We start from the raw sequence: 57,256 nt of genomic DNA, 5'->3' as shown, positions 1-57,256 counted from the left end.
TCGAACCGCCAAGGCTCTGACCGAGAAGGATCAGCGGCTTGCCCTTGACCTCCGGGGCCTGGTCGAGCCATTTGAACGCGGCGTCGATGTCCTGATAAATCGCCGGCAACGCCGGTTTACCTTCGGACCAACCGTACCCACGATAGTCCACCAGCAACACTTGATAGCCCTGCTCCGGCAACCACCAGCTCCCACCCAAATGCCACGCCAGGTTGCCCCCGTTGCCGTGCAAATGCAGCACCGTGCCTTTGACCTCGTCACCTTTTTTCGCCGGCAGCCACCAGCCATGCAGCTTGAGGCCGTCGGCGGTGGTCAGAGTGACGTCACGGAATTCGAGTTTGGCTTTTGCCGGGGTGAACGGCTGGCCGGGCTCGGGGTAGAACAGCAGAGAGTCGCAACCGCCGAGGGCCAGGAGCAGGCAAAAGATGCCGAGGATTCTCATCCGGTGAAACCTCGCACTAACGATTGATAGCAGGTCCGTAGGAGCGAGGCTTGCCCGCGAAGAACGATGACGCGGTAGATCAGATAGAGCGCGTTATCGTTCTTCGCGGGCAAGCCTCGCTCCTACAGGGTGTGTTGTGCTCACAAAATGTTGGAATAATCCGCTTCGATCCGGTCCAGGCTCAGGTGGTTGAGGAAGTTGGAGAAGCACATCCATGCCGACAGCGCATTCATGTCGCGGAATTGGTCGGGCAGGTACTTGGGCGGCACCACCAGGCCTTCGTCCACCAATTGGCGCAAGGTCCGCATGTCTTCCAGCGTGGTCTTGCCGCAAAACAAGAGAGGTATCTGCTCCAGCTTGCCTTTACGCACGGCCAACTGAATGTAGTTGTAAACCATGATAAAGCCCTTGAGGTAGGACAAGTCTTTGGTAAATGGCAGACCGGTCGGCACCGAGCCACGGAAAACCCGACTGGCGTTGCCGTAGCTTTCGGCCATTTCGAAGCCTTGCTCACAGAAGAACTCGTAGATCTGCAAGAAGTCCGCGCCCTCCTCCACCATGTGAATGGCACGGGTGCGGTTGGTCAGTTTGCGCAGGCGGCTCGGGTAGGAAGCGAAGGTGATGATTTCCATCAGGATCGCCAGGCCTTCCTGGGTCACGGTGGACGACGGCGGGCCTTTGGACAGGAAGGTGCAGATCGGCTGATTCAGGCCGTTGAGCGTGGTGCCCACGTGCACCAGCCCTTCGTGGACTTCCAGCGCACGCACGTCACGGTCGTTGAACATCGCGTCGGCGCGGATCTTGATGTAGTCGGCACCGGCCGCCGCATCGGCGACGATCCCGTCGGACTCGAATACCCGAATGGTTTCCTCGGCCTCGCCAAACACCTTGTTCAACCGATGTTGCAGCAGGTCGACGGCTTCCTTGGCGGTAAGGATTTTCGGTTCGTCCTTGAGGTCGCCACGGCCGTCGATGTTGTTCAGGTAATCGGAGAGCATCAGGCCCAGGTCGGCCAGGGTCGGGTCGCCAGCGTGAAACGCATCGGACGCCGCGCCATACAATTCCTGGGAAATCAGCCCGAAATCCTCGGTGCCGCGCGCTTCGAGCATGCGCACCACCATCCGGTATTCCTTGCACATGCGGCGCATGATCTGGCCGACCGGGTTGAACTGGCCGAGCTGGCGGGTGATGTCGCGCTCGATGTTCTGGAATTCCAGCTTCACTTTGCTGGAATCAAATGCCAGCGGTCGATTGAGGTAGTAGTCGCGGTCCACGGCCGGCATTTCCTTGCCCTTGCCTTTGAAGAACCCCTTGCGAATGCTGTCGTCCCACTTGACCGCATCCAGAACGCGAATCGGCGTCTGCGCCAGCACTATGCGATCGGACAAAATGCGTATCGTCTGCTGGTATTCGTCCACCCGAAACTCCTGTAGTAAAACCGTTACGTGCTGGATTTATTTGGTTTTGGCCTGGCGCTGATAACGCACCGCTTCGACGAAAACATCGGAATTGGCCGGGTCATCGAGGTAGGCAAACACCTGATCCAGGCTGTTGTTGATCAACACCCCGTCGCCGTCGTCGGTCCGGAAGCCTTGGCCACTAAGGGCTTCTTGGCCCATGGCCTGTTTGATCTGCTCGAGATCGAGGTTGTAGACCACCAGTTCGTGCTTATCGTTGAGCTCGAAACCGGTGATGGTGAAGTTCCCGCCGAACTGCGCCGGCACCTTCGCCGACAAGTACCAGCGATTGCCATGGCGCGACACGGTGAAGGGATAGGCTTCACGCTCATGAGGCTTGGCCTTGAAGTAGCTGACCGCCTGATAGCGATTGTCGCCGATGCGCGTCAGTTCCAGGTTCATCGGCTCGCCCCAGGCATTGGTGCTGGTCCATTTGCCGAGCAGCCCTTTGGGCGCGGGCTCGCAGGCGGGCAGCGGCTCCTTGAAAGTCACCAGACAGCCACTGAGCAGCAGGATCGACAAGGCGATCACAATGACGCGCCAGGCTTTCATTCAACACTCCCTATGAACACAGCGCCCCGAATGGTCACCGAACCTGTAGGAGCGAGGCTTGCCCGCGAAGGCGTTGTGTCAGTCAACACATATGTTGAATGTTATACCGCCTTCGCGGGCAAGCCTCGCTCCTACAGGGTCGAGTTGTCCCGCGGGATTTACACCGACGCCAGTACCAAGTGCATGTAGCGGTTGAGGATGCCGAGCATTTCCTCTTCGGCCACAGGCTCGGCGTCGTTGAGCAGGCCCTGATATTCCATCCGTCCGATAATAGCAGTCAACACTTTGGCATCCTGTTGTGGCTCACGGGAACCCAATACTTCGAAAAGCTGGCAGGTGCCCTGCAGGAGAATTTGCTGATGGGAGCGCACCAGCAACGCCAGGCGCGGGTTGAGCAATGCTTCCTGGCGGAAGGCTTGCTCAGCCATCAAGTGCTCGCGGCGATTGATCAATTGCCGATGAACATAGTCAGCCATCAGCCGTGCGATATCGTCCGCCAGCTGTGAGCGGGACTCGGGAGTGCCATCGCCGCTGACAACCATCTCGCGCAACAGGCCTTCGTTGCTGGCCCACAACCGGGCCATGAACGCCGCGCTGCGTTCCACATATTGGGCGAAGGTATCGGTGAGCAGGTCATCGATGTCCTTGAAATAGTAGGTCGTGGCCGACAGCGGCACACCCGCTTCAGCGGCCACCGCACGGTGCCGCACGGCCCGCACGCCATCGCGCACGACAATGCGCATCGCCGCGTCGAGAATGTCCTGTCGACGCTGTTCACTGCCCTGTCGGCTGGCTTTGCGGCCCTGGTACTGAACACTTTCAGCGACCGCAGTGGCGATACCCGCTGCACCTTCTTGAGCAATTGCACGATTCACGACAGGTATTCCTCTCTAAACGTCAAAAGTAACCAATTGATACGTTTGTACCAGACAGGCAATAAAAAGCCGCCTGTTATAGGCGGCTTTTTAATTGAAACACTTACGCTTGTGGCCGCATGTGCGGGAACAGGATCACGTCGCGGATCGACGGTGAGTTGGTCAGCAACATCACCAGACGGTCGATGCCGATCCCTTCACCGGCGGTCGGCGGCATGCCGTACTCCAGCGCGCGAACGAAGTCGGCGTCGTAGTGCATGGCTTCGTCGTCGCCGGCGTCCTTGTCGGCCACCTGCGCCATGAAACGCTCGGCCTGGTCTTCCGCGTCGTTCAATTCGGAGTAGGCGTTGGCGATTTCACGGCCACCGATAAACAGTTCGAAACGGTCGGTGACGTTCGGGTTCTCGTCATTACGACGGGCCAGCGGCGACACTTCGAACGGGTACTGGGTGATGAAGTGCGGCTGCTCCAGCTTGTGCTCGACCAGCTCTTCGAAAATCATCACCTGCAGTTTGCCCAGACCTTCAAAGCCGAGCACCTTGGCGCCGGCCTTCTTGGCGATGGCGCGGGCCTTGTCGATGTCGGTCAGGTCGTCAGCGGTCAGCTCAGGGTTGTACTTGAGGATCGAGTCAAACACCGACAGACGCACGAATGGCTCGCCGAAGTGGAACACCTTGTCGCCGTACGGCACGTCGGTGCTGCCCAGAACCAGCTGAGCCAGTTCGCGGAACAGCTCTTCGGTCAGGTCCATGTTGTCTTCGTAGTCGGCGTAAGCCTGGTAGAACTCCAACATGGTGAATTCAGGGTTGTGACGAGTCGAAACGCCTTCGTTACGGAAGTTGCGGTTGATCTCGAAGACTTTCTCGAAACCGCCGACTACCAAACGCTTGAGGTACAGCTCAGGCGCGATACGCAGGAACATTTCCATGTCCAGCGCGTTGTGGTGAGTCTCGAATGGCTTGGCCGCCGCGCCGCCTGGAATGGTTTGCAGCATCGGCGTTTCCACTTCCAGGAAGTCGCGCTTCATCAGGAAGCTGCGAATGTGCGCAATCACTTGCGAACGAACGCGGAAGGTCTGGCGCACCTCTTCGTTGACGATCAGGTCGACGTAACGCTGACGGTAGCGCTGTTCGGTGTCGGTCAGGCCGTGGTGCTTGTCCGGCAGCGGGCGCAGGGATTTGGTCAGCAGGCGCACGCTGGTCATTTCGACGTACAGGTCGCCCTTGCCGGAACGCGCCAGGGTGCCAACGGCTGCAATGATGTCGCCCATGTCCCAGGTTTTCACCGCGGCCAGGGTGTCTTCGGACAGGGTTTTACGGTTGACGTAAACCTGGATGCGACCGGTCATGTCCTGAATCACCATGAACGAGCCACGGTTGAGCATGATGCGACCCGCCACCTTGACCGGGATTGCAGCCTCTGCCAGCTCTTCCTTGGTCTTGTCCGCGTACTGTTTCTGCAAATCTTCGCAGTAATTGTCGCGACGGAAGTCGTTGGGGAAGGCATTGCCCTTGGCGCGCTCGGCAGCAAGCTTTTCCTTGCGCAGGGCGATCAGGGAGTTTTCTTCCTGTTGCAGGGCTTGCGGGTCGAGTTGTAGGTCGCTCATGTCTTTAAAAATTCCATCTCAGGTTCGTTGCCCCCGGCATTCGCCGGGGTTCGCGGGCAAGCCTCGCTCCTACAGGGTGGTGACAACCCTGTAGCGCGGGCCTTAGAGCCCTTGTTTCAGGCTGGCCACCAGGTATTCGTCGATGTCGCCGTCGAGCACCTTGTCGCAGTCGCTGCGTTCGATGTTGGTACGCAGATCCTTGATCCGCGAGGCATCGAGCACGTACGAACGGATCTGGTGACCCCAGCCGATATCCGACTTGGTGTCTTCCAGGGCCTGGGAAGCGGCGTTGCGCTTCTGCACTTCCTGCTCGTACAAACGCGCCCGCAACATTTTCATCGCGGTGTCTTTGTTCGCATGCTGGGAACGTTCGTTCTGGCAGCTCACCACGGTGTTGGTCGGTACGTGGGTAATCCGTACGGCCGAGTCGGTGGTGTTAACGTGCTGGCCACCGGCACCGGAGGAGCGGTAGGTGTCGATGCGCAGGTCCGACGGGTTGATGTCGATTTCGATGTTGTCATCGATTTCGGGCGACACGAACACGGCCGAGAACGAGGTGTGACGACGGTTGCCGGAGTCGAACGGGCTCTTGCGCACCAGACGGTGCACGCCGATTTCGGTACGCAGCCAGCCAAAGGCGTATTCGCCCTTGATGTGCACGGTAGCGCCTTTGATACCGGCGACTTCACCGGCCGACAGCTCCATGATGGTCGCGTCGAAACCGCGTTTATCCGCCCAGCGCAGGTACATGCGCAGCAGGATGTTGGCCCAGTCCTGGGCCTCGGTACCGCCGGAGCCGGCCTGGATATCCAGGTAGGCGTTGTTGGCGTCCATCTCACCGCTGAACATGCGACGGAATTCGAGTTTTTCCAGGGACTCGCGCAGGCGCTCGACTTCGGCGGCGACGTCATCGACGGCGGCCTGGTCTTCTTCTTCGGCGGACATCAGCAGCAAGTCTTTGGCATCGGCCAGGCCACTGTGCATTTCGTCGAGGGTTTCGACGATCTGAGCCAGCAGCGACCGCTCGCGGCCCAGTTCCTGAGCGTACGACGGGTTGTTCCAGACAGACGGATCTTCAAGCTCGCGATTGACTTCAGTCAGACGCTCATGCTTTTGATCGTAGTCAAAGATACCCCCGAATAGTTTCGGAGCGCTCGGACAGGTCCTTGATACTGTTAAGGATCGGGTTGATTTCCATGGCGGGCAGCACTCGTTGGCGAACTTTTGAAAGCCGGCGAGTATAACGTAATCAAGCTGTCACGGCAGCCCGCCTGGCGGCTTTAGGCGCAACATAAAACCAGTGGCGAGGGGGCTTGCCCCCGTTCGGCTGCGAAGCAGTCGTAAAACCTGATTGCCGGGTTTGACTGGAAGAATGCTGGGGCCGCTTCGCGACCCAACGGGGGCAAGCCCCCTCGCCACAGTGTTTGTGCCAGTCTTGGGAGTTTCACTTAATCTGAAGGCTACTCGATCCCCACCTGATTGCGCCCATTGTTCTTCGCCAGGTACAGCCCCTTGTCCGCCGCCGAGATCAATTGCCGGCAATCGCTGCCCGGCTGCGGAATCATGGTCGACAGGCCGATGCTGATGGTCAGGCTTGAACCCTCGGTCGGGAAAATGTGCGGGATCTTCAACCCGGCCACGGTCTGGCGCAGTTTTTCCGCCACCATTCGCGCACCACCCGGCGAGGTGTTGGGCAAGACCAGGACGAACTCCTCGCCGCCGTAACGGGCCGGCAAGTCCGAAGGTCTGGAGCTGGCGTCGCGAATCGCCGTAGCCACTTTGCGCAGGGCTTCATCGCCTTCAAGGTGGCCGAAGCTGTCGTTGAAGGACTTGAAGTAGTCGACATCGATCATCAGTAGCGACAATTGAGTCTGGTCCCGCAGCGAACGCCGCCACTCCAGCTCCAGGTATTCGTCGAAATGCCGACGGTTCGACAGCCCGGTCAGGCCGTCGGAGTTCATCAAGCGTTGCAGCACCAGGTTGGTGTCGAGCAACTGCTGCTGGCTGACCCGCAGCGCGCGATACGCCGCGTCACGCTGCAGCAGGGTCATGTAGGAGCGCGAGTGATAGCGGATGCGCGCCACCAGTTCGATGTTGTCCGGCAGTTTGACCAGGTAATCATTGGCACCGGCGGCAAACGCCGCGCTCTTGATCAGCGGGTCTTCCTTGGTCGACAGGACAATGATCGGAATGTCCTTGGTCGCCGGGTGATTACGGTATTCGCGCACCAGGCTCAGGCCGTCGAGGCCGGGCATGACCAGATCCTGAAGGATCACCGTCGGCTTGATACGAATCGCATGGGCGATGGCCTGGTGCGGGTCGGCACAGAAATGGAAGTCGATGTTATCTTCGTTCGACAAACCACGCCGCACTGCCTCGCCGATCATCGCCTGATCGTCCACCAACAACACCATGGCGGCGTTTTCATCGGTTTTGAAGTCGTCGAGCTGTAATTCATTCATGTGCGGTCACCTGAGTACTGCTTTGGCCACAATTGCTGCTAATGATAGTCATTTTGAGAAGATCTCCAGCAATCGTGGCGCTATCTTGTCCAGTGGGCGAACTTCCACAGCCGCGTCGATGGCCGCGGCCGCCTTCGGCATGCCGTACACCGCACTGCTTTGTTGGTCCTGAGCGATGGTCAGGTAGCCCTGTTGGCGCATGAGTTTAAGCCCCTGCGCGCCGTCGCGCCCCATACCGGTCAGCAGAACGCCCACGGCGTCACCGCTCCAGTAACTGGCCACACTCTCGAAAAACACATCGATCGAAGGCCGATAGATCTCGTTGACCGGTTCGGCGGTGTAGGCCAGCGTGCCGTTTTTCAGCAAGCGAATATGATGGTTGGTCCCGGCCAGCAGGACCGTGCCGCTTTGCGGCGGTTCGCCTTCCTGGGCCAGGCGCACGTCCAGGCCACTGGCGCTGGCAAGCCATTCGGCCATGCCGGCGGCGAACACCTGATCCACATGTTGGACCAGCACGATGGCCGCCGAAAAATCTCGAGGCAGGCCTTTGAGCAGCACTTCCAGCGCCGCCGGCCCGCCAGCGGATGAACCGATGGCCACCAAATGCTGGCGCGAGGACGAGTGGCGGTGCGAGCTCGGTGCCGATCGCACCCGATTGCTGTGGTCACCAATCAGCCAGCCAATGTTCATGATCTTGCGCAGCAGCGGTGCGGCGGCTTCCTGAGGATTACCGCCCCCGATAGCCGGGGTATCAACCACATCCAGCGCGCCGTAGCCCATGGCTTCGAACACCCGGTGCACGTTCTGCTCGCGGTCGACAGTGACAATGACAATCGCGCACGGGGTCTCGGCCATGATTCGCCGGGTCGCTTCCACGCCGTCCATCAACGGCATGATCAAATCCATCAGGATCAGATCCGGGGTGTATTCGGTGCAACGTTGCACCGCCTCGGCCCCATTGCTGGCGACCCAGACCACCTCGTGCGCCGGTTCGAACGCCAAAGCGCGGCGCAAGGCCTCTACCGCCATGGGCATGTCATTGACGATAGCGATTTTCATGCCCGCGCGCCTCCAATGAGCTCAACCACTGCATCCAGCAAAGCGTCATCATGAAAACTCGCTTTGGCTAGATAATAGTCGGCTCCGGCGTCCAGTCCACGGCGGCGGTCTTCTTCACGGTCCTTGTAGGACACCACCATCACCGGCAGGGATTGCAGGCGGTTATCGCGGCGCAATAAAGACACCAGCTCGATGCCGTCCATGCGCGGCATGTCGATGTCGGTGATCAGCAGATCGAAATCCTCCGAACGCAGGGCGTTCCAGCCATCCATACCGTCCACCGCCACCGCGACGTCATAGCCGCGATTGAGCAGCAATTTGCGCTGCAACTCACGAACGGTCAGCGAGTCGTCCACCACCAGAATCCGTTTACGCGCCGCTTCGACGGCCTGATTGGCGTGCCGGGCAATGCGCTCCAGACGCCCGGTATTGAGCAGTTTGTCCACCGAACGCAGCATGTCTTCGACGTCGACGATCAACACCACCGAGCCGTCGTCGAGCAAGGCCCCGGCGGAAATGTCCTGTACCTTGCCCAAGCGCTCGTCCAGCGGCAGCACCACCAGCGTGCGCTCGCCGATAAACCGTTCGACCGCCACCCCGTAGATCGCCTCGCGCTCGCGGATGACCACGACTTTGAGGGTTTGCGCGCTGTTCTGGCTCGTTGGGCGATGCAACAGCTGACTGGCGGCGACCAGCCCGACATGCCGGCCTTCGTACCAGAAGTGCTGCCGGCCTTCGACCTGCACGATGTCTTCCGGCGCCAGGTCGCACATGCGCTCGATGTGCGCCAGCGGGAAGGCATACGCCTCGTCACCGACTTCCACCACCAGGCTGCGCACCACCGACAGCGTCAGCGGCACTTCGAGATGGAAACGACTGCCCGCGCCCGCCGTCTGCTCCAGCACCACGGCGCCGCGCAACTGGCGAACCATGTGCTGAACCGCATCCAGCCCCACGCCGCGCCCGGAAACTTCAGTGACGGAATCGCGCAGGCTGAAACCCGGCAGAAACAGAAACGTCAGCAGCTCTTCTTCGCTCAACTGGGCAGCGGTTTCGGCTGGGGATAACTGCCGCTCGACGATGTTGCGACGGAGTTTTTCCAGATCGACGCCATTGCCATCATCGCTGAGTTCCAACACCAGCAGACCGGCTTGATGGGACGCTCGCAACCGGATCAGGCCCTCCTCCGACTTGCCGGCCAATAGCCGTTGTTCCGGGGTTTCGATGCCGTGATCCACCGCATTGCGCAACAGGTGCGTCAGCGGCGCTTCGAGTTTTTCCAGCACATCGCGGTCAACTTGAGTCTTGTCGCCCTCGATCTCCAGCCGCACCTGTTTGCCAAGGCTGCGGCCAAGATCGCGGACCATGCGCACTTGCCCGCTCAGCACGTCGGCGAATGGCCGCATGCGACAGGCCAGCGCCGTGTCATACAGCACCTGCGCACGCTGGCTGGCGTGCCAGGCGAACTCATCGAGCTCGGCGTTTTTTTCCGCCAGCAATCGCTGGGACTCTGCCAGTAACCGACGGGCATCACCCAAGGCTTCCTGGGCTTCGAGGCTCAAGCCAAGATCCTTGAGATGGACGTTGAGACTTTCCAGGGCCCGCAAGCCGTTGCTCTGCATGCGCTTAAGGCGCTGCATAGTGGCCAGGTGCGGCTTGAGCCGCTGGGTTTCCACCAGGGATTTACTCGACAGGTCGAGCAAGCTGTTCAAGCGCTCGGCCGTAACGCGCAACACGCGTTCGCCACTTTCAGTGGTGCGTTTAGTCGTGGGCGCTGGCTCGGCGGGCGCTGCCAGGGGCGCTTCGGTGGTGGCCGGCATGGGCGGCTCAACCTTGGGCGTCGGCGGTTCCATCTGAAGCTCTGCCATCGGCGGCGCGATGGGCGCAGTGGCCGCCATGTGATCAAGCAACCGTCCCATCAAGATGACGTAAGCGTCGATATCCGCAGGCGCCGGAGCATTGCCCGGCGTCGCAATCCGCATCAGCAGATCGGTGCCTTGCAACAGTGCATCAATGTGTTCGGGCCGCAGGTACAGGCGCCCTTCCTGGGCGCTGACCAGGTAATCTTCCATCACATGGGCGACACGGACCCCGGCATCGACACCGACAATCCGCGCCGCGCCCTTGAGCGAGTGGGCGGCGCGCATGCAAGACTCAAGGTAATCGGCCTGGGTCGGATCACGCTCAAGCGCCAAAAGACCTGCGCTCAGCACCAGGGTCTGGGCCTCGGCTTCGAGACTGAACAGTTCCAGCAAAGAGGCGTCACGCATTTGCTCGGGGGTCATGTGAGGCTCCGGGTCACGGCGGACAGCAGCTGCTCTTCATCCAGCCAACGCAGGCTGCGACCTTTGAATTGCAAGACACCACGGGTGTACTTGGCGCTGGCCTGAGTGCCGGACTGAGACGCCGCCTCGAGAATGCGCTCGTCGATGGCGTGAATCCCGTCGACCTCGTCCACCGGTACCACCACTGGCCCGCCGTGAGCGGCAATGATCAGCATCCGCGGCATCACCCGCGCGCCGGACGCCACCCCACTGGTAGCGTCGAGCCCCAGCAGTTCCACCAGCGACAGGCACGCCACCAAGGCACCGCGCACATTCGCCACGCCGAGCAACGCCCGGGAGCGCTGATGCGGCAAGGAGTGAATCGCCTGCAGCGGCGCCACTTCGACCAGGCTGCGAGTGGCCAGGCCCAACCATTCTTCGCCGAGGCGAAACATCAGCAGCGAGCGGGTTTTCACATCGCTCCCGGCCACGGTGGAGACTTGCTCGCGGTCGTCCTGCTGCAACGCATAGCGGTCAAGCAAGCGCGTGGCGGCAGCCGAATACACCGCGCAATTGCGACAATGAATGTGCTCGCTCAGTAATGGGCAGGACTTGTCGCCGTGGATACCGATGCGGTTCCAGCAGTCGTCGATGGCCTGGGCATCTTCATGGGTGACACTCAAGGTATCGGCGGCGCTCATCGTTTACGCTCACTGTCTGCGGCGCGCTCGCTGCGGGCGGCGCGGGCCTGCAATCGTCTGGCACCGGCCGTGTCGCCCTGGGATTGCAGCAAGGCGGCCAGGTGCATCAACGCGTCGGGGTGTTGCGGTTCGAGGTACAACGCCTTGCGATAAAAGCCCTGGGCCTCGAGGGCGCTGCCGGCGACATCGCTGAGCAACCCCAGCCAATAGAACACCTGCGCCACTGGCTCGTGACTGCGCAAAAAACTGTCGCACGCGGCGCGGGCCTCAGCGCTTTTTCCTTCATTGGCCAGCGCGGCGATGTTCGCCAGCAGCGTGGCAGCGTCCGAAGGGGTAGCGTCCGAAGGGGTGGCCGAAGGGGCGGCGGCGACCTGAGGCATCGGCACGACCGTTGCGAAAGGCCGACTGCGCACTGGCGGCGGTGTCACGCTACGCACCGGTTGTTGCACCGGCAGCGGCAGCGGCGTCGGAGTAGGCACGAAGGTCGCGAGCGGTTCCGGCGCACTTTGACGACTGAAGGCAAACGACTGCGGGATGCCGATCGAGCGCATGCCGAAACGGCCCAGCAGACTGCCCTCCGCCGGGCCGATAAACAGCACGCCGTCGACGTGGGTCAGGCGCTTGAGCACTTCGAACACTTGCTGCTGGGTCGGCTGGTCGAAATAAATCAGCAAATTGCGACAGAACACGAAGTCATAAGGAGGCTCACTGGCCAGCAAGGCCGGATCCAGCAGATTGCCGACCTGCAAGCGCACCTGTTCAATCACGCGCCCGCTAAGGCGATAGTTGTCGTTTTCAGCCGTGAAATGCCGCTCGCGGAAGTCGATGTCCTGGCCGCGAAACGAATTCTTGCCATACAGCGCGAGCCTGGCCTTCTCCACTGACAGCGGGCTGACATCCATGCCGTCAACCTTGAACTGGTGCGGCGCCAGCCCGGCATCGAGCAACGCCATGGCTATGGAGTACGGTTCTTCGCCGGTGGAACACGGCAGGCTGAGAATCCGCAGGGCGCGCATGTTATTGATCGCCGCCAGACGTTTGGCCGCCAGTTTCGCCAGCGTGGCGAAGGATTCCGGGTAACGGAAAAACCAGGTCTCGGGGACGATTACCGCTTCGATCAGCGCCTGTTGTTCGTCGCGCGAGCCCAGCAAGGTGTGCCAGTACTCATCAGCCGTTAACGCCCGAGCCGCCGTGCAGCGCTGGCGCACCGCGCGTTCGATGATCGCCGGGCCGACCGAGCCCACATCCAGGCCGATACGTTCTTTGAGAAAATCGAAAAACCGTTGATCGCTGCTCATCCCTGCTCCTCAAACTGCGCCAGGTCCAACGGCTGCGAGGGAAACAACAAGGCGCGGACCTGTTCGTCCAGCAAATCGGCAACCCGCACCCATTGCAGTAAACCCTGGGTATCTTCGCGCACCGGCCCGAGGTACGGCGCCTGGCGATTGTCCAGGCCATATGGCTGAAAATCCGCCGGGTTGCAGCGCAACGTGTCGGTGGCCTGTTCCAGAACCAGCCCGAGCAATTGCGCAGGCGTCGCCTCATCCGGCCGATAGTGCACCAGCACCAGCCGCGTGCTGGTGCGGGCCTGGGCCGGTTGGCCGAACGTCAGGGCGCTGAGGTCGATCACCGGCACCACCACGCCGCGATAAGCGAACACCCCCGCCACCCAGTGCGGCGCCCGGGGAATGGGTTTCAACGGCAGTTGCGGCAGCACTTCGGCCACCTCGATGGCCTGCAAGGCGTAACGTTCGCTGCCGATGCGGAACACCAGAAACAACGATTGTTTCACCGGCATCACCGCGCCGCGTTTGACCGCGAGCTCGCTCATCAGACTTTGAATCGCGAGACGCCGCCACGCAGCCCCACGGCCACCTGACTCAGTTCATCGATGGCGAAACTGGCCTGACGCAAGGACTCGACAGTCTGGCTGCTGGCATCGCCCAACTGCACCAGCGCGTGGTTGATCTGCTCGGCGCCGGTGGCCTGGGCCTGCATGCCTTCATTGACCATCAACACCCGTGGTGCCAGTGCTTGAACCTGATGGATGATCTGCGACAGCTGCTCGCCCACCGACTGCACCTCGGACATGCCACGGCGCACTTCTTCGGAAAACTTGTCCATGCCCATGACTCCGGCCGACACCGCCGACTGGATCTCGCGCACCATTTGTTCGATGTCGTAGGTGGCCACAGCGGTTTGGTCCGCCAGACGCCGCACTTCGGTGGCGACCACGGCAAACCCGCGACCGTATTCGCCAGCCTTCTCGGCTTCGATCGCGGCATTCAGGGACAACAGGTTGGTCTGGTCGGCGACTTTGACGATGGTCACCACCACCTGATTGATGTTGCCGGCCTTCTCGTTGAGGATCGCCAGCTTGGCGTTCACCAGATCCGCCGCGCCCATCACCGAGTGCATGGTGTCTTCCATGCGCGCCAGGCCTTGCTGACCGGAACCGGCCAGCACCGAAGCCTGATCGGCGGCGGTGGAGACTTCGGTCATGGTGCGCACCAGATCCCGTGAGGTAGCGGCAATTTCACGCGATGTCGCGCCGATTTCGGTGGTAGTGGCAGCGGTTTCGGTGGCCGTGGCCTGCTGCTGCTTGGATGTCGCGGCGATTTCCGTGACCGACGTGGTGACCTGCACCGAGGAGCGCTGCGCCTGGGACACCAGCGAGGTGAGCTCTGTCATCATGTCGTTGAAGCCGGTTTCCACCGCGCCGAACTCGTCCTTGCGATCAAGATCCAGGCGATTGCTGAGATCGCCGGTGCGCATGACTTCGAGGATATCCACGATGCGATTCATCGGCGCCATGATCGCGCGCATCAACAACAGGCCACAGAGACCGGCGACGATGATCGCCACCAGCAGAGAGACGCCCATGCTGATTTTGGCGGCTGTCACCGCGTCACCGATGGCCAGCGTGGCCTTTTCAGCCAGCTCGTGATTACTCTCCAGAAGGCTATTCAACTGCTTGCGCCCATTGATCCAGGCTGGCGCGAGTTTCTGCTCCAGGGCCAGGCGTGCTTGCTCGTACTCTTTGCGCTGATAGAGGTCGAGTACGTTGGTCATTTCTCGATTGTAGAGTTGATGACGCGCTTCGAATTCGTCGAAGAGGGCCTGGTCTTCCGCGGTGAAAATGGTTTTGCGGTAATTGGCCATCTGCTCGCTCAAGCGCTCTTCGAAGCTCTTGTACATGGCCTGGTCGGCGGCGGTCATTTCGCGTTGCCCGGAAAGGCCGACAAGCTGCTGGGTGAGGTTAAAACTGTCGACCCAGGCACCGCGGATCATCGAACTGAAATACACCCCGGGCACTGCATCGGTGCGGACCCGGTCGGCGCTGGAGTCGATCTTCATCAGTCGAGAAAAAGACACCACGACCATCAACAGCATGATCGCGATAATCACCGCAAAGCTCGCCAAAATGCGTTGGCGCAACGTCCAGTTCTTCACAGTCAGTCCTCGGTGCGGTTCAAATTGCGAGGGAGTATAGCCGAGGGCCTGTGGGAGCGGGCTTGATCGCGAAGAACGAAAACGCGGTAATTGACGAACCTTGTGGCGAGGGGGCTCGCCCCCGTTCGTCTGCGCAGCAGTCGCGCCCCCCCGGGAAAATGCGGTTTACCTGAACCACTTTGGGGGCGGCTTCGCCACCCAACGGGGCGATGCGGCGTTCCGACAAGCCCCCTCGCCACAAGCCAAAAACCTGTTGCCTGGCACATCACTTTCGCGGGCAAGCCTCGCGCCTACGGTTAATGGCCGTACGCGACACGATCCTGTAGGAGCGAGGCTTGCCCGCGAAGGCGGTCTGAAGACCTACATAGAAGCCTGCCGCACCTGCTTCTCCAACTCGGCCTTCAACCCCGGCTCCAGTTTCAACTGCCGCGCCAGTTCATCCAGATAGGACTTCTCCATGAAGTTCTCCTCATCCACCAGCATCACGCTGGCGATGTACATTTCAGCGGCCATTTCCGGCGTGCTGGCGGCGCGGGCGACGTCGGTCGGGTCCAGCGGTTTGTTGAGTTCGGCGTGTAGCCAGTGTTGCAGCTCCTGATCATTGTCGAGTTTGCTGAACTCGCCCTCGATCAATTGGCGCTCACGCTCATCGACATGCCCGTCAGCCTTGGCCGCGGCCACCAACGCCTTGAGAATCGCCTGGCTGTGTTGCTCAACCTGGGCTGCTGGCAAGCGGTCAATAGTTTGCGGTTCGGTCTGGTGCGTAGTGCCCTGTTGAGCCTGCCAGTTGCCGTACGCCTTGTAGGCAATCACGCCCAATGCCGCGAGACCGCCGTAGATAGCCACTTTGCCGCCGACCTTGCGCACCTTCTTGTTGCCGAGCAACAGGCCCATGGCGCCAGCCGCCAGAGCACCGCCGCCGGCCCCCGAGAGCAGGCTGCCAAGGCCGCCGGAACCACTGGAGCCTCCGAGCAAACCGCCCAATCCACCGCTGGACGCTTTGTTCTGGGTACCGCCAGCCTTGTTCTGCAACAGATCCTGACCGGATTTGAGTAGTTGATCGAGCAATCCACGAGTGTTCATTTTGCTGCCTCCACGAATTCGGGTTAACCGGATCTTTAAGGCCACCAGCCTAGATCGAAAGTGCCCGACGCCTCTCGATGAGAGTACTTCCAGATGTTGCTCACGTTTAGGCAATCAGGCTGGAGCGCGCCCCCGCGCAAACTATTTCATCGAATGCAGCCTTTGAGATTTGTCGACCGTGGGACCACCCACTAGGCTGGATAAATCCATAGGACAGCCCGGCCTCAATCTGCCTCTCACAAAGCGCACTAAGCTAATAACAAGCCACTCACGGCGCATCACCCCGTTCAACATTGCCCCGACCATAATTTAAAGAAGAGGGTTCACCCATGCTTGTGCACAAGACCGCACTGCTCAGTGCAATCACCACGGCGCTTCTGGCCAGCACCAGCCTGCAGGCCGCCGAGCCGCTGAAAGCTGTCGGCGCCGGCGAAGGTCAGCTGGATATCGTCGCCTGGCCCGGCTACATCGAACGGGGCGAAACCGACAAGGCCTACGACTGGGTGACCGGCTTCGAGAAGGAAACCGGCTGCAAGGTCAACGTCAAGACGGCCGGTACGTCCGATGAAATGGTCAGCCTGATGGCCAAGGGCGGTTACGACCTGGTGACGGCATCGGGTGATGCCTCCCTGCGGTTGATCGCCGGCAAACGTGTGCAACCGATCAACACCGCACTGATTCCCAACTGGAAGAATCTCGATCCACGCCTCAAGGATGCACCGTGGTATGTGGTCAACAAACAGATCTACGGCACCCCGTACCAGTGGGGTCCGAATGTGCTGATGTACAACACCACGGTGTTCAAGCAGCCACCTACCAGCTGGAGCGTGATATTCGACGCGCAAAACCTGCCTGACGGCAAACCCAACAAAGGCCGGGTGCAAGCCTACGACGGCCCGATCTACATCGCCGACGCGGCGCTGTACCTCAAAGCCACCAAGCCGGAGCTGGGTATCCAGAACCCCTACGAACTGACCGAAGCCCAGTACAAGGCAGTGCTCGACCTGCTGCGCGCCCAGCAAAAGTTGATCCATCGCTACTGGCACGACACCACCGTGCAGATGAGTGACTTCAAGAACGAAGGCGTGGTGGCTGCCAGCGCCTGGCCCTATCAGGTCAACGGCCTGATGAACGAAAAACAGCCGATCGCCTCGACCATCCCGAAAGAAGGCGCCACCGGATGGGCCGACACCACCATGCTGCACGCCGAGGCCAAGCACCCGAACTGTGCCTACAAGTGGATGGATTGGTCGCTGCAACCGAAAGTCCAGGGTGATGTGTCCGCCTGGTTCGGCTCGCTGCCAGCGGTCCCGGCGGGGTGTAAGGAAAGCGAACTGTTGGGCGCCGAGGGTTGCAAGACCAACGGTTTCGACCAGTTCGAAAAGATCGCCTTCTGGAAAACCCCGCAGGCTGAGGGCGGAAAGTTTGTGCCTTATAGCCGCTGGACCCAGGATTACATTGCGATCATGGGCGGCAGGTAACACACCGGCTCCTGTGGCAGATGAGCTTTTGTGGTGATTGGGTTTGTGTGGCGAGGGGGCTTGCCCCCGTTCGGCTGCGAAGCAGTCGTAAAACCTGCAGCTGCGGTCTATCTGATAAACCGCGGTGAATGGTGCTGGGGTAGCTTCGCCACCCAACGGGGGCAAGCCCCCTCGCCACAATAAGTATTCCAGCCACAGTGAGCATTTCAGTCACAAAAGCACACCAATTCAGGTTTTTCAGAAGTCCAGGCAGGCCACTGTGACAATCCTCGCCTTTTTGGAGCTCCGCACCATGACGCTTGCAGTCCAGTTCACCAACGTTTCCCGTCAGTTCGGCGAAGTGAAGGCCGTTGACCGGGTTTCCATCGATATCAAGGACGGCGAGTTCTTTTCCATGCTGGGCCCATCCGGCTCGGGCAAAACAACCTGCCTGCGCCTGATCGCCGGTTTCGAACAACCCAGCGCTGGCTCCATCCGCATTCATGGTGCCGAAGCCGCCGGGCTGCCGCCGTATCAGCGTGACGTGAACACCGTGTTCCAGGATTACGCGCTGTTCCCGCACATGAACGTACTCGACAACGTCGCCTACGGTTTGAAAGTCAAAGGTGTCGGCAAGTCCGAACGCCAGAAACGCGCCGAAGAAGCCCTCGACATGGTCGCCCTCGGTGGTTATGGCGAGCGTAAACCGGTGCAACTCTCCGGTGGCCAGCGTCAGCGTGTGGCCCTGGCCCGCGCCTTGGTCAATCGCCCTCGCGTATTGCTGCTCGACGAGCCCTTGGGCGCCCTCGATCTGAAACTGCGCGAGCAAATGCAAGGCGAACTGAAAAAGCTGCAGCGCCAGCTCGGCATCACCTTTATTTTCGTCACTCACGATCAGACCGAAGCGCTGTCGATGTCCGACCGCGTGGCGGTGTTCAACAAGGGCCGCATCGAACAGGTCGACACACCGCGCAACCTGTACATGAAACCGGCGACCACTTTCGTCGCCGAATTCGTCGGCACCTCCAACGTGATTCGCGGCGATCTGGCGCAGCAGTTGAGCGGTAATCCACAGCCGTTTTCGATTCGCCCGGAACACGTGCGTTTTGCCGAAGGCCCGTTGGCCAGCCATGAAATCGAAGTCAGCGGCCTGCTGCACGACATCCAGTACCAAGGCAGCGCCACCCGCTATGAACTGAAACTGGAAAACGGCCAGACCCTGAACATCAGCCAGGCCAACGTCCAGTGGCTGGACGTCAGCACGCAGCACCAGACCGGGCAACGCATCAGCGCTCGTTGGGCGCGTGAAGCGATGATCCCGCTGCACGACAATGTTGTGGGCGGGGTGTGAGATGAACAGCGTGGCGCCCCCTCAAACCCCGGCCAGCGGCTCGCCGCTGCGCCGGTTTTCCAACCTGCTGTATCGCCGGCCGAACCTGTATCTGTCGCTGCTGCTGGTGCCGCCGCTGCTGTGGTTCGGTGCGATCTACCTCGGCTCGCTGCTGACCCTGCTGTGGCAAGGTTTCTACACCTTCGATGACTTCACCATGGCGGTCACGCCCGACCTGACCCTGGCGAATTTCACCGCACTGTTCCAGCCGTCGAATTTCGACATCATCCTGCGCACCCTGAGCATGGCCATTGTCGTGTCGATCGCCAGTGCAATCGTGGCGTTCCCGATCGCCTACTACATGGCGCGCTACACCAGCGGCAAGACCAAGGCGTTTTTCTACATCGCGGTGATGATGCCGATGTGGGCCAGTTACATCGTCAAGGCCTACGCCTGGACCTTGCTGCTGGCCAAGGGCGGCGTGGCCCAGTGGTTTGTTCAGCACCTGGGGCTGGAACCGGTGTTGCAATGGGTGCTCGGAATTTCGGGCGTCGGCGGCAGCACCTTGTCGACCTCGCACCTGGGGCGGTTCATGGTGTTCGTCTACATCTGGCTGCCGTTCATGATCCTGCCGATTCAGGCGTCACTGGAACGCCTGCCGCCGTCCTTGCTGCAAGCCTCGGCCGACCTCGGTGCCAGGCCGCGTCAAACCTTCATGCAAGTGATTCTGCCGCTGTCGATTCCGGGCATCGCGGCCGGTTCGATCTTCACCTTTTCGTTGACCCTGGGCGACTTCATCGTCCCGCAACTGGTGGGCCCGCCAGGCTACTTCGTCGGCAGCATGGTCTACGCCCAGCAAGGGGCGATTGGCAATATGCCGATGGCGGCGGCCTTCACGCTGGTGCCGATCGTGCTGATCGCCATTTACCTGTCCATCGTCAAACGTATGGGGGCTTTCGATGCGCTCTGATGCTTCATCTCAAGATCGGGCATCCCTGGGCCTGCGCATCGCCGCCTGGGGCGGGTTGATGTTCTTGCACTTCCCGATCCTGATCATCTTCCTCTACGCCTTCAACACCGAAGACGCGGCGTTCAGCTTTCCGCCCAAGGGCTTTACCCTGAAGTGGATCGGCGTGGCGTTCTCCCGGCCCGACGTACTGGAAGCGATCAAGCTGTCGTTGCAAATCGCGGCCGTCGCCACATTGATTGCGATGATCCTCGGCACCCTTGCATCGGCGGCGTTGTACCGACGGGATTTCTTCGGCAAGCAAGGCATCTCGCTGATGCTGATCCTGCCGATTGCCCTGCCGGGGATCATCACCGGCATCGCGCTGCTGGCGACCTTCAAGACCTTGGGGATTGAGCCGGGGATGTTCACCATCATCGTCGGTCACGCGACCTTCTGCGTGGTGATTGTCTATAACAACGTCATCGCCCGCTTGCGCCGCACCTCATACAGTTTGATCGAAGCCTCGATGGACCTCGGCGCCGACGGTTGGCAGACCTTCCGCTACATCGTCCTGCCGAACCTTGGCTCGGCATTGCTGGCCGGGGGTATGCTGGCGTTTGCCTTGTCATTCGACGAAATCATCGTCACCACCTTCACCGCCGGCCATGAACGCACCTTGCCGCTGTGGCTGCTCAACCAGCTCAGCCGCCCACGAGACGTACCGGTGACCAACGTCGTCGCGATGCTGGTGATGATGGTGACCATGCTGCCGATCCTCGGCGCCTATTACCTGACCCGGGGTGGCGAAAGCGTTGCGGGCAGTGGCGGGAAATAGATCAGGAACAGACAACAACAATCTCTTGTAGGAGCGAGGCTTGCCCGCGAAGCTTTTGACATTCTTGAGGACGCCTTCGCGGGCAAGCCTCGCCCCTACAGGGATTCGGTTCCGACAGCAAAACAACAGCTTCGATGAGGACATAGCCATGCAAACCAAACTCTTGATCAACGGCCAACTCGTCAATGGCGACGGCCCTGCCCAAGCGGTGTTCAACCCGGCCCTGGGCCGCGTGCTGGTAGAAATCAACGAAGCCAGCGAAGCCCAGGTCGACGCCGCCGTGCGTGCCGCCGACAACGCCTTCCAAGCCTGGTCGCAAACCACGCCGAAAGAACGCTCGTTGCTGCTGCTCAAACTCGCCGACATCGTCGAAGCCCATGGCGAAGAGCTGGCCAAACTGGAGTCGGATAATTGCGGCAAACCCTACAGCGCTGCGCTGAACGATGAGATCCCGGCGATTGCCGACGTGTTCCGTTTCTTCGCCGGCGCCAGTCGCTGCATGAGCGGTGCGCTGGGAGGGGAATACCTGCCCGGCCACACTTCGATGATCCGTCGCGACCCAGTGGGCGTGATTGCCTCCATCGCGCCGTGGAACTACCCGCTGATGATGGTCGCCTGGAAAATCGCCCCGGCCCTGGCCGCCGGTAATACCGTGGTGCTCAAGCCGTCGGAACAAACCCCGCTGACCGCCCTGCGCCTGGTGGAGCTGGCGTCGGACATCTTCCCGGCTGGCGTGCTTAACCTCGTATTCGGGCGTGGTCCTACGGTCGGCAGCCCATTGGTTACACATCCGAAAGTGCGCATGGTGTCGCTGACCGGCTCGATCGCCACCGGCTCGAACATCATTTCCAGCACCGCCGGCAACGTCAAACGCATGCACATGGAACTGGGCGGCAAGGCGCCGGTGATCATCTTCGACGATGCCGACATCGACGCCGCCGTGGAAGGCATCCGCACCTTCGGTTTCTACAACGCCGGCCAGGACTGCACCGCCGCCTGCCGTATTTACGCGCAAGCAGGCATCTACGACCAGTTCGTCGAAAAGCTCGGTGCGGCAGTCAGCAGTATCAAGTACGGCTTGCAGGACGATCCATCGACGGAGCTTGGCCCGTTGATCAGCGCACAACATCGCGACCGCGTAACCGGATTGGTCGAGCGTGCCATGGCGCAACCGCACATTCGTTTAATCACTGGCGGCAAAGCGGTGGAAGGCAACGGTTTCTTCTTTGAACCGACGGTGCTGGCCGACGTACAACAGGACGACGAGATCGTGCGCCGCGAAGTATTCGGGCCGGTAGTGTCGGTCACCAAGTTCACCGATGAAGCGCAAGCACTGGCCTGGGCCAACGACTCAGACTACGGCCTGGCGTCGTCGATCTGGACCGCGGACGTCGGCTGCGCCCATCGCCTGTCTGCACGCTTGCAGTATGGCTGCACCTGGGTGAATACCCACTTCATGCTGGTCAGTGAAATGCCGCATGGCGGTCAGAAACTGTCCGGTTATGGGAAGGACATGTCGATGTATGGGCTGGAGGACTACACCGTTGTGCGGCATGTGATGTTCAAGCATTAAAAGCTTCGCGGGCAAGCCTCGCTCCTACAGGATTTGCGCAATCTCTGTGAGAGCGGGCTTGCTCGCGAATGGCCCGTGCACCACCAGGTCCCACACCAAAAGCCAAACAAATTGAACCGATATAACACCATCAATGCTGGCCACATCTCTTGGCAGGGTTGATGGTGCTAGATCGGCTGAGGCTTGGAGAGGGTTTCGAATTCATCCATCAGCAGATAGATTTCGGTACTGGGATTGGGTTCGCCGCTGATGGCGACGTCTTCGAGAATCTTGGGTGCCAAAGCTCTGGCTTTCTGAAAAGGCTCACCCAATAGCTGAGCAAAATAGCTGATGCCTTTGCCCTTCTGGTACTTATCCATGTTCGGCTTTTCTCTGAGGCTCTTGGCTACCAAGTCGCCCGGAGAGTTTTTCCCAACAGCTCTAAATGGCTTTCGATTAAAACCGAAGTGCAAAAGAAGCCAAAACTCAAAACAGGGAAACGATGCTATGACTTTGATTTTCGGATGAGGTCTCGCCAGATCTATCGCTCTCTCAAAACATTGGTGCGTATCGCGATCCAATGCACAAAACACTTTGTCGAAACGCTTCTGACGGGCAATGGCTCTTTCTACAATTCCGCTCGGGTGCGTGACGCCGCAGTGGGCAATTTCTACCTGAGCTTTGGCGCGAAAATGAAACGCAGCCTCCTCCAGATACCGTTTTCCTGACTTGCTATCTTCACAGAGAACCAGCACTTGGGGCTGAGGCTTGAATCTTGATTTCTTCCGATCAAATGATTTTATCGAGTGCACCATTAGTCACCCCCGCCTAATCAGAGGCAAACCGCGGTAACGGCCTTCAAAGTAGCGTTTCTCAACATCCTCCCCCTCTCGCCCTTCAAAATCGTGAACGGAAAAAACACTGGTTGCTCCATTGGCATCGCGCTCAGTGATCCAGAACTGATCACGCCGCAGAATTTTTTCATTCATTAGATGAGTATCGTGTGTCGTAAAGATCAGCTGAGTATCCAATCCGCTATCGAGATGTTTCCCGATCAGATCAGCAACTATTTCAGGATGGAGGCTGCTGTCCAACTCATCGACAGACAGTATCCCGCTGCCATCTGCACGATTGATCATGAACCAGGGCAACCAAAAGCCAATCAGGTTTTTTGTGCCTCCGGACTCCTCTGAAAAATCAAACTCTGCTGTTCCCAAAAGACTTGTATGTGTCAGGGTCACTTTGTCTTTTTGCGCCGCCGCGAAGAATTCTTTAAGCGTGAGCTTCTTCTTGGTCGGAACAGCATCTGCGTCCTCAGTATTGAGTTGAATAGCAGACACCGGAATATCCACTGCCCTTAAGAACTCCTTTAAATCGACTGTGTAGTCCGAGGCAACCTGCAAAAACCTGATGGAAGCGGCAGACAGCCCCATCATATTGTTCTGCTCAATGACAAGAAGACCGGTTTGAAACCAGGCAAACGGCGCTCGCAACTGAGTCAGTTCTTCGCTGCTGTTCGCAACGGCCTGCGAAATAAACAACACCTTCGGGCTCGTCAGGCGCCGCCAGGCATTGTGGACATCTTTCCCCCCCTCAAGACTTGAACCAAAAACATACTGCTCTCCCTCATCACCAAAACGACGTTCATACAGCAGTGTTTCTTTCCCTTTGGGATAGGAGACCAGTTGTTCCTTGATTATCCGTTGCGAAGTAATGCACAGGACAAACCGATATCGGAGCCCTTTTTGAATGAAGTTGTATTCAAAAAAACTGGGTTCGTCCTTGAGCTGCGGGTCAAAACGAAACGGTGAAACCGGCAGCGGATCATCATTTGAGGAGGGGGTCGTTGCAAGCAGGCGTCCCATGATCCCCATCGCCTGGATAAGAGAAGATTTACCGGACGCGTTAGGCCCGTAAATCGCCGCAACCTTCAACAAGTCCGGTAGTTTTTCACCACTCACGGAAGGTTTGATTACATTGCGCTTTTTACTCAGGCGTGGAGTCGCCACCATGGACAGGGTTTGCGCCTCACGGAAGGAGCGATAATTGGAAACCGAAAATTCGATCAACATGTAGAAATCCTGCACTTAACTCCGGAAAGCAGAATAAATATAGGAAAAACCATTCATTTGGCGCTGTCTCTCTGCACCTCGTGCAAAAACAGGAAATTCCTACAGATGGAACCTTCAAGTAAAGGCAACGATTCCTACAACAAGCGTCGCCAGAGTAGACTTGGCGCCGCGAGCGCCTGAACGATAGGCTTTACCTCGTCGCTGCCAAACCAGCGACCCGGGGTCGAAGCCGGAACATCATCAACATGGCGCATCCGCGCCCCCATATGAACTGGGGCAATTTTTGCCTTTCAGCTTCGCTTTATGGTGGGCCGTGTGGCGCGGGCCTCTCGGCTTACATGTTGATCGAGAATGTTCCGACTTCGAACGCCGCGCGGTCCGCCACCCCAATCTGTCGAAGGATTAGTGGCGGCTTCCTTTTCAACATGGAGTCGAAAAATGCTTGAGCACACGCTAAATCCCTCTGAAATCCATCCTCATTACACTCCTACTGTCTTCACCCGCCACAACCGTTTCCTCCACGCTTTTATGCAGGACAACCAAGCCTGGTTCTGTGTCCAAGACCTTGGTCGCTTAATGGGTCGACCGCTGGACCAACGACTCACCCTGAAGCTCGATCCTGATCAACGCCAATATGTGTGGCTGCTGAAGAACGGCAAAACGACCGAATCACTGATGGTCAGTGAATCAGGGATGTATGCCCTGCTCGTTCATCATTTCGTCCCGGAAAACCGAAACCTGCGCCAGTGGCTGAGCAATGAGGTCATGCCAATGCTGCGTGATTCGAACGCAGCATCGGTGGGAAACATCCCGAGCCTGAGTTCGTTGCAGTGGGCTGGGATCTCTGTGCCGCTGCTGCATTGGCAGCATCAGGCCTGGATCAAATGGCGGGACATGCCTGATCTGATGCAGGCACAGCGGCCATTCACGATTTGATTTGTAGTCGTTGAACTGATGCACAAAGGGACGGACTTTTACAGTCCGCCCCTCTGGGTTTCCAACATCCCTCGATCTCCTACCGTTAAAACCGCGAAACACTCCTCATCGCATCCACCAGATACCGCATCGCAATCCGGTCGCTCTCCGACAGTTCGCGATACCGCTCCACCAACTTCAACTCCTCCGAACTGAGCCGACGCCTTCGCCGACCGGTGGTCAGGCAAGGGAAGATTCCTAATATTTCAGTGATGCCTTGTACTTTCGACATGGACGATGTCCTTCTATACGTCAGAGAAAACTTCAAAACCGCATCGCCCTATCACTTTCAGCGACCACCTTGTACCCGCTGAACCCACCGGCCTGAAGGGCCGAAACCGGTCATGCCCATAGAATAGAAATTAAATCGGCGCTGAAAAGCAGTTTTTAGAGTAATTAGTCGAGAAAAGCAGATATGCCCTATAAATCAGAAAGTGCTGTGAGAAACGTTACCTGACATGTCTTGTTTCATTGCCGCGCTGTCGCGGTGCCATCAATCATTTTTGCTCTTTCACCGAACGGTTTAAGCTATTTGGCATCTGTTCTAAAGTCCGTTGCGTTTGGCCAAGGCATGTCCGAACCGTTATTTTTGATCCAGCACGTGCCAGGAACGGCGCGGGATTGTTCACGACAGGTTGTACTTATGCACCGCAGGAATTTGCTTAAAGCCTCCATGGCCATCGCGGCTTACACCGGTCTTTCGGCCACCGGCCTATTGGCTGCACGCGCCTGGGCTGGCAGCAGCGCTGCTGATGGCGACGCTGTGGCGTTCGACTTCGAAGCGCTGAAGAGCCAGGCCAAACAGCTCGCCGGCAAGCCTTATCAGGACACCAAGCAGGTGCTGCCGCCGACGCTGGCGACCATGACGCCGCAGAATTTCAACGCGATCCGCTACGACGGCAATCACTCGCTGTGGAAGGACTTGAAGGGTCAGCTGGACGTGCAGTTTTTCCACGTCGGCATGGGTTTCAAGCAACCGGTGCGCATGTACAGCGTCGATCCCAAGACTCGACTGGCGCGCGAGGTGCATTTCCGCCCGTCGCTGTTCAACTACGAAAAAACTACCGTCGACACTAAGCAGCTCAAAGGCGACCTGGGTTTCTCCGGGTTCAAGCTGTTCAAGGCCCCGGAGCTGGATAAGCACGACGTGTTGTCCTTCCTCGGCGCCAGCTATTTCCGTGCGGTAGATGCCACCGGCCAGTACGGTTTGTCGGCCCGCGGCCTGGCGATCGATACGTACGCCAAGAAGCGTGAAGAATTTCCGGACTTCACCAAGTTCTGGTTCGAGACACCGGACAAGGACAGCACCCGTTTCGTGGTTTACGCCCTGCTCGATTCGCCGAGCGCCACTGGCGCCTACCGTTTTGACATCGACTGCCAGGCCGAGCGCGTGGTGATGGACGTCGACGCTCACGTCAATGCCCGCACCGCCATCGAACAGCTGGGCATCGCGCCGATGACCAGCATGTTCAGCTGCGGCAAGCATGAACGGCGCATGTGCGACACCATTCACCCGCAAATCCACGATTCCGATCGCCTGGCCATGTGGCGCGGCAATGGCGAGTGGATCTGCCGCCCACTGAACAACCCGGCCACCCTGCAATTCAATGCCTTTGCCGACACCGACCCAAAAGGCTTTGGTCTGGTGCAGACCGATCACGAGTTCGCCAATTATCAGGACACCGTCGATTGGTACAGCAAGCGCCCGAGCCTGTGGGTAGAGCCTACGACCGCGTGGGGCGAAGGCTCTATCGATTTGCTGGAAATTCCTACAACCGGCGAAACCCTGGATAACATCGTTGCGTTCTGGACACCGAAAAAACCGGTCGCGGCCGGGGATTCCCTCAACTACGGCTACAAGCTCTATTGGAGCTCCCTGCCACCGGTGAGCACGCCTCTGGCACGGGTCAACGCTACCCGTTCAGGCATGGGAGGTTTCATTGAAGGCTGGGCGCCGGGCGAGCATTACCCAGAGGTCTGGGCGCGACGCTTTGCCGTGGATTTCACCGGTGGTGGTCTGGACCGTTTGCCCGAAGGCGCGGGGATCGAGCCGGTGGTGACCTGCTCGAACGGCGAAGTGAAGGACTTCAACGTGTTGGTGCTCGATGACATCAAGGGCTACCGCATTACCTTCGACTGGTACCCGACCAATGACAGCGTGGCACCGGTGGAGTTGCGGTTGTTCATTCGCACCAATGACCGGACGTTGAGTGAAACCTGGTTGTACCAGTATTTCCCGCCGGCGCCGGAGAAGCGTAAGTACACCTGAGAGTAAACGGATGTCTGAACTGGCCCCATCGCGAGCAGGCTCGCTCCTACGGGATCGGTGATGAACGCTCCGCCTTGTAGGAGCGAGGCTTGCCCGCGAAGACGGCCTGACAGACAACAAACATCTCAGCACAGAAACGCAAAAAAGCCCCGGTCAACACGACCGGGGCTTTTTGGTTTTTACAGCGGCATTCAGTCACGCAAATCCGATTCATGAATCGGCTGGTCACGATGGGTGGCCCGCTGGTATTGCGCCGGCCAGATAGCTTTGTGCCCGCCCAGATCGTCATCGGCATGCAGCGGCCAATACGGATCACGCAACAATTCCCGGGCGAGGAAGATGATGTCGGCCTGACAGGTGCGCAGAATGTGCTCGGCCTGGGCCGGTTCGGTGATCATTCCTACGGTGCCGGTGGCAATGCCTGACTCTTTGCGTACGCGTTCGGCGAAACGGGTTTGATAACCGGGGCCTGTAGGAATCTCGGCGTTTACCGCCGTACCGCCCGACGAGACGTCGATCAGGTCCACGCCCAGATCTTTTAGGCGTCGCGCCAGCTCCACGGTTTCATCGGGGTTCCAGCCGTCCTCCACCCAATCGGTGGCCGACACCCGCACAAACACCGGTAACTCTTCAGGCCACACGGCCCGCACCGCTTCGGTGACTTGCAGTACCAGCCGAATCCGATTCTCGAACGAACCGCCGTACTGATCGCGCCGCTGATTGCTCAGAGGCGAAAGAAATTGGTGCAACAGGTAACCGTGGGCGGCGTGTACTTCGACCACTTTGAAACCGGCGGTCAGCGCCCGTTTTGCCGAATCGACGAAGGCCTGGATGACGTCAGCGATCTCGCCCTCATCGAGCTGCTTCGGTGGTGTGTGCTGGGGGTCGAAGGCGATCGGCGAAGGACCGACCGGGATCCAGCCGCCGTCTTCCGGCTTGACGCTGCCATGCTTGCCGAGCCACGGCCGATGCGTGCTGGCCTTGCGCCCGGCATGGGCCAACTGGATACCGGCAACGGCGCCTTGGGCGGCGATGAAGCGCGTAATACGTTGCAAGGGTTCGATCTGTTGATCATTCCAGAGACCGAGGTCCTGGGCAGTAATCCGCCCGTCGGCGGTGACCGCCGTGGCTTCGGTGAACACCAGACCAGCGCCGCCGATAGCACGGCTGCCGAGGTGGACCAGATGCCAGTCATTGGCCAGCCCATCGACGCTGGAGTACTGGCACATCGGTGACACCGCAATGCGGTTAAGCAGGGTCAATTGACGAAGGGTATAGGGTTCAAGCAGCAGACTCATGGGGCACCTCTCGAATCAGTGGGCAGGCTCCAGGGTTCTGTTTGAATAGTCGACGAGTGACAGGAAAAAGGTGCAGCACCCGCCCCCGCGGGCAAAAAATTCGACAAGACGTCACAAGGATAATCAAGCAGTGCTTAGAGCCTAGTCGACATCGGGGGATGAGGGAGGGTTTAGAGAGATTCGGTGTGAGGGAAATTGCTTTCGCGGGCAAGCCTCGCTCCTACAGATTTCGGTGATCTGTAGGAGCAAGGCTTGCCCGCGAAGGCCTTAACGCGGTTCGATGTGGGCAATCATCAACTGAACGGTCTCGTTCCCACGGAACTCATTGAGGTCGAGTTTGTAGGCCAATTCCACCCACTTGATGGTCGGATTTGGCCAGATGTCGCGGTCGATACCGAAGGCGATTCCATCAAGCTTCACCGAACCGCATTCACTCTTCAGCACCACTTTGAGGTGCCGCTCACCCACGACGCGTTGCTCGACCAACTGGAACACCCCGTGAAACAGCGGCTCCGGGAAGTGTTGCCCCCACGGCCCGGCGTGGCGCAGGGCGCGGGCCAGTTCCAGGTGAAACTCTTCGACCGCCAACGTGCCGTCCGACAGCAGGCGCCCGGTCAGGTCATCTTCACGCAACTGCCTACGCACTTCAGCGTCGAAGGCCTCGGCAAACAACGGAAAATTCTCTTCCGGCAACGTCAGGCCCGCCGCCATGGCGTGGCCGCCGTATTTGCTGATCAGGTTCGGATGCTGCGCCGCGACCACGCTCAAGGCGTCACGAATATGAAAGCCCTGGACCGAACGCCCCGAGCCCTTGAGCAGGCCATCGCCGGCATCGGCAAAGGCAATGGTCGGACGGAAATAGCGCTCTTTCATACGAGAGGCGAGGATACCGATGACACCCTGGTGCCACTCGGGATCGAACAGGCACAGGCCGAACGGCATCGATTCCAGCGGTAAATCCTTGAGCTGGGCCAGCGCCTCACGCTGCATGCCCTGCTCGATGGATTTGCGGTCCTGGTTCATGCCATCCAGCTGAGCGGCCATTTCACGGGCAGCGCCCGCGTCTTCGGTGAGCAGGCATTCGATGCCCAGGCTCATATCGTCCAGACGCCCCGCCGCGTTCAGGCGCGGGCCAAGGATGAAGCCCAGATCGGTGGAGGTGATGCGCGAATGGTCACGCTTGGCCACTTCAAGGATCGCCTTGAGACCCGGCCGAGCGCGCCCGGCGCGAATCCGCTCGAGGCCCTGATGCACCAGAATCCGGTTATTGGCATCCAGTGGCACCACGTCGGCGACGCTGCCCAGCGCCACCAGGTCCAGCAGTTCGCCAATGTTCGGCTGCGGCTTGCTCTCGTACCAACCCAGGCTGCGCAAGCGCGCGCGCAGGGCCATCAGCACATAGAAAATCACCCCGACGCCGGCCAGGGCTTTGCTCGGGAACTCGCAACCCGGCTGGTTAGGATTGACGATGGCATCGGCCAACGGCAGCTCATCACCGGGCAAGTGGTGATCGGTGACGAGAACCTTGAGCCCGGCCTTTTTTGCCGCCGCCACGCCTTCGACGCTGGAGATGCCGTTGTCCACGGTAATCAGCAGGTGCGGTTCGCGGGTCAGCGCCACTTCGACGATCTCCGGCGTCAGGCCATAGCCGTACTCGAACCGGTTCGGCACCAGATAGTCGACATGCGCCGCGCCCAACAGGCGCAACCCCAACATGCCCACGGTGCTGGCCGTCGCACCGTCGGCGTCGAAGTCGCCGACGATCAGAATCCGCTGACGTTGCTCCAGGGCCGTCACCAGCAAATCCACCGCCGCATCGATGCCTTTGAGTTGCTGGTACGGAATCAGCCGCACCAGGCTCTTGTCCAGTTCAGCCTCGGACTGCACGCCCCGCGCTGCGTAAAGGCGGGTCAGCAGCGGTGGAATATCACCGAGGAACGGCAGGGTGTCGGGCAACAGGCGAGGTTCGATGCGCATGGGGTGACAGGTGCTTCTCTTGAATACGTAGGATAAAACCGGGTAACGCGGTTCAACGGCGAATAATCAGCCGCGTTCACCGCTCAGCCACTGCAACTGGACTTCGTGCTGACCACGGTCGTCGGTGACGAAAATCGTTCCTTCGCTGATCATCACATCCCACTTGATAACGCGCGGCATGTCCTTGGCCAGGGTTTCCAGCACTTCCTGGGGTACAGCGGCGATGTGAACGTTTTTCAGGTTTTTGATCGCCGGGATCACTTTGGTTTCCCAGACCCGCAGGCTGCCGTAAGCCAGCAGGCTGGTGCGCTCGGTTCGGCGCGAGCACCAGGTCAGGCGATCGGCGTCTGGCTGACCGACTTCGATCCAGTGCAGGACACGATCATCCAGGCTCTTTTCCCACAGCGCTGGCTCATCCACGTCTGACAGACCGCGACCGAAGGACAGCTGCTCGTTGTACCAGAAGGCGTAGGCCAGCAGCCGCACGGTCATGCGCTCTTCAGTTTCCGAAGGGTGACGGGCGATGGTCTGCTTCACGCTCTCATAGACACTGCGATCGAGGTCGGTGAGGTTCAGTTCAAACTTGTAGGTCGTGGACGGCTGGGCCATGAACGGGCTTCTTGATACGAGGAAAGGCGGCAAGTCTAACCGATGCAACAGGCAATCAACGAATTGAAGGCGATCAACTTTGGGCGATGGACGTCGGCCTATGTTAAAACTCTGCATCCGCTCAGCCTTTGTCCTACAGGATTCAGCATGCCGTTTTCCAACAAACCGCTCTCCGGTCTGAAAGTCATCGAATTGGGTACGTTGATTGCCGGGCCGTTTGCCTCGCGTATTTGCGGCGAGTTCGGCGCCGAAGTGATCAAGATCGAGTCCCCGGACGGCGGCGATCCGCTGCGCAAATGGCGCAAGTTGTACGAAGGCACTTCGCTGTGGTGGTTCGTTCAGGCGCGTAACAAGAAGTCTTTGACCCTGAACCTGAAACACCCGGACGGCCTGGCGATTCTGAAACAGCTGCTCAGCGAAGCGGACATTTTGATCGAGAATTTTCGCCCCGGCGTGCTGGAAAAACTCGGCCTGGGTTGGGAAGTCTTGCACGCGTTGAACCCCAAACTGGTGATGGTGCGACTTTCGGGTTTTGGCCAGACCGGGCCGATGAAAGATCAGCCGGGCTTCGGCGCGGTCGGTGAGTCCATGGGCGGCCTGCGCTACATCACCGGGTTCGAGGACCGGCCGCCGGTGCGCACCGGGATTTCCATCGGTGATTCGATTGCCGCGCTCTGGGGTGTGATCGGTGCACTGATGGCCTTGCGTCATCGCGAGGTCAATGGAGGCTTGGGACAAGTGGTGGATGTGGCGCTGTACGAAGCGATCTTCGCCATGATGGAAAGCATGGTTCCGGAGTTCGACGTGTTCGGCTTCATCCGTGAACGCACCGGCAACATCATGCCGGGCATCACGCCCTCCTCCATTCACACCAGCGCCGATGGCAAACACGTGCAGATCGGCGCCAACGGCGATGCGATCTTCAAGCGTTTCATGCTGATCATCGGTCGCGAAGACCTGGCCAACGACCCTGTGCTGGCCAGCAACGACGGACGCGATAGCCGTCGCGACGAGATTTACGGGGTGATCGATCGCTGGGTCAACTCACTGCCACTGGACGCGGTGATCGAGCAACTGAACCAGGCCGACGTTCCCGCCAGCCGGATCTTCAGTGCCGAAGACATGTTCAGCGATCCGCAGTACCTGGCCCGGGAAATGTTCCTGCAAGCCAAGCTGCCCGACGGCAAGGACTTCAAGATGCCCGGCATTGTGCCAAAACTCTCTGAGACACCCGGCAGCTCCGAATGGGTCGGGCCGCAGCTGGGTGAACACAATGCGCAAGTACTCCACGACTTGGGTTACGACTCGGCACAGATCGCACGGCTACGTGAAGACGGGGCCATCTAAGCTGAAGCGCCTGCTTTCATCCGTAATCGATTACGCCGGCATCGGGCGTGTGCTGTCGGTGCTCGGGCTGTTGGCGGGGCTGATATCCCCGGCCCTGGCGCAACCCAAGGAACATTTGCTCTGGCTGCTGCGCGACCTGCCCCCCGTGACAATCTTCGAAGGCCCGAAAAAAGGCCAAGGCGTTATCGATCAACTGATGCCGCTGTTGATCGCCGGTATGCCGCAGTACGAACACACCCTGATGCGGGTCAATCGTGCCCGCGGCATGCAAATGCTCCATGAAGAATCCTTTACCTGCGATCCCTCGCTGATCTGGAGCAAGGAGCGCGAACAATGGATCGCCTTTTCCATTCCGGCCTTCCGGGCGGTCAGCAATGGGCTGGTGATTCGACATGAAGACCGGTCGGTGCTGGAGCCCTTTCTCTTTGGTGATGAAGTCGATCTGGCAGCACTGTTGGCCAGCGGTCGAGAGAAAGTCGGTGTGGTCGCCGAGCGCCGTTACGGTCAGTTTCTCGACACGCTGCTGCAACAGGCGCCGCCCGGCGCGCTGATGCCCCACTACGGCAACAACGCCCTCGGCAGTCTGTTGCAGATGCAGCGCCTGGGTCGTTTGCAGGTAGTCTTGGGTTACTGGCCGGAAATCCGCTATCAGGCTCGTCAGGAAAATATTACCGATGAGCAGTTGGAGTTCTATTCGGTCAAAGGCACGGGCAAATACTTGTCCGGGTACATCGGTTGCTCGAATACGCCCCAGGGGCGACAGGCAATCAGTGAAATCAATCAGCTCTTGCGCGCCCTGCCCCGCGAGCGCCTGGACCCGCTGTACGCCGACTGGCTCGATCCGCAAAGACGCAAGGACTACCTGGAAGAAACCAGGGCCTTTTTCGAGCGTCAGGCCGCGCAGTGACAAATCGCAGGCAAAAAGAAACCCCGAGAAGTGGGGAGACGACTCGGGGTTAAACGTGGCCTACAAAAAGACCAGTGGCAACAAGCTACAAGCACCGGAGCACAATGCTTGATCCTGCTGTTACATGGTCTGACTGACCTTGGCGCAGGAAGGTTCCCACAAAAAACAATTCAATTCCGGCTGGCCAGGATCTTGTCCTGAGCAGCATTGCGCAACGCCGCGATGACACAGGGCTCCAGACGTCCTTCAGCAATCAGCACGTCGCGGTGCAGCCCGTCGACGACATCCGTCAGCAGACGTTTATCGGTTAACTGGGCCTGATTGAACGCTCGTTCGACCACGATAGCGCCGCTCGTACTCTTCAGTGTCACCAGGCACTCACCATGGGCACCCGACGGGGTCAACTTGACCAGATACGGGCTCAGAGCCTCACCGAGCAATAGACTGATACTTTCCATCTCGATCACCACTCAATAGTCCGAAAACAAAGTGCCTGGGGCGTGTCCACAGTAAATGACCACAGGCCCGAGAAGAAAGTTCTGGATTCCAACGGCAGGCGCACCGGCGCCTCTGGTAGATAGAGCATGCACGGTAAAGATGACAGTAAAAAAACAGATTATTCATGCCACTCAGTTAAGAAAGGATGCCAAGTGCAAAACCTGTGGCGAGGGGGCTTGCCCCCGTTCGGCTGCGAAGCAGTCGCAAATTCGGTGCATGCGGTGTGCTTGGCAGAATGAGGTTGCAGGTTTTAGGACTGCTTCGCAGTCCAACGGGGGCAAGCCCCCCTCGCCACAGGTCTTGGCCTTCACTTAACTGACAGGCATTGCCATTTCATGCCTGCCTTATGCGCTGGCCGATATCGCTCCATCCGCCCAGCAACCCTCGCAATTGACCGTCCGCACTGTAAAACGGCACCGTCCATTGGTAGATATCCCTGGCGCCATCCTTGAATATCAACTGACGTTCGCTGAAGCGGGTCTTGCGAGTACCGAGCTGAGTCATGAACTCGGCGTGCAGCTGCTCGGCAGTCTCTTTGGGCAAGACATCGAGTTCGATCAGTTGTCGCCCCTGAACCTGGTCGAAACGGGTCGACAAGCGCTCCTCATAGCTTTTGTTGCACATGATCAAGCGCCCTTCCAGATCACGCACGAACATCGGATCGGGCATGGCGTCGATCAATGCGTGCTGGAATGCGAGCTGGTCATTGAGGTCTTTCTCGGCGTCCCGACGTTGCTTGATCAGTGCAGCGAGCCGGCGGTTCCAAAGCAATGAGAGCAAGCCGAACAGGCTAACGATGAACAGGCTCCAGCAACCCCACTGGGTTATCCGCTGCCAGGCCGAGGGCGTGTGTACCGGCGCAATTCCATTCAGCCATTGCAGCCGTATGGCGAGTAACTCGGCGGGTGGAAATGCTTCCAGCGCCTTGTTGAGGATGCTCAATAACTGCGGCTGTCCTTTGCGGACTGCCAAATGATCAGCCTCCCATTTGCCTTCCACCGCATGCCCTACCTTGAGCCGGCCCGAAGGATAGAGCTGCGCTCCGATTTCGTTTTCAATGGTGGCGTAGGCCTCGCCACTTTCCACCAGTGCCCGGGCTTCAGCGTAGGTTTTGACCGAGCGCAGCTCGATCGCCGGGTAGTCACGACGAATCGCCCCCTCCAGAGCGTGCCGGGCCGGTAGAACCAGAACTCTTTTCGAAAGCTGTTCCAGGGACTGTAACGCAGGCGTGCCGGCCAGCCCCACGAGTACCCAGCCGGCCCCGCCGAACGCATGGCTGAAATCCAGAAACACCTTGCGCTCGTCATTCATTGCCAGTGTCGTGCTCATGTCTGCCGCGCCGCTTTCCAGCCGCTCCAGCAGTTGATCGGTGGAAAAAGACTCTTCATGGACGAACCGCAACCCTGTCATGGCGCTGATGCGGTTGAGCACATCGTTGTTCAAACCGCTCCAGTGACCGTGCTCATCCTTGAACAGGTATAGCGGGTACTGCGCCGACGCGACGATAACCATCGGGTGTTCAGCAATCCATTGCCGCTCCTGAGCATTCAGCTCAATGCGTGGGACGGTGGCTGACTCCCGGGGTTCATGTGTCGCCAATTGTGCGGCCTTTACCCATTGCCCAAAGCCCAGGGCGCCCAGCAAAAACATCCAGCACACGGCTGGTTTAAACCCTCTGAAAAACAGCATTGCCACTTCCTTGGTGATCGTCTCGCCCGTCCTTCATGGGCGGCTCTTCTTTTACGAAACCCGACAAGTGTGGCATGCAGAAATGAGAAAGCCCGTCAGGAGACGGGCTTCAAAATGTGACAGCTTTTACCGGTTACAGCGGCTTGCCGCGGTTGCCATGCTGACTGACAAAGGCCTGCACGGCTTTCAGGTCGTTCGGCAACACGGTGCAACGCTCATCTCGCTCAAACAAATCAGAAAGATGTGCAGGTAGTTCGAGCGCTTTTCCTACACCAGCTTTTTCCACTGCGTCCGGGAATTTGACCGGATGGGCCGTGCCGAGGATCACCATCGGGATATCCAGGCTGCGACGGCATTCGCGCGCGGCCTTCACGCCGATGGCAGTGTGCGGGTCCAACAGCTCGCCGGTTTGCTCAAAGACTTCGGCAATGGTTTCGCACGTTTGGGCGTCGTCCACAGCCAGCGAATCGAACAGCTTGCGTGCTTCGGTCCAGCGTTCCTGTTCGACGCTGAAACCACCGCCCTGCTTGAAGGTGTCCATCAAACCGGCAATCGCCGCGCCGTTGCGACCGTGCAGGTCGAACAGCAGGCGTTCGAAGTTCGACGACACCATGATGTCCATGGACGGCGACAGCGTGGCGTGCAGGGTTTCCTTGACGTACTGATTGCCGCTCATGAAGCGGTGCAGGATGTCGTTGCGGTTGGTCGCGACGATCAACTGGTTGATCGGCAGGCCCATGTTGCGCGCCAGGTAACCGGCGAAGATATCGCCGAAGTTGCCGGTCGGCACCGAGAACGACACCGAACGCGCCGGGCCACCCAGTTGCAGGGCTGCGTGGAAGTAGTAAACGATCTGGGCCATGATCCGCGCCCAGTTGATCGAGTTCACCGCCACCAGGCGTGTGCCCTTGAGGAAGCTCTGGTCGGCGAAGCTGGCCTTGACCATTTCCTGGCAGTCATCGAAGTTGCCTTCGATGGCGATGTTATGGATGTTCTCGCCGAAGATGGTGGTCATCTGGCGACGCTGCACTTCGGACACACGGTTGTGCGGGTGCAGGATGAAGATGTCGACGTTTTCGCAGTGCTTGCAACCTTCGATCGCCGCCGAGCCGGTGTCGCCGGAGGTAGCGCCAACAATCACCACGCGTTCGCCGCGTTTTTCCAGCACGTAGTCGAGCAAACGACCCAGCAGTTGCAGGGCGAAGTCCTTGAATGCCAGGGTCGGGCCGTGGAACAGCTCCAGTACCCATTCGTTGCCATTGAGCTGACGCAGTGGCGCAACGGCGTTGTGGGAAAACACGCCATACGTTTCTTCAAGAATCTTTTTGAAATCGGCATCAGGGATGCTGCCGGTCACGAACGGACGCATCACCCGGAAGGCCAGCTCGTGATACGGCAGGCCGGCCCAGGAAGCGATCTCTTCCTGGGTGAAACGTGGCAGGTTTTCCGGCACATACAGGCCGCCGTCCGTGGCCAGACCGGCCAGCAGGACGTCTTCAAAATTCAGGGCCGGTGCCTGGCCGCGGGTACTGATATAACGCATGACTGGCTCCAATAGACAGTGTTCGCAATGCCGGGCCCGCGTGCGAGCCCGGTGAACGATAACGGCTTAGTTCAGGTGCTCGACGCGGATCCGTACGACCGGACCTACCACGCCTTCCAACGCTTCCAGGGCGGTGATCGCGTCACTCATGCGCTGTTCCAGCACACGGTGGGTCAGCAGGATCATTGGCACCAGGCCGTCGTGCTCCTCGACTTCTTTCTGCATGATCGATTCGATGTTGATGCCGCGCTCCGACAGGATGCTCGCCACCTGAGCCAGTACGCCCGGATGATCCTTGGCCTGAATGCGCAGGTAGTAAGCGCTTTCGCAGGCTTCGATCGGCAGGATCGGATGGGCCGACAGCGAATCCGGCTGGAAGGCCAGGTGCGGTACGCGGTTTTCCGGGTCGGACGTCATGGCGCGAACCACGTCCACCAGGTCGGCGATCACCGACGAAGCCGTCGGCTCCATGCCGGCGCCGGCACCGTAGAACAAGGTCGAACCGGCGGCGTCACCGTTGACCATCACCGCGTTCATCACGCCGTTGACGTTGGCGATCAAGCGATCGGCCGGGATCAGCGTCGGGTGCACACGCAGCTCGATACCGGCCGCGGTGCTGCGCGCCACGCCCAGGTGCTTGATGCGATAGCCCAGCGCTTCGGCGTAGTTCACGTCAGCGGTGGTCAGCTTGGTGATGCCTTCGGTGTAAGCCTTGTCGAATTGCAGCGGAATGCCGAACGCGATAGACGCCAGGATCGTCAGCTTGTGGGCCGCATCGATGCCTTCGACGTCGAAGGTCGGATCCGCTTCGGCGTAACCCAGGGCTTGCGCCTCGGCGAGGACGTCTTCGAAGGTGCGACCCTTCTCACGCATTTCGGTGAGGATGAAGTTGCCGGTACCGTTGATGATCCCGGCCACCCAGTTGATGCGGTTGGCGGACAAACCTTCACGGATCGCTTTGATCACCGGAATGCCGCCGGCCACGGCCGCTTCGAACGCCACGATGACGCCCTTCTCGCGAGCCTTGGCGAAAATTTCATTACCGTGAACGGCAATCAGTGCCTTGTTCGCGGTGACCACATGCTTGCCATTCTCGATGGCCTTGAGTACCAGCTCGCGGGCAACGGTGTAGCCGCCCATCAGCTCTATAACGATGTCGATCTCAGGGTTCGTGGCCACTTCGAACACATCGTTGGTAATCGCAATACCGGTCGTCTGGAACTGAGGCTTTGGCGTGCGCATGGCAATTTGTGCCACTTCGATTCCACGCCCGGCACGACGAGCAATTTCCTCGGCGTTGCGCTGAAGTACGTTGAAGGTACCGCCACCGACGGTCCCTAACCCACAGATGCCTACTTTGACCGGTTTCACTGTGAACTCCCCATAAAACGGCCGACTCAAGGCCGGCCGTGAAAACAACCGCATACTCGCGGCTCTCTATTAATGGCCCGACAATATTGCCGTCGAACCATGATCGTCAAAGGCTGACCATGACGATGCGAAATTATTTCGCGCCCAATGCCAGTTTGGCGACTTGTGGCGCAGGCTGGTAGCCCGGAATGACCTGTCCGTCGGCCAAAACGATGGCCGGTGTACCGTTCACGCCAATCGACTGACCGAGGGCGAACTGCTTGGACACCGGGTTCTCGCACTTGGCGGCCTTGATTTCCTTGCCATCGACCATTTTGTCCATGGCGGCTTTCTTGTCCTTGGAGCACCACACAGCTTGCAGTTGCTCGTCACCCGGCGAGCCCAGGCCCTGGCGCGGGAATGCAACATAACGCACTTCGATACCCAGCTTGTTCAGCTCCGGCACTTCCGCGTGCAGCTTGTGGCAGTACGGGCAGGTGGTGTCGGTGAAAACAGTGATGTGCGACTTGGTTTCGCCGATGGCCGGATAAACCACGGTTTCAGCCACTGGAATGTTGTTGATCAGTTTTGAAATGCCCAGGCGCTCGGTCTTCTCGGTCAGGTTGACCGGTTTGCCGTCCTTGAGCTGGAACAGGTAGCCCTGAACGACATATTGGCCGTCAGCGCTGGCATAGAGCACGCGACTACCCTTGAGTTTGACTTCGTAAAGACCTGGTAGTGGACTGGCGCTGATGCTTTCTACCGGCACCTCAAGCTTGAGGTTTTCCAGGCTTTTACGAATGGCTTTGTCGGCCGCGTCATCGGCGACGGCAAAGGTGCTGACCAACGCAATGGCTGCGGCGGCGAAAATCTGGGTCAGACGCATGAGAACTCCTGAAGGCGGACAAATGGGACGATCAGAACACCCGTGCCGAAACACCGGGTCATAACCGCCCATCGTGCAAACCGGCAAAGCCTACCACATAAGGCCCCCGTGGCGAGGGGGCTTGCCCCCGTTGGGTTGCGAAGCAGCCCCATTTTGACGATCTCAAGCAGCCAGGTAGACCGGTGTGTGAGACTTGACGACTGCTGCGCAGCCGAACGGGGGTAAACCCCCTCGCCACAGGTTCGCATTTCAATTTCGGGAGCTGTGGTTATCCGCGCGGGTGATGTTTGGCGTGAAGGTCCTGCAAACGTGCGCGGGCGACGTGAGTATAGATCTGGGTTGTCGAGAGATCGCTGTGGCCGAGCAGCATTTGCACTACTCGCAGGTCGGCACCGTGGTTGAGCAGGTGCGTGGCGAAGGCATGACGCAGGGTATGCGGCGACAACGACTTGCCGATACCGGCGACCTTGGCCTGGTGCTTGATACGGTGCCAGAAGGTTTGTCGGGTCATCTGCTCGCCGCGCAGGCTGGGGAACAGCACATCGCTGGGACGTCCGCCCAGCAGCTCGCCACGGGCATCGTGCATGTAGCGCTCGACCCAGACAATCGCCTCCTCGCCCATCGGCACCAGCCGTTCCTTGCTGCCCTTGCCCATCACCCGCAGCACGCCCTGGCGCAGGTTGACCTGTTCCAGCGTCAGGCTGATCAGTTCCGTCACCCGCAAGCCGCAGGCATAAAGCACTTCGAGCATGGCGCGGTCGCGTTGGCCGATGGCTTCGCTCAGGTCTGGCGCTTTTAACAAGGCCTCCACATCCGCTTCCGACAAAGACTTAGGCAATGGTCGACCCAGTTGCGGCATATCGACACGCAAGGTCGGATCGACTGCAATCAGCTTTTCCCGCAGCAAATAGCGATAGAAGCCACGCACGCCGGAGAGAAATCGCGCTGTCGAGCGGGGTTTGTAGTTTTGCTCCAGGCGCCAGGCCAAGTGGTCGAGGATCAAGTCGCGACCGGCATTGATCAGCTCCAGGCCCTTCTCCTGCAACCAGCCGTTGAACAAGGCCAGATCACTGCGATAGGCATCGCGGGTGTTATCGGAAAGGCCTTTCTCCAGCCACAAAGCGTCGAGGAACTGGTCTATCAGGGGATGATCGATGGCAGGCATGGGGTCTCAGACAGGCAGGCGTAAGGCCGCGAAAAATGAAGAGTCTTTCATAGCACGTTGGCGGTGAACATAAAATTCAGGCACAAAAAAAGCATCCCTCTCGGGATGCTTTTCTTGCGTGAGGCGCTCAACTCATTACTGAGCCGGTTCGTTCTGCCCCAGGATCAACTTGCCTTCCTTGTCGACCGGAATCTGGTTGCCCGGATCACGATCCATCCGCACTTTGCCTTCCTTGCCATCCAGCGAATAACGAACGTCGTAGCCTACAACCTTGTCGCTGATGTCATTCACGGTGTTACAGCGAGTCTGAGTCGTGGTGTAGGTATCACGCTCCTGCATGCCTTCCTGCACCTTGTTGCCCGCATAACCGCCACCGACCGCACCGGCCACAGTGGCGATTTTCTTGCCTGTACCGCCGCCGATCTGGTTGCCCAACAGGCCACCGGCCAGCGCGCCGACCACCGTACCGGCGATCTGGTGTTGATCTTTTACCGGCGCTTGCCGGGTAACCGTAACGTCCTTGCACACTTCACGTGGAGTCTTGATTTGTGTCTTGATCGGTTCAACGGCCAGCACTTGCGCATACTCAGGGCCGCTTTTAACCAGCTTGTAGGTGGCAACAGCACCCCCGGCAGTGACACCGACAGCACCCAATACCGCACCAACCAGCAACGACTTGTTCACATGAACCTCCTGACCATCACAGACGGGAAAACCCGCTTCTCCCAGCCTTGGAGCATAAAAAAAGGCGCGAGTTCAACACTCGCGCCTTCTCGGCCTACAGCTGGAAAAGCGATAACCGTTATGGACGGTCGTCGACTTCCGTCTCGGCCACTGCAGCAGGAATCAGGTCCTCGCTGCTCAGGTTCAGCCAGATCAGCACCACGTTCGCGATGTAGATCGACGAGTAAGTACCCGCCAGAACACCGATGAACAGGGCAATGGAGAAGCCGAACAGGTTGTCGCCACCGAAGAACAACAGGGCCGCGATCGCCAGCAAGGTGGAGATCGACGTCGCCATGGTCCGCAGCAGGGTTTGCGTGGTCGAGATGTTGATGTTCTCGATCAGGCTGGCCTTGCGCAGTACCCGGAAGTTCTCACGAACCCGGTCGAATACCACGATGGTGTCGTTGAGCGAGTAACCGATGATCGCCAGCACCGCCGCCAGCACCGTCAGGTCGAAGGTGATCTGGAAGAACGACAGGATACCGATGGTCACGATCACGTCGTGGATCAGCGAAACGATTGCACCCACCGCAAACTTCCACTGAAAGCGGAAAGCCAGGTAGATCAAAATGCCGCCCAACGCCATCAGCATGCCGAGGCCGCCCTGGTCGCGCAGTTCTTCACCGACCTGAGGGCCGACGAATTCGACGCGCTTGACCACCGCAGGGTTGTCGCCACCGACCTTCTGCAAGGCCTCGGCCACCTGGTGACCCAGCTGCGGGTCTTCACCTGGCATACGCACCAGCAAATCGGTAGTCGCACCGAAGCTCTGAACGATCGCCTCGTGATAACCCGATGTAACCAGCTGCTCACGCACTTTGGTGACATCGGCCGGACGCTCGTAGGTCAGCTCGATGAGCGTACCGCCGGTGAAGTCCAGGCCCCAGTTCATGCCCTTGGTGGCGACACTGAACAATGCCAATGCCGTGAGGAGCAATGTGACGCCGAACGCAAAGTTGCGAACGCCCATGAAGTTGATTGTACGTAACATGGCAGCCCCTTAAATCCACAACTTCTTGAAGTCACGACCGCCGAAGATCAGGTTGACCATCGCGCGGGTCACCATGATGGCCGTGAACATCGAGGTAAAGATCCCGAGGGACATGGTCACTGCGAAGCCTTTGACCGGGCCGGTGCCCATGGCAAAGAGAATCCCGCCGACCAACAAGGTTGTCAGGTTGGCGTCGAGAATCGCGGTGAATGCCCGGCCGAAGCCTTCGTTGATTGCCCGCTGCACGGTCATGCCAGCCGCGATCTCTTCACGTATCCGCGAGAAGATCAGTACGTTGGCGTCGACCGCCATACCCATGGTCAACACGATACCGGCGATACCCGGCAGGGTCAGTGTTGCACCCAGCAGAGACATCAAGGCCAGCAGCATCACCATGTTCACCGTCAGCGCGACGGTGGCGATGAGGCCGAAGAAGCGGTAGATGGCCATGATGAACAGCGAGACAAACAGCATGCCCCACAGCGACGCATCGATACCTTTGGTGATGTTGTCGGCACCCAGGCTTGGGCCGATGGTGCGCTCTTCAGCGAAGTACATCGGCGCCGCCAGACCACCGGCACGCAGCAGCAGCGCCAGTTCGGACGATTCGCCCTGGCCGTTCAGGCCAGTGATGCGGAACTGGGCACCCAGCGGCGACTGGATGGTCGCCAGGCTGATGATCTTCTTCTCTTCTTTAAACGTCTGAACCGGTACGTCTTTCTCGACGCCGTTGACCACTTGCTTGGTGTAAGTGGTAACAGGACGTTGCTCGATGAAGATCACCGCCATGCTGCGACCGACGTTGCTGCGAGTCGCACGACTCATCAGCTCGCCACCGTGGCCATCCAGACGGATGTTCACTTCTGGCGTGCCATGCTCGCCGAAGCCAGCCTTGGCGTCAGTCACCTGGTCACCGGTGATGATCAGGCCACGCTCGATCAGCGCCGCAGGACGATTGCCTTCACGGAACTCGAACGACTCGGAAGTGGCTTTCGAAGCGCCAGGCTCAGCTGCCAGACGGAACTCAAGGTTGGCCGTCTTGCCGAGGATACGCTTGGCTTCTGCAGTGTCTTGCACGCCCGGCAGCTCAACCACGATGCGGTTGGCGCCCTGGCGCTGAACGATAGGTTCGGCAACACCCAGCTCGTTGACGCGGTTACGTACCGTGGTCAAGTTCTGCTTGATGGAGTATTCGCGGATTTCCGCCAGCTTGGCCGGGGTCATCGCCAGACGCAGTACCGGTTGGCCATTGAGGTCGGCCGGAACAATGTCGAAATCGTTGAAGTTCTTGCGAATCAGCGCACGCGCCTCTTCACGGGCTGCTTCATCAGTGAAGCCCAGCTGAATGGCACCACCCAGTTGCGGCAGGCTGCGATAGCGCAGACGCTCTTTGCGCAACAGGCTCTTGACGTCGCCTTCGTAGACTTTCAGGCGTGCGTCGAGGGCTTTGTCCATGTCCACTTCCAGCAGGAAGTGCACACCACCGGACAAGTCCAGACCCAGCTTCATCGGGTGCGCGCCAAAGCTGCGCAGCCATTGCGGGGTGGTTTGTGCCAGGTTCAGTGCAACGACGTAGTCATCACCCAATGCCTTGCGCACGACGTCTTTGGCTGGCAGCTGATCTTCAGCCTTGGTCAGACGGATCAGACCGCCCTTGCCGCCCGCAGCCAGGGTGGCCGCCTTGACGTTGATCCCGGATTCCTTGAGCGCGGTGCTCACACGATCCAGATCAGCCTGAGTAACCTGCAGTGCAGTGCTTGCACCGCTGACCTGAATGGCCGGGTCGTCAGGGTATAGATTGGGAGCGGAATAAATCAGACCGATCGCCAGCACCGCCAGGATCAGAATGTATTTCCACAGAGGGTATTTGTTCAGCATCACGCCGCCCGCTTATGACGCGGGGCGCCTTGCGCGCCCCGTCGATTGAGTAGAAGTTGAAACTTAGATCGCTTTGAGCGTGCCTTTTGGCAGCGTGGCGGCGATGGCGCCTTTCTGGAATTTCATTTCGACGGTGTCGGAGACTTCCAGAACGACGAAGTCGTCGGACACTTTGGTGATCTTGCCGGCGATACCACCGGTGGTCACAACTTCGTCACCTTTTTGCAGGCTGCCCAGCAGGTTTTTCTGCTCTTTGGCGCGCTTGGCCTGTGGACGCCAGATCATCAGGTAGAAGATGACCAGGAAACCGACCAGGAAAATCCACTCAAAGCCGCCGCCCATTGGGCCTGCCGCAGGTGCAGCAGCGTCAGCCATGGCATTAGAGATAAAAAAGCTCATTTAGCACTCCAGTTGCAAATGTTGAATCTTGGGGTCAGAAAACTCAGTCCAAAGGCGGAACAGGTAACCCGCGTTTGGCGTAGAAGGCATCGACAAAGGCGGCCAATGTACCCTGTTGAATAGCCTCGCGCAAACCAGCCATAAGCACCTGGTAATGGCGCAAATTGTGGATGGTATTCAACATGCTACCCAGCATTTCGCCGCACTTGTCCAGATGGTGCAGATAAGCACGGGAGAAGTTCTGGCAGGTATAGCAATCGCAGGTCGGATCCAGCGGCGAATCATCATGGCGATGGAACGCGTTACGGATCTTCAGCACGCCTGTATCAATGAACAGATGCCCATTGCGGGCATTACGGGTTGGCATCACGCAATCGAACATGTCCACACCGCGGCGCACACCCTCAACCAGATCTTCCGGTTTGCCAACGCCCATAAGGTAACGAGGTTTGTCAGCCGGCATCTGGCCCGGCAGGTAATCCAGCACCTTGATCATCTCGTGCTTGGGCTCGCCCACCGACAGACCGCCAATGGCCAAGCCATCGAAGCCGATCTTGTCGAGGCCTTCCAGGGAGCGCATGCGCAGATCCTGGTGCATACCGCCCTGAACGATGCCGAACAGCGCCGCCGTGTTGTCGCCATGGGCTTCTTTCGAACGCTTGGCCCAACGCAACGACAGCTCCATCGATACCCGCGCGACGTCTTCGTCAGCCGGGTACGGGGTGCATTCGTCAAAGATCATCACGATGTCCGAACCCAGATCGCGCTGGACCTGCATCGACTCTTCCGGCCCCATGAACACTTTGGCGCCGTCGACCGGAGAGGCGAAGGTCACGCCCTCCTCCTTGATCTTGCGCATTGCGCCCAGGCTGAACACCTGAAAACCGCCGGAATCTGTAAGAATCGGGCCTTTCCACTGCATGAAATCGTGCAGGTCGCCGTGCTTCTTGATCACTTCGGTGCCAGGACGCAGCCACAAGTGGAAGGTGTTACCCAGAATGATTTCCGCGCCCGTGGCGGTGATATCCCGCGGCAGCATGCCCTTGACCGTGCCGTAGGTGCCCACCGGCATGAAGGCCGGGGTCTCGACGGTACCGCGCGGGAAGGTCAAACGACCGCGACGAGCCTTGCCGTCGGTGGCAAGGAGCTCAAAAGACATGCGACTGGTGCGACTCATTCTGTTTCCTCAGGGCCACGTGGTGCGGGATTACGGGTGATAAACATCGCATCACCGTAGCTGAAAAAGCGGTATTCGTTGTCGACGGCGGCTTTATAGGCGGCCATGGTCTCGGGATAACCGGCGAATGCCGAAACCAGCATCAACAGCGTGGATTCGGGCAAATGGAAGTTGGTGACCAGGGCATCGACCACATGAAATGGCCGGCCTGGATAGATAAAGATGTCGGTGTCGCCACTGAACGGCTTGAGCACGCCATCGCGCGCGGCACTTTCCAGGGAACGCACGCTGGTAGTCCCCACGGCCACCACGCGACCACCGCGAGCGCGGCAGGCTTCGACGGCATCGACCACGTCCTGACTGACTTCCAGCCACTCGCTGTGCATGTGGTGATCTTCGATCTTCTCCACGCGCACCGGCTGAAAGGTGCCGGCGCCGACGTGCAAGGTCACGAACGCAGTCTCGATGCCCTTGGCGGCAATCGCCTCCATCAGCGGCTGATCGAAATGCAGCCCCGCCGTCGGCGCCGCTACCGCGCCCAAACGCTCGGCGTACACCGTCTGATAACGCTCCCGGTCCGAGCCTTCATCCGGGCGATCTATATAAGGAGGCAACGGCATGTGCCCGACACGGTCGAGCAGCGGCAACACCTCTTCGGCAAACCCCAGCTCGAACAACGCATCGTGACGCGCCAGCATCTCGGCTTCGCCACCGCCGTCGATCAGGATCTTCGACCCCGGCTTGGGCGACTTGCTGGAACGCACATGCGCCAGCACGCGATGACTGTCGAGCACCCGCTCCACCAGGATTTCCAGCTTGCCGCCGGAAGCCTTCTGGCCAAACAGCCGCGCCGGAATCACCCGGGTATTGTTGAACACCATCAAATCGCCCGGGCGCAAATGCTCGAGCAAATCAGTGAATTGACGGTGTGCCAGGGCGCCGCTGACCCCGTCCAGGGTCAACAGGCGACTACCGCGACGCTCAGCCAAAGGATGGCGAGCAATCAGCGAATCAGGGAGCTCAAAAGTAAAGTCAGCAACGCGCATGATGGGGTTCGTCTAGCAGGGCCGGGAAGTCTAGCGGAAATATCAAAAATTCTCCATGCACCTGATTGACCAACGGTTATCTCATCTCTATACTTCGCCGCCATTGAGCCCTGATGGCGGAATTGGTAGACGCGGCGGATTCAAAATCCGTTTTCGAAAGGAGTGGGAGTTCGAGTCTCCCTCGGGGCACCAAAATTAAGAAAGGTCTTGCTTTGCAAGGCCTTTTTTTTCGCCTGTAGAAAAGTGATCTCGCCCCGCCGCCCCGTAGGAGCTGCCGAAGGCTGCGATCTTTTGATCTTGTCTTTTCGGTGCTGCAGCCCCAAACCGCTCGCTAACGAATCAAGGATTCACACAATGGAATTGCCACTGGAAACCGTTGCCCTTTTCGCCTTCAAGCTGGCTTATGAGACGGAAGGTGAAAGTCCGATTTTGCGGGATGATCCGATCATGAGTGATTATGAGCGGGAGGTGTTTGGGTTGTTGGTGCGACGGGGGGATGTTGAGGGGATTCAGTTTAGGGTGACGCATTGTGTGGGGTTGGCGCTGAACGCTATAGGCGGGGCTGATACGCCGCTGGGGCGGGAGCTGCGACGGTTGTCAGCTGATTTCAGCAGTGCGCGGACAATGGAGCAGCTTAATGCGCCGCTCATCGCACTTAAGGATTACTTGAAAGACATTCAGTGAATGATCGGGTGAGGCAAAGTTTAGTAACCCTTTACACCGACTAGTGCTGGCTAGGGTCTTGGCTAATATGGAAATCTATCTGCCCACTTTTCAATTGCGTCAGCAGACAGCAACGAAAGACCTTTTCGAAATCACAAGGACGTATCAATGAGGCAAATCGCCCTCAACAACAAACCGCTCAGAGGCATTCCCCGCCGCCTTCGCGCTCTGGAAAGCTGGGCCTCCAGTTTTCGCGATGAGTTTCACCCGCGATCCGCGCACATGGAGTGCTACACACATTGGAAGATCCCGGTGCACGCGGCCTTGGTCCAAGGCCCTCAAGCCAGGATCGAAGTTCAGGCCTTCTGCATTCAGCAACTGCTCGAAGCCGCTAGCCACCTGTCCAACGCTGCCAACCACTCACAGGGTTACTACCGGGTCGCTTGTCTGCTGGTGTGGCCATGGGTTCATCAGAGCGAAGTCACCCTCTTCTATGACCGGGACTATTATCTGGGTTTTCTCGGTGAAACCAACGCGCTTAAACCAGAGCGGATCAGTGATATTCTTGCCCTGCACACTCCAGCGCATTTCATCGAGCACGGGCATGACGTAACTCAACCTGACGATGAGGTCGCAATACAGTGGTGGTGTATTGGGGAACCGGCCTGACGTGGAGAAAAGGGAGGACAAATTTTTTCTCTACACTAGAACTGACAGCAGGAAAAAATAAATCAAAAAATAAATCCGTCCGCTGTTTGTGTGATGAACAAACGCCATACCAACTACGTTGAATTTCGACTGTTTGCCAAACTTCGCGAATTCCGAAAGCTGCTAGAACTCAACCCTGTTATAAACGCCTTCAGCTCCCACATTATGACCAAAACCGCACCACTCACCTGCCGTGCGCTTTACAGTGAGCAGATCATTTTTAATGTCGAAGTCGTATACGCAGTCGCCTTCGTCATCTCCGCTCATGACGTATTGAGCCTTGCCATTATCAACCTCTAACACCGTTGAAAACTCACCTATATTGGGACCGTAGTACATCGCCATCAGGCCAACGTAATAACCCTGAAAATCAACTTTGTATTTCTGACCCTGCGGCTTGATAGTCATGGTGCTCCATAACGAAGCCCCGGCATATTGCCAATATTGCCCTTCTGACTTAGCAGACAGTTTCTCTACTGAGTTTTTTATATCGCCACTGAATTTTTCAAGGTTGAAAATCGACTTTTTGTCGCTTGGAAGAATATTCAGCCATGCCCGGGCCTTAAGGTAATTGCCTTCGTGTACATAGGTGAGAGCGACGTTATTGTAGGCCATCGCAACTGCCTCTTCACCCAGCTGACAACTCTCCGACCAGCCGACCTGTCGCTCGTATTGCTCCCGAGCCTTGGCGTATTGCTTAAGCTTGTAATACTTTTCGCCCTCGGCGGAGTATTCACTAATTTTAAGACAGTTAGCCGTCGCCTCCTCCTCAGTAATGTCCGCATGAGCAAAAAGCGGGGTAATAAAAAGCAGTATGATCGCGTCAATTTTTATAAAGCGGCGCGCTGAAGGATAGAAATGCTGAATATCCATATTATTTTTCCTGTTAAAAACTTAAATCCCAAACGACGCAAAGGGTAGCGTTGTCGTGCGGGAGAAACAATTGCATAAAAAGGGGACAGGCCATCTGACCGGAAAAGGGGGCAGTTTTATTTCCATTCACCCTGCTAAACATTTCAAGCCCACACGATTTGAGCAAGTTACTTTTTTTCAAGCAGGTAACACAAACCTTGCTTCAAGCCTATGCAACAACTCGAACGTATTCAAAAAAGGAACATTCAGCTCCTTACAAATATTGGGAATTATGAACTTTCGCTTAGCATCGAGATTTAGCACTTCATGAGTAACGACTGTAGCCCCTGTAGTCATTGCTTTCGCAATCAACCAAGGGTCAGCACCCGCTAAAAACTCTTCCATAGCGCCAACTTTCATCTTATGCGCTTGATCAGCTACAAATCCCGCAACCTGCGTGAATGCCAGTTGCGTATCCTGATCGGTGGTGGAGTGAAAAAAATCAGAATTGTCCTTCGCCCAACCCGCCAGATCGTCATGCCCTTTTGTTAACTCATCCATGACAGGTGCAATGCTGGCTAAAGCCAATGCTTTGTTCTTAAGTAGTAACCACTGCCAAAAGCCAGGACAGATAGCCATCCCGTAGTAACGGTTTTTTGCTTCGATCAGCGTGTTAGCGTCGAGTAAATGATTCATTCCGTAATCTTGTTGGCGAGAGTCCTTAATTTAGCAGGTTGCACGCCGAGCAAATTTCCCGCCTCGCGTAGCAGCATCCGGCCACTCATTGCTTCAGTCAGCACTGCCTTGCTTAGGCGAGGGCTGTTTTTCGCGGTGGCGTTACGGTAATAGTCACCCGCTCCACCTTTATCATCCTGAAAAGCCTTGAGGATCATTCGATAGTAAGCGCTGTACTGTGCTTGGCTTATATAACCCAGATCAAGGGCGCGGCGACCGATAGCTAATTTACTGATGTGAAATCGAGTGGCTAGCGGAGCTAAATTGTCTTCCCAGTTAACATCTGCGTTCCACAAGGCTCGGAATTGGGCTTCGGGAGCCAGAAATTCACCTGCAACTGCATTGCAGAATCGTTCCTCGTCTCGACCATTGGCGGTGTTTCCGTCAGACACTCCACTGCTGCCAATCCAGATGTGGGCCAGCTCGTGAAGCAAGGTGAACAGCCGGGCGGTGGGTGCGTCGGAACTGTTGATAAATACAACAGGGGCGTATGCATTACTGATGGCAAAACCCCGAAACTCGCTAACTTCAAGTTTGCGATGAGTATTTCCTAGCGCAATGCCACTACGCATAACCAAAATTCCAGCCGCTTCTGCAGCCTCGATCAAGGCGCGGCTGTATTTGTCGTAATCCAATCGAGCAACGTCAGGGTTCACGCCGAGGATCCGGCGGATATCGCCCACCACCTCAGCGACTTGAGATCGGCTATTGAAGCGACCGACGAATGCCAGCGGCTGATGCTCCTGGTGTTGCAGATACTCCAGGTACCAGTCCTGCTTACGCATGGAATCCCTGACGGTGTCCAACAGTTCCAGACTGGGGCGTTGAGGAGCTATCCCACCGACAGTCCGAAGATCAGGTAAAGGCAGTTGTTCGACGGGCGGCTGCTGAAGAAATAGGAAGCCGAAAGGGACATGAGCGAGACTCGCCCACTTTTGAGCCTGAAGGAATGTTGGCTTGGTCTCGCCTGCCTCCCATTCCTCTACTCGATCAGGTTTCACTGGTAGCTTTTTAGCAACCTGCTCAGTGGAGAGGCCTGCGCGCTCACGAGACCATGTGAGCAGGCTTGGATTGACTAAGGCGGCTTGGCTCATAGGATTGCAGGCAATTCAGATAGGGCCAGTAAACGTTCGAGAGCATCCTTGGCAGATGCATCCGACTGATGCTGGTTCCAGTTATCTGGCATCGCCTTTCTCCTTGGCTATTAAAGGTCTAGTGGCTGCGTCTACAGATTAGTCGAGAAGCAGAGCTACCGACGGTAAGAGCGCGCGATTATGAGGTAAATTCGCAACGACCCGAAGCGCAAATATGTAACCCGCAGACAGATGGTATTGACCTGTTTCAAGGCGTTTCATGACGCAAGTACATCTCTTTCCAGCCCGCCATCTCTTCATCACCCGAGTATCCGTGGTGACCGGCCACATAGCCCCCAGTGCTTTCGAAGGTTGCAGGCCCTTCAGCATAGAGCCATTATTTTGATATCGTGCCTCCATCGCCTCATCTCATCAAAGAAACCGGCAGTTTCAGGGGCATTGTTAACAAGGAAAAGGATTGAATGCAGCTAATCGGCTTGTTGGTGTTCTTCGCTGCGACAGCGGGGATGTGGATTTTGGTGGTGAGGAACCGTGGCACTGTGAATCTGTGGCTCGCTAACCTGGCGGGTGCCGTGGGTAGTTTTATTGTCGGGATTGCGGTGCTGATTCTGTTCAGCAGATGGTTTGTCCCCGGAGGAAACTCGGCACGGGGCGTTGTATTCATGTTCTATACATTGATGGCGATTTTAGGTGCCTTTGTTGGAACCTGGCTTCTGGTGATCGCCCGGCTCAAGCAGTCTGAATACCCCGTCATCCGTCATTTGATCGCCGGAGCATGCAGTGTGTTGGCGGCACTGACCACGGTGGTGTTGTGGGTGATGATCCTTCCCGCCAAGTGAGTATTTTGATACCCCTCCCATCGCGCTCACGGGTTACCTGAAAAATACTCAGTGAGCGAACGCCTCGACCTGCGCTCTTCTAGACTTAACAGGTAGTCGTAGACAGAATCGAACACGTCGCTTTGGTGCAGATGAATCAAAGGCAGCGTGGCAAGCTGCCTCAATGCCCTATAAAAGGTGCGGCAAAGACCGCACCGGGCCCAACAAGATGCCCGCTCAGGGTGCCCTGGCCAACGGCCTGAAATTGCCACGATACCGTGACGTGGTGTGAGTGCCGCAGCCGACACTTTCGGACGACCGACAACCATCTGGTTTGTCCGTGACCGTGAGGAATGCTGAATGCCTGATGAGATGTTGCACCTGCCAATGGTCAACAGCGTGCTGGAGCGCCACAAGAGCTCTGCTGGCGCACTGTTGCCGATTCTTCATGAGATTCAGGAGGGTATCGGTTACATCCCCGATGCCGCCATCCCCGAGATTGCCCACGCGCTAAACCTGAGTCAGGCCGAGGTTCGCGGGGTGATCAGCTTTTACCATGACTTCCGTACTGCGCCGCCGGCCCGGCATATCCTGCGGCTGTGCCGCGCCGAGTCGTGCAAGAGTCGCGGCGCCGAGCAGCTCGCGGCGCAGTTGCGCGAACGTCTGCAACTGGACGACCACGGCAGTAGCGCCGATGGCAGCATCAGTTTGCGGCCGGTGTATTGCCTCGGCGCCTGCGCCTGTTCACCCGCTCTGGAGCTGGATGGCCGGGTTCATGCGCGGCTGAGTGCCGAGCGTCTGGATGCGCTACTTGATGCTTGCCGGGAGGACGTATGAGCCTCTATCTATCTTGTGATTCGCTGGCCCGTGCCGTAGGTGCCGATGAGGTGGCGTTGGCCCTTGCCAGCCAGGACCTGCAACGCACCAGTTCTCGCGGCCTGTATTGGCTGGAACCATTGCTGGAAGTGGACACTCCGCAAGGCCGTATCGGCTTCGGCCCGCTGACCGTTGCCGATGTGCCATCCGTGCTCGACGCGCTGCACGGTGATCCGTCCTCGCACCCACTGGCCTTGGGCCTGGTGGAAGAACTGCCTTATCTCAAGACTCAACAACGCCTGCTGTTCGCCCGCGCCGGCATTACCCAGCCGTTGTCCCTGGATGATTACCGGGCCCACGGTGGCTTCGAGGGTTTGACCCGGGCCATCGCCGTGGGCGGCGAGCAGACCGCGACGGAAGTGTTCGATTCAGGCCTGCGCGGCCGTGGCGGCGCGGCGTTCCCGGCCGGGATCAAATGGCGCACGGTGCGAGCTACTCAAGCGGCGCAGAAATACATTGTGTGCAACGCCGACGAAGGCGACTCCGGCACCTTTGCCGACCGCATGTTGATGGAAGGCGACCCCTTCCTGCTGATCGAAGGCATGGCCATTGCCGGCATCACTGTCGGCGCCACTTACGGCTACATCTATGTGCGCTCGGAATATCCGGATGCCGTGGCCACACTGCGTGCAGCGCTGAACATTGCTCGGACCGCCGGATACCTGGGAGCCAATGTCGGCGGCAGCGGCCAGGCCTTCGATATGGAAGTGCGCGTCGGTGCCGGCGCTTACATCTGTGGTGAGGAAACTGCGCTGCTGGACTCGCTTGAAGGCAAGCGCGGGATCGTCCGTGCCAAGCCACCGATCCCCGCCTTGAAGGGCCTGTTCGGCCTGCCAACCTTGGTGCACAACGTGCTGACCCTGGCCTCAGTGCCGTTGATTCTGGCCAAGGGTGCGCAGTTCTATCGCGATTACGGCATGGGCCGTTCCCTGGGCACGATGCCCTTCCAGCTGGCGGGCAATATTCGTCACGGCGGTCTGGTGGAACGGGCCTTTGGCCTGACGCTGCGGGAACTGGTGGAAGACTACGGCGGCGGGACCGCCAGTGGCCGGCCGCTGAAGGCCGCTCAAGTCGGTGGTCCCCTCGGCGCCTGGGTGCCACCAAGTCAATTCGACACGCCGCTGGATTACGAAGCCTTCGCCGCCATCGGCGCGATGCTCGGTCACGGTGGTGTGGTGGTGGCTGATGACAGCCTGGACATGGCCCACATGGCGCGTTTCGCCATGCAGTTCTGTGCCGAGGAATCCTGTGGCAAATGCACCCCATGTCGCATCGGCTCGACCCGTGGCGTTGAGGTAATCGACCGTCTGCTGGCCGCGCCTGACCAGAACGGTCGCGATGAACAGGTGATCATCCTCAAGGACCTGTGCGACACCCTGCAATACGGTTCGCTGTGCGCGTTGGGCGGCATGGTTTCCTTTCCGGTCGCCAGCGCCCTCAAGTACTTCCCCGCCGACTTCGGTCTGCAAGCCTCGGAGGCCGACCAATGATCACTCTCTTCGACCCGAAAACCGATATCGATCTTGGCACTCCAGCCCGCGACAGCGACGTGCAGGTGACCCTGAACATCGACGGCCGCAGCATCAGCGTGCCCGAAGGCACCTCGGTGATGCGCGCCGCCGCACTGCTGGGCACCACCATTCCCAAACTGTGTGCCACCGACAGCCTGGAAGCCTTCGGCTCCTGCCGCATGTGCCTGGTGGAGATCGATGGCATGCGCGGCTACCCCGCGTCCTGCACCACGCCGGTCAGCGAAGGCATGAGCGTGCACACCCAGACGCCGAAGCTCGCGACCCTGCGCCGTAACGTCATGGAGCTGTACATCTCCGATCATCCGCTGGACTGCCTGACCTGCTCGGCCAATGGCAACTGCGAGCTGCAAACCGTGGCGGGCCAGGTCGGCCTGCGGGAGGTGCGTTACGGCTATGAAGGCGAGAACCATCTGGCCGATGTGAAGGACACCTCCAACCCGTATTTCGATTACGACCCGAGCAAGTGCATCGTCTGCAACCGCTGCGTGCGTGCCTGCGAAGAAACCCAGGGCACCTTTGCCCTGACCATTACCGGGCGCGGTTTCGAATCCCGGGTCGAGGCCGCAGGGGGCGAGAACTTCCTCGACTCGGAATGCGTGTCCTGTGGTGCTTGTGTGCAAGCCTGCCCGACCGCGACGCTGATGGAAAAAAGCGTGGTCGAACTGGGCCAGCCCGAACGCAGCGTAATCACCACTTGCGCCTATTGCGGCGTGGGCTGTTCGTTCCGCGCCGAGATGAAAGGCGACCAACTGGTGCGCATGGTTCCAGACAAGAACGGCCAGGCCAACCACGGCCACTCCTGCGTCAAAGGGCGCTTCGCGTGGGGCTACGCCACCCACCCGGATCGCATCACCAAACCGATGATCCGCAAAAACATCAACGACCCTTGGCAGGAAGTCAGCTGGGATGAAGCGGTGACCTACGCCGCCAGCGAATTCCGTCGGTTGCAGCAAAAATATGGCCGCGATTCCATTGGTGGCATCACCTCCAGCCGGTGCACCAACGAAGAAACCTATCTGGTGCAAAAACTGGTGCGCGCCGCCTTCGGCAACAATAACGTCGACACCTGCGCGCGGGTCTGCCACTCGCCGACCGGCTATGGCCTGAAACAAACCTTGGGCGAGTCCGCCGGCACCCAGAGTTTCGACTCGGTGATGCAGGCCGACGTGATTCTGGTGATGGGGGCCAACCCCAGCGACGCCCACCCGGTGTTCGCCTCCCAGCTCAAACGCCGCCTGCGTGAAGGCGCGCGGCTGATCGTCATCGACCCACGGCGCATTGATCTGGTGGACTCGGTGCATGCCCGCGCCGAACTGCACCTGGCCCTGCGTCCGGGCACCAACGTTGCCATGCTCAACGCCCTGGCCCACGTCATCGTCACCGAAGGCCTGCTCAATCAGCCCTTCATCGACGCCCGTTGCGAAGGAACGGATTTCGCCCACTGGAGCGAGTTCGTCAGCCGCGCGGAAAACTCGCCGGAAGCCCTTGGCGCCATCTGCGGTGTAGAACCTGCCGACATCCGTGCCGCCGCTCGTCTGTATGCCACCGGCGGCAACGCGGCGATCTACTACGGCCTGGGCGTCACCGAGCACAGCCAGGGCAGCACCGCCGTCATGGGCATCGCCAACCTGGCCATGGCCACCGGCAACATCGGCCGCGAAGGCGTGGGCGTGAACCCGCTGCGTGGGCAGAACAACGTTCAGGGTTCCTGCGACATGGGCTCCTTCCCCCACGAGCTGCCCGGCTACCGACACATCTCCAACGAAGTGGTGCGGGCGCAGTTCGAACAGGCGTGGAACGTCACTCTGCAACCCGACCCGGGCCTGCGCATTCCCAACATGTTCGAGGCGGCCTTGGGAGGTAGCTTCAAGGGCTTGTATTGCCAGGGCGAAGACATTGCCCAGAGCGACCCGAACACCCAGCACGTTACCGCGGCGCTGTCGGCCATGGAATGCGTGGTGGTGCAGGACATCTTCCTCAACGAAACCGCCAAGTTCGCTCACGTGTTCCTGCCGGGCAGCTCGTTCCTGGAAAAAGACGGCACCTTCACCAACGCCGAACGGCGTATCTCCCGGGTGCGCAAGGTCATGGAGCCGCTGGGCGGCAAGGCCGACTGGGAAGGCACGGTGGCCCTGGCCAATGCCCTGGGTTACCCGATGAACTACAAACATCCGTCGGAAATCATGGATGAAATCGCCAGCCTGACGCCGACCTTCACCAACGTCAGCTACACCGAACTGGATCGCCACGGCAGTCTGCAATGGCCGTGCAACGCCGCAGCACCGGACGGCACGCCGACCATGCACATCGAGGAATTCGTGCGCGGCAAGGGGCGCTTCATGCTCACCGGCTACGTGCCCACCGAGGAGAAGGTCAACAATCGCTACCCTCTTCTGCTGACCACCGGGCGCATCCTCAGCCAGTACAACGTCGGCGCCCAGACGCGGCGTACCGACAACGTCGCCTGGCACGACGAAGACCGTCTGGAAATCCACCCGACCGACGCCGAGAGCCGTGGCATCAACGAAGGCGACTGGGTCGGCATCGGCAGCCGCGCCGGCCAGACCGTACTGCGTGCGCGGGTCACCGAACGAGTCGCCCCGGGCGTGGTGTACACCACGTTCCACTTCCCTGAATCGGGGGCCAACGTCATCACCACCGACAACTCCGACTGGGCCACCAACTGTCCGGAGTACAAGGTCACCGCCGTGGAAGTCAGCCGCGTCTACCACCCTTCCGAGTGGCAAAAACGCTATCAGGAATTCAGTGACAACCAACAACGCCTGCTCGACGAACGCCGTCAGGCGCGTGGCACTAAAGCCGAGGTACGCCGATGAGCACTGACAATCTGATCAAAATGGCCAACCAGATCGCCCAGTACTTCGCCAGCCAACCGGACCAGCAACAGGCCGTGCTCGGCGTGCGTAATCATTTGCAGATGTACTGGACGCCCGGCATGCGCAAGGAGTTGCTGGCCTGGCAGACAGCGCATCAGGGGGCAGACTTGCACCCACTGGCGCAAGCGGCGGTCAGTGGGGCGGGCTGGGAGGCTTAGATTCACACGATCTTGAGCCTGACCGAAAAACCTGTGGGAGC

At 58.9% G+C, this 57,256-nt stretch carries 50 protein-coding genes, 1 tRNA gene and 2 pseudogenes (1 of these 53 cut by a window edge); 17 read left to right on the top strand and 36 right to left on the bottom strand.

Annotation, left to right across the window (positions count from 1 at the left end; translation table 11 throughout):
- The 15 genes and pseudogenes from PMI30_RS03595 to PMI30_RS03660 form a co-directional block, all read right to left on the bottom strand.
- A protein-coding gene (locus tag PMI30_RS03595; RefSeq protein ID WP_008014066.1) for an alpha/beta hydrolase crosses the window boundary here: on the bottom strand, positions 1–442 show its beginning. It extends 473 nt beyond the left edge of the window; the window shows 442 of its 915 coding nt (coding positions 1–442); the start codon lies at positions 440–442; the stop codon falls past the left edge of the window.
- A 140-nt stretch (positions 443–582) separates the two neighbouring features.
- Positions 583–1,860 (bottom strand): flavohemoglobin expression-modulating QEGLA motif protein, encoded by a 1,278-nt coding sequence (locus PMI30_RS03600; protein ID WP_008014064.1) that lies wholly within the window; start codon positions 1,858–1,860, stop codon positions 583–585.
- Positions 1,861–1,896: 36 nt separating this feature from the next.
- Positions 1,897–2,451: a hypothetical protein gene (locus PMI30_RS03605; RefSeq protein WP_008014062.1), complete on the bottom strand. Its 555-nt coding sequence runs from the start codon at positions 2,449–2,451 to the stop codon at positions 1,897–1,899.
- Positions 2,452–2,609: 158 nt separating this feature from the next.
- Complete coding sequence (locus tag PMI30_RS03610) at positions 2,610–3,326, bottom strand: TetR/AcrR family transcriptional regulator (protein WP_007897654.1); 717 nt, start codon at positions 3,324–3,326, stop codon at positions 2,610–2,612.
- Positions 3,327–3,429: 103 nt separating this feature from the next.
- The gene (lysS, locus tag PMI30_RS03615) at positions 3,430–4,932 is read right to left on the bottom strand and encodes a lysine--tRNA ligase (RefSeq protein ID WP_008014060.1); all 1,503 of its coding nucleotides are present in this window, start codon (positions 4,930–4,932) and stop codon (positions 3,430–3,432) included.
- Positions 4,933–5,034: 102 nt separating this feature from the next.
- A protein-coding gene (gene prfB / locus PMI30_RS03620) for a peptide chain release factor 2 (protein ID WP_095920368.1) occupies positions 5,035–6,130 on the bottom strand; the annotation gives its coding sequence in 2 pieces (ribosomal slippage) (positions 5,035–6,057 and positions 6,059–6,130; 1,095 coding nt in all).
- Between the two features lie 262 nt (positions 6,131–6,392).
- Positions 6,393–7,394, bottom strand: a complete 1,002-nt coding sequence (locus tag PMI30_RS03625) for a diguanylate cyclase domain-containing protein (RefSeq protein WP_008014057.1) — start codon at positions 7,392–7,394, stop codon at positions 6,393–6,395.
- A gap of 48 nt (positions 7,395–7,442) precedes the next feature.
- The gene (locus tag PMI30_RS03630; RefSeq protein WP_008014055.1) at positions 7,443–8,453 is read right to left on the bottom strand and encodes a chemotaxis response regulator protein-glutamate methylesterase; all 1,011 of its coding nucleotides are present in this window, start codon (positions 8,451–8,453) and stop codon (positions 7,443–7,445) included.
- Positions 8,450–10,738 (bottom strand): hybrid sensor histidine kinase/response regulator, encoded by a 2,289-nt coding sequence (locus PMI30_RS03635; RefSeq protein WP_008014053.1) that lies wholly within the window; start codon positions 10,736–10,738, stop codon positions 8,450–8,452. The genes PMI30_RS03630 and PMI30_RS03635 overlap by 4 nt, the downstream gene beginning before the upstream one ends.
- Positions 10,735–11,418, bottom strand: a complete 684-nt coding sequence (locus PMI30_RS03640; RefSeq protein ID WP_008014051.1) for a chemotaxis protein CheW — start codon at positions 11,416–11,418, stop codon at positions 10,735–10,737. Before PMI30_RS03640 ends, PMI30_RS03635 begins: the two co-directional genes overlap by 4 nt.
- Positions 11,415–12,716, bottom strand: coding sequence for a CheR family methyltransferase (locus tag PMI30_RS03645; protein ID WP_008014049.1), 1,302 nt, complete (start codon positions 12,714–12,716; stop codon positions 11,415–11,417). Before PMI30_RS03645 ends, PMI30_RS03640 begins: the two co-directional genes overlap by 4 nt.
- Complete coding sequence (locus PMI30_RS03650) at positions 12,713–13,249, bottom strand: chemotaxis protein CheW (RefSeq protein ID WP_008014047.1); 537 nt, start codon at positions 13,247–13,249, stop codon at positions 12,713–12,715. The genes PMI30_RS03645 and PMI30_RS03650 overlap by 4 nt, the downstream gene beginning before the upstream one ends.
- Positions 13,249–14,421, bottom strand: a pseudogene (locus tag PMI30_RS03655) (methyl-accepting chemotaxis protein); the annotation flags it as partial. The pseudogene PMI30_RS03655 and the gene PMI30_RS03650, both read right to left, overlap by 1 nt.
- A pseudogene (locus tag PMI30_RS32260) lies at positions 14,401–14,811 on the bottom strand (MCP four helix bundle domain-containing protein); the annotation flags it as partial. The pseudogenes PMI30_RS32260 and PMI30_RS03655, both read right to left, overlap by 21 nt.
- A 420-nt stretch (positions 14,812–15,231) precedes the next feature.
- Complete coding sequence (locus tag PMI30_RS03660) at positions 15,232–15,954, bottom strand: tellurite resistance TerB family protein (RefSeq protein ID WP_008014042.1); 723 nt, start codon at positions 15,952–15,954, stop codon at positions 15,232–15,234.
- Between the two features lie 329 nt (positions 15,955–16,283).
- On the opposite strand from PMI30_RS03660, the gene ydcS reads away from it, so the two are divergent.
- From ydcS to PMI30_RS03685, 5 genes are all read left to right on the top strand, one after another.
- Complete coding sequence (gene ydcS, locus PMI30_RS03665) at positions 16,284–17,435, top strand: putative ABC transporter substrate-binding protein YdcS (protein ID WP_008014041.1); 1,152 nt, start codon at positions 16,284–16,286, stop codon at positions 17,433–17,435.
- A gap of 292 nt (positions 17,436–17,727) precedes the next feature.
- A complete protein-coding gene (locus PMI30_RS03670; protein ID WP_008014039.1) occupies positions 17,728–18,765 on the top strand; it encodes an ABC transporter ATP-binding protein in 1,038 nt (345 codons plus the stop codon).
- 1 nt (position 18,766) lies between these two features.
- Positions 18,767–19,714 (top strand): ABC transporter permease, encoded by a 948-nt coding sequence (locus PMI30_RS03675; RefSeq protein ID WP_008014037.1) that lies wholly within the window; start codon positions 18,767–18,769, stop codon positions 19,712–19,714.
- A complete protein-coding gene (locus PMI30_RS03680) occupies positions 19,704–20,528 on the top strand; it encodes an ABC transporter permease (protein ID WP_008014035.1) in 825 nt (274 codons plus the stop codon). The genes PMI30_RS03675 and PMI30_RS03680 overlap by 11 nt, the downstream gene beginning before the upstream one ends.
- 148 nt (positions 20,529–20,676) lie before the next feature.
- Entirely contained in the window at positions 20,677–22,101 is a 1,425-nt protein-coding gene (locus tag PMI30_RS03685) for a gamma-aminobutyraldehyde dehydrogenase (protein WP_008014033.1), read from the top strand.
- 167 nt (positions 22,102–22,268) lie between these two features.
- Here the strand turns inward: PMI30_RS03685 and PMI30_RS03690 are convergent, their stop codons facing one another.
- Together PMI30_RS03690 and PMI30_RS03695 are read right to left on the bottom strand one after the other, a co-directional pair.
- Positions 22,269–22,895 carry an RloB family protein gene (locus PMI30_RS03690; RefSeq protein WP_008014032.1) on the bottom strand — a complete coding sequence of 209 codons (627 nt, stop codon included), beginning with the start codon at positions 22,893–22,895 and terminating at the stop codon, positions 22,269–22,271.
- Between the two features lie 3 nt (positions 22,896–22,898).
- Positions 22,899–24,152, bottom strand: coding sequence for an AAA family ATPase (locus PMI30_RS03695; RefSeq protein WP_008014030.1), 1,254 nt, complete (start codon positions 24,150–24,152; stop codon positions 22,899–22,901).
- A 438-nt stretch (positions 24,153–24,590) separates the two neighbouring features.
- On the opposite strand from PMI30_RS03695, the gene PMI30_RS03700 reads away from it, so the two are divergent.
- Entirely contained in the window at positions 24,591–25,088 is a 498-nt protein-coding gene (locus tag PMI30_RS03700; RefSeq protein WP_007897620.1) for a BRO-N domain-containing protein, read from the top strand.
- An 85-nt stretch (positions 25,089–25,173) separates the two neighbouring features.
- Here the strand turns inward: PMI30_RS03700 and PMI30_RS03705 are convergent, their stop codons facing one another.
- Complete coding sequence (locus PMI30_RS03705; protein WP_008014027.1) at positions 25,174–25,359, bottom strand: hypothetical protein; 186 nt, start codon at positions 25,357–25,359, stop codon at positions 25,174–25,176.
- A gap of 411 nt (positions 25,360–25,770) precedes the next feature.
- Here PMI30_RS03705 and PMI30_RS03710 point away from each other — a divergent pair, with 411 nt between their 5' ends.
- Positions 25,771–27,396, top strand: coding sequence for a glucan biosynthesis protein D (locus PMI30_RS03710; protein WP_008014024.1), 1,626 nt, complete (start codon positions 25,771–25,773; stop codon positions 27,394–27,396).
- Positions 27,397–27,587: 191 nt separating this feature from the next.
- Here the strand turns inward: PMI30_RS03710 and PMI30_RS03715 are convergent, their stop codons facing one another.
- The 3 genes from PMI30_RS03715 to PMI30_RS03725 form a co-directional block, all read right to left on the bottom strand.
- Positions 27,588–28,694, bottom strand: a complete 1,107-nt coding sequence (locus tag PMI30_RS03715; protein ID WP_008014022.1) for an NADH:flavin oxidoreductase/NADH oxidase — start codon at positions 28,692–28,694, stop codon at positions 27,588–27,590.
- 267 nt (positions 28,695–28,961) lie between these two features.
- On the bottom strand, positions 28,962–30,671 hold the full coding sequence (gene recJ, locus PMI30_RS03720; protein ID WP_008014020.1) for a single-stranded-DNA-specific exonuclease RecJ: 1,710 nt from the start codon (positions 30,669–30,671) through the stop codon (positions 28,962–28,964).
- 66 nt (positions 30,672–30,737) lie between these two features.
- On the bottom strand, positions 30,738–31,280 hold the full coding sequence (locus tag PMI30_RS03725; RefSeq protein WP_007897614.1) for a YaeQ family protein: 543 nt from the start codon (positions 31,278–31,280) through the stop codon (positions 30,738–30,740).
- Between the two features lie 147 nt (positions 31,281–31,427).
- Here PMI30_RS03725 and PMI30_RS03730 point away from each other — a divergent pair, with 147 nt between their 5' ends.
- Both PMI30_RS03730 and PMI30_RS03735 read left to right on the top strand, forming a co-directional pair.
- Positions 31,428–32,627, top strand: a complete 1,200-nt coding sequence (locus tag PMI30_RS03730; protein WP_008014018.1) for a CaiB/BaiF CoA transferase family protein — start codon at positions 31,428–31,430, stop codon at positions 32,625–32,627.
- Positions 32,608–33,534 carry a TIGR02285 family protein gene (locus tag PMI30_RS03735; protein WP_008014016.1) on the top strand — a complete coding sequence of 309 codons (927 nt, stop codon included), beginning with the start codon at positions 32,608–32,610 and terminating at the stop codon, positions 33,532–33,534. Before PMI30_RS03730 ends, PMI30_RS03735 begins: the two co-directional genes overlap by 20 nt.
- Positions 33,535–33,704: 170 nt before the next feature.
- On the opposite strand, the gene PMI30_RS03740 is transcribed toward PMI30_RS03735, so the two are convergent.
- The 12 genes from PMI30_RS03740 to queA all read right to left on the bottom strand — a co-directional run bounded on the left by PMI30_RS03740 (position 33,705) and on the right by queA (position 46,882).
- The gene (locus PMI30_RS03740; protein ID WP_008014014.1) at positions 33,705–33,992 is read right to left on the bottom strand and encodes a DUF3509 domain-containing protein; all 288 of its coding nucleotides are present in this window, start codon (positions 33,990–33,992) and stop codon (positions 33,705–33,707) included.
- 373 nt (positions 33,993–34,365) lie between these two features.
- Positions 34,366–35,721 carry a transporter substrate-binding domain-containing protein gene (locus tag PMI30_RS03745; RefSeq protein WP_008014013.1) on the bottom strand — a complete coding sequence of 452 codons (1,356 nt, stop codon included), beginning with the start codon at positions 35,719–35,721 and terminating at the stop codon, positions 34,366–34,368.
- 133 nt (positions 35,722–35,854) lie between these two features.
- The gene (thrC, locus tag PMI30_RS03750; RefSeq protein WP_007897604.1) at positions 35,855–37,264 is read right to left on the bottom strand and encodes a threonine synthase; all 1,410 of its coding nucleotides are present in this window, start codon (positions 37,262–37,264) and stop codon (positions 35,855–35,857) included.
- A gap of 66 nt (positions 37,265–37,330) precedes the next feature.
- On the bottom strand, positions 37,331–38,635 hold the full coding sequence (locus PMI30_RS03755) for a homoserine dehydrogenase (RefSeq protein WP_032836218.1): 1,305 nt from the start codon (positions 38,633–38,635) through the stop codon (positions 37,331–37,333).
- Positions 38,636–38,768: 133 nt separating this feature from the next.
- On the bottom strand, positions 38,769–39,500 hold the full coding sequence (gene dsbC / locus PMI30_RS03760) for a bifunctional protein-disulfide isomerase/oxidoreductase DsbC (RefSeq protein WP_008014008.1): 732 nt from the start codon (positions 39,498–39,500) through the stop codon (positions 38,769–38,771).
- A gap of 268 nt (positions 39,501–39,768) precedes the next feature.
- Positions 39,769–40,665, bottom strand: a complete 897-nt coding sequence (gene xerD / locus PMI30_RS03765) for a site-specific tyrosine recombinase XerD (protein ID WP_008014006.1) — start codon at positions 40,663–40,665, stop codon at positions 39,769–39,771.
- Between the two features lie 135 nt (positions 40,666–40,800).
- The gene (locus tag PMI30_RS03770; RefSeq protein ID WP_008014005.1) at positions 40,801–41,349 is read right to left on the bottom strand and encodes a glycine zipper 2TM domain-containing protein; all 549 of its coding nucleotides are present in this window, start codon (positions 41,347–41,349) and stop codon (positions 40,801–40,803) included.
- Positions 41,350–41,467: 118 nt separating this feature from the next.
- A complete protein-coding gene (secF, locus tag PMI30_RS03775) occupies positions 41,468–42,382 on the bottom strand; it encodes a protein translocase subunit SecF (protein ID WP_008014004.1) in 915 nt (304 codons plus the stop codon).
- Positions 42,383–42,391: 9 nt separating this feature from the next.
- Positions 42,392–44,260, bottom strand: a complete 1,869-nt coding sequence (secD, locus tag PMI30_RS03780) for a protein translocase subunit SecD (RefSeq protein ID WP_008014003.1) — start codon at positions 44,258–44,260, stop codon at positions 42,392–42,394.
- A 63-nt stretch (positions 44,261–44,323) separates the two neighbouring features.
- A complete protein-coding gene (yajC, locus tag PMI30_RS03785) occupies positions 44,324–44,659 on the bottom strand; it encodes a preprotein translocase subunit YajC (RefSeq protein WP_008014002.1) in 336 nt (111 codons plus the stop codon).
- 43 nt (positions 44,660–44,702) lie between these two features.
- Positions 44,703–45,818 (bottom strand): tRNA guanosine(34) transglycosylase Tgt, encoded by a 1,116-nt coding sequence (gene tgt, locus PMI30_RS03790; protein ID WP_162130615.1) that lies wholly within the window; start codon positions 45,816–45,818, stop codon positions 44,703–44,705.
- Between the two features lie 14 nt (positions 45,819–45,832).
- Positions 45,833–46,882, bottom strand: a complete 1,050-nt coding sequence (gene queA, locus PMI30_RS03795; RefSeq protein WP_008014000.1) for a tRNA preQ1(34) S-adenosylmethionine ribosyltransferase-isomerase QueA — start codon at positions 46,880–46,882, stop codon at positions 45,833–45,835.
- Positions 46,883–46,989: 107 nt separating this feature from the next.
- Between queA and PMI30_RS03800 the strand changes: the two genes are divergently transcribed.
- The 3 genes from PMI30_RS03800 to PMI30_RS03810 all read left to right on the top strand — a co-directional run bounded on the left by PMI30_RS03800 (position 46,990) and on the right by PMI30_RS03810 (position 48,214).
- Positions 46,990–47,074 (top strand) — tRNA-Leu (locus PMI30_RS03800).
- A gap of 162 nt (positions 47,075–47,236) precedes the next feature.
- Positions 47,237–47,566, top strand: coding sequence for a hypothetical protein (locus tag PMI30_RS03805; protein ID WP_008013999.1), 330 nt, complete (start codon positions 47,237–47,239; stop codon positions 47,564–47,566).
- A gap of 147 nt (positions 47,567–47,713) precedes the next feature.
- Positions 47,714–48,214, top strand: a complete 501-nt coding sequence (locus tag PMI30_RS03810; RefSeq protein ID WP_008013998.1) for a DUF3916 domain-containing protein — start codon at positions 47,714–47,716, stop codon at positions 48,212–48,214.
- Between the two features lie 162 nt (positions 48,215–48,376).
- Here PMI30_RS03810 and PMI30_RS03815 read toward each other — a convergent pair whose 3' ends face one another.
- From PMI30_RS03815 to PMI30_RS0129990, 3 genes are all read right to left on the bottom strand, one after another.
- A complete protein-coding gene (locus PMI30_RS03815) occupies positions 48,377–49,126 on the bottom strand; it encodes a tetratricopeptide repeat protein (protein ID WP_008013997.1) in 750 nt (249 codons plus the stop codon).
- A gap of 177 nt (positions 49,127–49,303) precedes the next feature.
- Positions 49,304–49,801, bottom strand: coding sequence for a DUF4411 family protein (locus PMI30_RS03820; RefSeq protein WP_008013995.1), 498 nt, complete (start codon positions 49,799–49,801; stop codon positions 49,304–49,306).
- Entirely contained in the window at positions 49,798–50,934 is a 1,137-nt protein-coding gene (locus PMI30_RS0129990; protein ID WP_032836214.1) for an ImmA/IrrE family metallo-endopeptidase, read from the bottom strand. The genes PMI30_RS03820 and PMI30_RS0129990 overlap by 4 nt, the downstream gene beginning before the upstream one ends.
- Positions 50,935–51,395: 461 nt before the next feature.
- Here PMI30_RS0129990 and PMI30_RS03825 point away from each other — a divergent pair, with 461 nt between their 5' ends.
- The 5 genes from PMI30_RS03825 to PMI30_RS03845 all read left to right on the top strand — a co-directional run bounded on the left by PMI30_RS03825 (position 51,396) and on the right by PMI30_RS03845 (position 57,215).
- On the top strand, positions 51,396–51,773 hold the full coding sequence (locus PMI30_RS03825; RefSeq protein ID WP_008013993.1) for a hypothetical protein: 378 nt from the start codon (positions 51,396–51,398) through the stop codon (positions 51,771–51,773).
- A gap of 339 nt (positions 51,774–52,112) precedes the next feature.
- Positions 52,113–52,589 (top strand): formate dehydrogenase subunit gamma, encoded by a 477-nt coding sequence (locus PMI30_RS03830; RefSeq protein ID WP_008013992.1) that lies wholly within the window; start codon positions 52,113–52,115, stop codon positions 52,587–52,589.
- The gene (locus PMI30_RS03835; RefSeq protein WP_008013991.1) at positions 52,586–54,118 is read left to right on the top strand and encodes a formate dehydrogenase beta subunit; all 1,533 of its coding nucleotides are present in this window, start codon (positions 52,586–52,588) and stop codon (positions 54,116–54,118) included. The genes PMI30_RS03830 and PMI30_RS03835 overlap by 4 nt, the downstream gene beginning before the upstream one ends.
- Positions 54,115–56,997 (top strand): formate dehydrogenase subunit alpha, encoded by a 2,883-nt coding sequence (gene fdhF, locus PMI30_RS03840; protein ID WP_008013990.1) that lies wholly within the window; start codon positions 54,115–54,117, stop codon positions 56,995–56,997. Before PMI30_RS03835 ends, fdhF begins: the two co-directional genes overlap by 4 nt.
- On the top strand, positions 56,994–57,215 hold the full coding sequence (locus PMI30_RS03845) for a formate dehydrogenase subunit delta (protein ID WP_008013989.1): 222 nt from the start codon (positions 56,994–56,996) through the stop codon (positions 57,213–57,215). The genes fdhF and PMI30_RS03845 overlap by 4 nt, the downstream gene beginning before the upstream one ends.
- Positions 57,216–57,256: the final 41 nt, after the last annotated feature.

This window comes from Pseudomonas sp. GM50, from assembly GCF_000282375.1.
Lineage (GTDB): Bacteria > Pseudomonadota > Gammaproteobacteria > Pseudomonadales > Pseudomonadaceae > Aquipseudomonas.
Note: the sequence above shows the minus strand (reverse complement) of the source record. Positions and strands in the feature narration are given on the sequence as shown.

What these genes read in the sequence shown, in the direction of transcription:
- xerD (WP_008014006.1), bottom strand. Translation starts at nt 40,665, where the DNA reads ATGCCTGCCATCGATCATCCCCTGATAGACCAGTTCCTCGACGCTTTG.
- PMI30_RS03725 (WP_007897614.1), bottom strand. Translation starts at nt 31,280, where the DNA reads ATGGCCCAGCCGTCCACGACCTACAAGTTTGAACTGAACCTCACCGAC.
- PMI30_RS03685 (WP_008014033.1), top strand. Translation starts at nt 20,677, where the DNA reads ATGCAAACCAAACTCTTGATCAACGGCCAACTCGTCAATGGCGACGGC.
- PMI30_RS03805 (WP_008013999.1), top strand. Translation starts at nt 47,237, where the DNA reads ATGGAATTGCCACTGGAAACCGTTGCCCTTTTCGCCTTCAAGCTGGCT.
- PMI30_RS03645 (WP_008014049.1), bottom strand. Translation starts at nt 12,716, where the DNA reads ATGAGCAGCGATCAACGGTTTTTCGATTTTCTCAAAGAACGTATCGGC.
- PMI30_RS03845 (WP_008013989.1), top strand. Translation starts at nt 56,994, where the DNA reads ATGAGCACTGACAATCTGATCAAAATGGCCAACCAGATCGCCCAGTAC.
- PMI30_RS03740 (WP_008014014.1), bottom strand. Translation starts at nt 33,992, where the DNA reads ATGGAAAGTATCAGTCTATTGCTCGGTGAGGCTCTGAGCCCGTATCTG.
- PMI30_RS03820 (WP_008013995.1), bottom strand. Translation starts at nt 49,801, where the DNA reads ATGAATCATTTACTCGACGCTAACACGCTGATCGAAGCAAAAAACCGT.
- thrC (WP_007897604.1), bottom strand. Translation starts at nt 37,264, where the DNA reads ATGCGTTATATCAGTACCCGCGGCCAGGCACCGGCCCTGAATTTTGAA.
- PMI30_RS03650 (WP_008014047.1), bottom strand. Translation starts at nt 13,249, where the DNA reads ATGAGCGAGCTCGCGGTCAAACGCGGCGCGGTGATGCCGGTGAAACAA.
- secF (WP_008014004.1), bottom strand. Translation starts at nt 42,382, where the DNA reads ATGTTACGTACAATCAACTTCATGGGCGTTCGCAACTTTGCGTTCGGC.
- lysS (WP_008014060.1), bottom strand. Translation starts at nt 4,932, where the DNA reads ATGAGCGACCTACAACTCGACCCGCAAGCCCTGCAACAGGAAGAAAAC.
- PMI30_RS03825 (WP_008013993.1), top strand. Translation starts at nt 51,396, where the DNA reads ATGCAGCTAATCGGCTTGTTGGTGTTCTTCGCTGCGACAGCGGGGATG.
- PMI30_RS03700 (WP_007897620.1), top strand. Translation starts at nt 24,591, where the DNA reads ATGCTTGAGCACACGCTAAATCCCTCTGAAATCCATCCTCATTACACT.
- queA (WP_008014000.1), bottom strand. Translation starts at nt 46,882, where the DNA reads ATGCGCGTTGCTGACTTTACTTTTGAGCTCCCTGATTCGCTGATTGCT.
- PMI30_RS03835 (WP_008013991.1), top strand. Translation starts at nt 52,586, where the DNA reads ATGAGCCTCTATCTATCTTGTGATTCGCTGGCCCGTGCCGTAGGTGCC.
- PMI30_RS03670 (WP_008014039.1), top strand. Translation starts at nt 17,728, where the DNA reads ATGACGCTTGCAGTCCAGTTCACCAACGTTTCCCGTCAGTTCGGCGAA.
- PMI30_RS03660 (WP_008014042.1), bottom strand. Translation starts at nt 15,954, where the DNA reads ATGAACACTCGTGGATTGCTCGATCAACTACTCAAATCCGGTCAGGAT.
- PMI30_RS03640 (WP_008014051.1), bottom strand. Translation starts at nt 11,418, where the DNA reads ATGAGCGCCGCCGATACCTTGAGTGTCACCCATGAAGATGCCCAGGCC.
- PMI30_RS03745 (WP_008014013.1), bottom strand. Translation starts at nt 35,721, where the DNA reads ATGCTGTTTTTCAGAGGGTTTAAACCAGCCGTGTGCTGGATGTTTTTG.
- PMI30_RS03675 (WP_008014037.1), top strand. Translation starts at nt 18,767, where the DNA reads ATGAACAGCGTGGCGCCCCCTCAAACCCCGGCCAGCGGCTCGCCGCTG.
- secD (WP_008014003.1), bottom strand. Translation starts at nt 44,260, where the DNA reads ATGCTGAACAAATACCCTCTGTGGAAATACATTCTGATCCTGGCGGTG.
- recJ (WP_008014020.1), bottom strand. Translation starts at nt 30,671, where the DNA reads ATGCGCATCGAACCTCGCCTGTTGCCCGACACCCTGCCGTTCCTCGGT.
- PMI30_RS03810 (WP_008013998.1), top strand. Translation starts at nt 47,714, where the DNA reads ATGAGGCAAATCGCCCTCAACAACAAACCGCTCAGAGGCATTCCCCGC.
- PMI30_RS03695 (WP_008014030.1), bottom strand. Translation starts at nt 24,152, where the DNA reads ATGTTGATCGAATTTTCGGTTTCCAATTATCGCTCCTTCCGTGAGGCG.
- PMI30_RS03635 (WP_008014053.1), bottom strand. Translation starts at nt 10,738, where the DNA reads ATGACCCCCGAGCAAATGCGTGACGCCTCTTTGCTGGAACTGTTCAGT.
- PMI30_RS03630 (WP_008014055.1), bottom strand. Translation starts at nt 8,453, where the DNA reads ATGAAAATCGCTATCGTCAATGACATGCCCATGGCGGTAGAGGCCTTG.
- PMI30_RS03705 (WP_008014027.1), bottom strand. Translation starts at nt 25,359, where the DNA reads ATGTCGAAAGTACAAGGCATCACTGAAATATTAGGAATCTTCCCTTGC.
- PMI30_RS03730 (WP_008014018.1), top strand. Translation starts at nt 31,428, where the DNA reads ATGCCGTTTTCCAACAAACCGCTCTCCGGTCTGAAAGTCATCGAATTG.
- tgt (WP_162130615.1), bottom strand. Translation starts at nt 45,818, where the DNA reads ATGTCTTTTGAGCTCCTTGCCACCGACGGCAAGGCTCGTCGCGGTCGT.
- PMI30_RS0129990 (WP_032836214.1), bottom strand. Translation starts at nt 50,934, where the DNA reads ATGAGCCAAGCCGCCTTAGTCAATCCAAGCCTGCTCACATGGTCTCGT.
- dsbC (WP_008014008.1), bottom strand. Translation starts at nt 39,500, where the DNA reads ATGCGTCTGACCCAGATTTTCGCCGCCGCAGCCATTGCGTTGGTCAGC.
- PMI30_RS03710 (WP_008014024.1), top strand. Translation starts at nt 25,771, where the DNA reads ATGCACCGCAGGAATTTGCTTAAAGCCTCCATGGCCATCGCGGCTTAC.
- PMI30_RS03830 (WP_008013992.1), top strand. Translation starts at nt 52,113, where the DNA reads ATGCCTGATGAGATGTTGCACCTGCCAATGGTCAACAGCGTGCTGGAG.
- PMI30_RS03815 (WP_008013997.1), bottom strand. Translation starts at nt 49,126, where the DNA reads ATGGATATTCAGCATTTCTATCCTTCAGCGCGCCGCTTTATAAAAATT.
- PMI30_RS03605 (WP_008014062.1), bottom strand. Translation starts at nt 2,451, where the DNA reads ATGAAAGCCTGGCGCGTCATTGTGATCGCCTTGTCGATCCTGCTGCTC.
- PMI30_RS03690 (WP_008014032.1), bottom strand. Translation starts at nt 22,895, where the DNA reads ATGGTGCACTCGATAAAATCATTTGATCGGAAGAAATCAAGATTCAAG.
- PMI30_RS03625 (WP_008014057.1), bottom strand. Translation starts at nt 7,394, where the DNA reads ATGAATGAATTACAGCTCGACGACTTCAAAACCGATGAAAACGCCGCC.
- ydcS (WP_008014041.1), top strand. Translation starts at nt 16,284, where the DNA reads ATGCTTGTGCACAAGACCGCACTGCTCAGTGCAATCACCACGGCGCTT.
- PMI30_RS03680 (WP_008014035.1), top strand. Translation starts at nt 19,704, where the DNA reads ATGCGCTCTGATGCTTCATCTCAAGATCGGGCATCCCTGGGCCTGCGC.
- fdhF (WP_008013990.1), top strand. Translation starts at nt 54,115, where the DNA reads ATGATCACTCTCTTCGACCCGAAAACCGATATCGATCTTGGCACTCCA.
- yajC (WP_008014002.1), bottom strand. Translation starts at nt 44,659, where the DNA reads ATGAGCTTTTTTATCTCTAATGCCATGGCTGACGCTGCTGCACCTGCG.
- PMI30_RS03715 (WP_008014022.1), bottom strand. Translation starts at nt 28,694, where the DNA reads ATGAGTCTGCTGCTTGAACCCTATACCCTTCGTCAATTGACCCTGCTT.